The 57,671-nt window shown below is 36.3% G+C and carries 57 protein-coding genes, 1 tRNA gene and 3 pseudogenes (2 of these 61 running past the window's edge); 21 read left to right on the top strand and 40 right to left on the bottom strand.

What is annotated here, in order from left to right:
* Together MUW56_RS13730 and MUW56_RS13725 are read left to right on the top strand one after the other, a co-directional pair.
* Nucleotides 1-590 carry the end of an MFS transporter gene (locus MUW56_RS13730; RefSeq protein ID WP_292013712.1) on the top strand. 856 nt of this gene lie to the left of the window's left edge, so the window shows 590 of its 1,446 coding nt (coding positions 857-1,446); its start codon lies beyond the left edge, outside the window; it ends in the stop codon at nucleotides 588-590.
* Between the two features lie 91 nt (nucleotides 591-681).
* Entirely contained in the window at nucleotides 682-1,638 is a 957-nt protein-coding gene (locus MUW56_RS13725) for a DUF3810 domain-containing protein (protein ID WP_367118522.1), read from the top strand.
* A gap of 602 nt (nucleotides 1,639-2,240) precedes the next feature.
* Here the strand turns inward: MUW56_RS13725 and MUW56_RS13720 are convergent.
* The gene (locus MUW56_RS13720) at nucleotides 2,241-2,585 is read right to left on the bottom strand and encodes a helix-turn-helix transcriptional regulator (RefSeq protein WP_292013711.1); all 345 of its coding nucleotides are present in this window, start codon (nucleotides 2,583-2,585) and stop codon (nucleotides 2,241-2,243) included.
* 241 nt (nucleotides 2,586-2,826) lie between these two features.
* Between MUW56_RS13720 and MUW56_RS13715 the strand changes: the two genes are divergently transcribed.
* The 8 genes and pseudogenes from MUW56_RS13715 to MUW56_RS13680 all read left to right on the top strand — a co-directional run bounded on the left by MUW56_RS13715 (nucleotide 2,827) and on the right by MUW56_RS13680 (nucleotide 12,519).
* Nucleotides 2,827-3,015: a grasp-with-spasm system A modified peptide gene (locus MUW56_RS13715; protein ID WP_292013710.1), complete on the top strand. Its 189-nt coding sequence runs from the start codon at nucleotides 2,827-2,829 to the stop codon at nucleotides 3,013-3,015.
* A 97-nt stretch (nucleotides 3,016-3,112) separates the two neighbouring features.
* Nucleotides 3,113-4,027, top strand: coding sequence for a hypothetical protein (locus tag MUW56_RS13710; protein ID WP_292013709.1), 915 nt, complete (start codon nucleotides 3,113-3,115; stop codon nucleotides 4,025-4,027).
* Nucleotides 4,024-4,926 (top strand): grasp-with-spasm system ATP-grasp peptide maturase, encoded by a 903-nt coding sequence (gwsG, locus tag MUW56_RS13705; RefSeq protein ID WP_292013708.1) that lies wholly within the window; start codon nucleotides 4,024-4,026, stop codon nucleotides 4,924-4,926. The genes MUW56_RS13710 and gwsG overlap by 4 nt, the downstream gene beginning before the upstream one ends.
* Nucleotides 4,927-5,101: 175 nt before the next feature.
* Complete coding sequence (gene gwsS / locus MUW56_RS13700) at nucleotides 5,102-6,181, top strand: grasp-with-spasm system SPASM domain peptide maturase (protein ID WP_292013707.1); 1,080 nt, start codon at nucleotides 5,102-5,104, stop codon at nucleotides 6,179-6,181.
* The gene (locus tag MUW56_RS13695; RefSeq protein ID WP_292013706.1) at nucleotides 6,159-6,998 is read left to right on the top strand and encodes a GLPGLI family protein; all 840 of its coding nucleotides are present in this window, start codon (nucleotides 6,159-6,161) and stop codon (nucleotides 6,996-6,998) included. The genes gwsS and MUW56_RS13695 overlap by 23 nt, the downstream gene beginning before the upstream one ends.
* 157 nt (nucleotides 6,999-7,155) lie before the next feature.
* Nucleotides 7,156-8,667 (top strand): thioredoxin domain-containing protein, encoded by a 1,512-nt coding sequence (locus MUW56_RS13690; protein WP_292013705.1) that lies wholly within the window; start codon nucleotides 7,156-7,158, stop codon nucleotides 8,665-8,667.
* A 311-nt stretch (nucleotides 8,668-8,978) separates the two neighbouring features.
* A pseudogene (locus MUW56_RS13685) lies at nucleotides 8,979-11,170 on the top strand (peptidase domain-containing ABC transporter).
* A gap of 50 nt (nucleotides 11,171-11,220) precedes the next feature.
* Entirely contained in the window at nucleotides 11,221-12,519 is a 1,299-nt protein-coding gene (locus tag MUW56_RS13680) for an HlyD family efflux transporter periplasmic adaptor subunit (RefSeq protein WP_292013704.1), read from the top strand.
* 437 nt (nucleotides 12,520-12,956) lie between these two features.
* Here the strand turns inward: MUW56_RS13680 and MUW56_RS13675 are convergent.
* The 7 genes from MUW56_RS13675 to greA all read right to left on the bottom strand — a co-directional run bounded on the left by MUW56_RS13675 (nucleotide 12,957) and on the right by greA (nucleotide 18,865).
* A tRNA-Met gene (locus MUW56_RS13675) sits at nucleotides 12,957-13,030 on the bottom strand.
* Nucleotides 13,031-13,074: 44 nt separating this feature from the next.
* Entirely contained in the window at nucleotides 13,075-14,367 is a 1,293-nt protein-coding gene (locus MUW56_RS13670; protein ID WP_292013703.1) for a TlpA disulfide reductase family protein, read from the bottom strand.
* 61 nt (nucleotides 14,368-14,428) lie between these two features.
* On the bottom strand, nucleotides 14,429-14,647 hold the full coding sequence (locus MUW56_RS13665; RefSeq protein WP_292013702.1) for a signal peptidase: 219 nt from the start codon (nucleotides 14,645-14,647) through the stop codon (nucleotides 14,429-14,431).
* Nucleotides 14,648-14,652: 5 nt separating this feature from the next.
* On the bottom strand, nucleotides 14,653-16,620 hold the full coding sequence (locus MUW56_RS13660; protein WP_292013701.1) for a T9SS type A sorting domain-containing protein: 1,968 nt from the start codon (nucleotides 16,618-16,620) through the stop codon (nucleotides 14,653-14,655).
* A 74-nt stretch (nucleotides 16,621-16,694) separates the two neighbouring features.
* Nucleotides 16,695-17,882: an ATP-dependent Clp protease ATP-binding subunit ClpX gene (gene clpX / locus MUW56_RS13655; protein WP_292013700.1), complete on the bottom strand. Its 1,188-nt coding sequence runs from the start codon at nucleotides 17,880-17,882 to the stop codon at nucleotides 16,695-16,697.
* Between the two features lie 64 nt (nucleotides 17,883-17,946).
* Nucleotides 17,947-18,336, bottom strand: coding sequence for an HIT family protein (locus MUW56_RS13650; protein ID WP_292013699.1), 390 nt, complete (start codon nucleotides 18,334-18,336; stop codon nucleotides 17,947-17,949).
* Nucleotides 18,337-18,394: 58 nt separating this feature from the next.
* Entirely contained in the window at nucleotides 18,395-18,865 is a 471-nt protein-coding gene (gene greA / locus MUW56_RS13645; protein WP_292013698.1) for a transcription elongation factor GreA, read from the bottom strand.
* A 109-nt stretch (nucleotides 18,866-18,974) separates the two neighbouring features.
* Here greA and MUW56_RS13640 point away from each other — a divergent pair, with 109 nt between their 5' ends.
* Entirely contained in the window at nucleotides 18,975-19,430 is a 456-nt protein-coding gene (locus MUW56_RS13640) for a hypothetical protein (protein ID WP_292013697.1), read from the top strand.
* Between the two features lie 317 nt (nucleotides 19,431-19,747).
* On the opposite strand, the gene MUW56_RS13635 is transcribed toward MUW56_RS13640, so the two are convergent.
* The gene (locus MUW56_RS13635) at nucleotides 19,748-20,038 is read right to left on the bottom strand and encodes a GLPGLI family protein (RefSeq protein WP_292013696.1); all 291 of its coding nucleotides are present in this window, start codon (nucleotides 20,036-20,038) and stop codon (nucleotides 19,748-19,750) included.
* 804 nt (nucleotides 20,039-20,842) lie between these two features.
* Here MUW56_RS13635 and MUW56_RS13630 point away from each other — a divergent pair.
* Together MUW56_RS13630 and dtd are read left to right on the top strand one after the other, a co-directional pair.
* Nucleotides 20,843-21,019 (top strand): hypothetical protein, encoded by a 177-nt coding sequence (locus MUW56_RS13630; protein WP_292013695.1) that lies wholly within the window; start codon nucleotides 20,843-20,845, stop codon nucleotides 21,017-21,019.
* 1 nt (nucleotide 21,020) lies between these two features.
* Nucleotides 21,021-21,470: a D-aminoacyl-tRNA deacylase gene (gene dtd, locus MUW56_RS13625; RefSeq protein WP_292013694.1), complete on the top strand. Its 450-nt coding sequence runs from the start codon at nucleotides 21,021-21,023 to the stop codon at nucleotides 21,468-21,470.
* 148 nt (nucleotides 21,471-21,618) lie between these two features.
* On the opposite strand, the gene MUW56_RS13620 is transcribed toward dtd, so the two are convergent.
* From MUW56_RS13620 to MUW56_RS13575, 10 genes and pseudogenes are all read right to left on the bottom strand, one after another.
* Nucleotides 21,619-22,131, bottom strand: a complete 513-nt coding sequence (locus tag MUW56_RS13620) for a hypothetical protein (RefSeq protein WP_292013693.1) — start codon at nucleotides 22,129-22,131, stop codon at nucleotides 21,619-21,621.
* Nucleotides 22,132-22,190: 59 nt separating this feature from the next.
* Nucleotides 22,191-22,730, bottom strand: coding sequence for a hypothetical protein (locus MUW56_RS13615; RefSeq protein WP_292013692.1), 540 nt, complete (start codon nucleotides 22,728-22,730; stop codon nucleotides 22,191-22,193).
* 150 nt (nucleotides 22,731-22,880) lie between these two features.
* Nucleotides 22,881-23,392, bottom strand: a pseudogene (locus MUW56_RS13610) (DUF1361 domain-containing protein).
* A 182-nt stretch (nucleotides 23,393-23,574) separates the two neighbouring features.
* Nucleotides 23,575-24,945 carry a DUF4153 domain-containing protein gene (locus tag MUW56_RS13605; RefSeq protein ID WP_292013691.1) on the bottom strand — a complete coding sequence of 457 codons (1,371 nt, stop codon included), beginning with the start codon at nucleotides 24,943-24,945 and terminating at the stop codon, nucleotides 23,575-23,577.
* Between the two features lie 177 nt (nucleotides 24,946-25,122).
* A complete protein-coding gene (locus MUW56_RS13600) occupies nucleotides 25,123-25,608 on the bottom strand; it encodes a Coq4 family protein (RefSeq protein WP_292013690.1) in 486 nt (161 codons plus the stop codon).
* Between the two features lie 197 nt (nucleotides 25,609-25,805).
* Nucleotides 25,806-26,102: a hypothetical protein gene (locus MUW56_RS13595; RefSeq protein WP_292013689.1), complete on the bottom strand. Its 297-nt coding sequence runs from the start codon at nucleotides 26,100-26,102 to the stop codon at nucleotides 25,806-25,808.
* Between the two features lie 82 nt (nucleotides 26,103-26,184).
* On the bottom strand, nucleotides 26,185-26,475 hold the full coding sequence (locus MUW56_RS13590) for a transcriptional regulator (RefSeq protein ID WP_292013688.1): 291 nt from the start codon (nucleotides 26,473-26,475) through the stop codon (nucleotides 26,185-26,187).
* 72 nt (nucleotides 26,476-26,547) lie between these two features.
* Nucleotides 26,548-27,165, bottom strand: coding sequence for a hypothetical protein (locus tag MUW56_RS13585; RefSeq protein WP_292013687.1), 618 nt, complete (start codon nucleotides 27,163-27,165; stop codon nucleotides 26,548-26,550).
* A gap of 103 nt (nucleotides 27,166-27,268) precedes the next feature.
* Nucleotides 27,269-27,991, bottom strand: a complete 723-nt coding sequence (locus tag MUW56_RS13580) for a LytTR family DNA-binding domain-containing protein (protein ID WP_292013686.1) — start codon at nucleotides 27,989-27,991, stop codon at nucleotides 27,269-27,271.
* A gap of 40 nt (nucleotides 27,992-28,031) precedes the next feature.
* Entirely contained in the window at nucleotides 28,032-29,138 is a 1,107-nt protein-coding gene (locus tag MUW56_RS13575; RefSeq protein ID WP_292013685.1) for a sensor histidine kinase, read from the bottom strand.
* A gap of 201 nt (nucleotides 29,139-29,339) precedes the next feature.
* Between MUW56_RS13575 and MUW56_RS13570 the strand changes: the two genes are divergently transcribed.
* Entirely contained in the window at nucleotides 29,340-31,514 is a 2,175-nt protein-coding gene (locus MUW56_RS13570; RefSeq protein ID WP_292013684.1) for an outer membrane beta-barrel family protein, read from the top strand.
* 5 nt (nucleotides 31,515-31,519) lie between these two features.
* Here MUW56_RS13570 and MUW56_RS13565 read toward each other — a convergent pair whose 3' ends face one another.
* Nucleotides 31,520-32,284: an enoyl-CoA hydratase/isomerase family protein gene (locus MUW56_RS13565; protein ID WP_292013683.1), complete on the bottom strand. Its 765-nt coding sequence runs from the start codon at nucleotides 32,282-32,284 to the stop codon at nucleotides 31,520-31,522.
* A 302-nt stretch (nucleotides 32,285-32,586) separates the two neighbouring features.
* Between MUW56_RS13565 and MUW56_RS13560 the strand changes: the two genes are divergently transcribed.
* Nucleotides 32,587-33,138 (top strand): phage tail protein, encoded by a 552-nt coding sequence (locus MUW56_RS13560; protein WP_292013682.1) that lies wholly within the window; start codon nucleotides 32,587-32,589, stop codon nucleotides 33,136-33,138.
* A 36-nt stretch (nucleotides 33,139-33,174) separates the two neighbouring features.
* Nucleotides 33,175-33,996 carry a T9SS type A sorting domain-containing protein gene (locus MUW56_RS13555; protein ID WP_292013681.1) on the top strand — a complete coding sequence of 274 codons (822 nt, stop codon included), beginning with the start codon at nucleotides 33,175-33,177 and terminating at the stop codon, nucleotides 33,994-33,996.
* Nucleotides 33,997-34,075: 79 nt separating this feature from the next.
* On the opposite strand, the gene MUW56_RS13550 is transcribed toward MUW56_RS13555, so the two are convergent.
* The 20 genes and pseudogenes from MUW56_RS13550 to MUW56_RS13455 form a co-directional block, all read right to left on the bottom strand.
* A complete protein-coding gene (locus tag MUW56_RS13550) occupies nucleotides 34,076-34,762 on the bottom strand; it encodes an SMUG2 DNA glycosylase family protein (RefSeq protein WP_292013680.1) in 687 nt (228 codons plus the stop codon).
* 10 nt (nucleotides 34,763-34,772) lie between these two features.
* Nucleotides 34,773-35,546: a DUF4241 domain-containing protein gene (locus MUW56_RS13545; RefSeq protein ID WP_292013679.1), complete on the bottom strand. Its 774-nt coding sequence runs from the start codon at nucleotides 35,544-35,546 to the stop codon at nucleotides 34,773-34,775.
* Nucleotides 35,547-35,588: 42 nt separating this feature from the next.
* Nucleotides 35,589-36,125 carry an SMI1/KNR4 family protein gene (locus tag MUW56_RS13540; protein ID WP_292013678.1) on the bottom strand — a complete coding sequence of 179 codons (537 nt, stop codon included), beginning with the start codon at nucleotides 36,123-36,125 and terminating at the stop codon, nucleotides 35,589-35,591.
* A gap of 67 nt (nucleotides 36,126-36,192) precedes the next feature.
* On the bottom strand, nucleotides 36,193-38,688 hold the full coding sequence (paaZ, locus tag MUW56_RS13535; RefSeq protein ID WP_292013677.1) for a phenylacetic acid degradation bifunctional protein PaaZ: 2,496 nt from the start codon (nucleotides 38,686-38,688) through the stop codon (nucleotides 36,193-36,195).
* A gap of 17 nt (nucleotides 38,689-38,705) precedes the next feature.
* On the bottom strand, nucleotides 38,706-39,533 hold the full coding sequence (locus MUW56_RS13530) for an alpha/beta hydrolase-fold protein (RefSeq protein WP_292013676.1): 828 nt from the start codon (nucleotides 39,531-39,533) through the stop codon (nucleotides 38,706-38,708).
* Between the two features lie 245 nt (nucleotides 39,534-39,778).
* Nucleotides 39,779-40,132 carry a transposase gene (locus tag MUW56_RS13525; RefSeq protein WP_292013675.1) on the bottom strand — a complete coding sequence of 118 codons (354 nt, stop codon included), beginning with the start codon at nucleotides 40,130-40,132 and terminating at the stop codon, nucleotides 39,779-39,781.
* Between the two features lie 59 nt (nucleotides 40,133-40,191).
* Complete coding sequence (locus tag MUW56_RS13520; protein ID WP_292013674.1) at nucleotides 40,192-40,785, bottom strand: transferase hexapeptide repeat family protein; 594 nt, start codon at nucleotides 40,783-40,785, stop codon at nucleotides 40,192-40,194.
* 93 nt (nucleotides 40,786-40,878) lie between these two features.
* A complete protein-coding gene (gene pcaF, locus MUW56_RS13515) occupies nucleotides 40,879-42,084 on the bottom strand; it encodes a 3-oxoadipyl-CoA thiolase (RefSeq protein WP_292013673.1) in 1,206 nt (401 codons plus the stop codon).
* A gap of 81 nt (nucleotides 42,085-42,165) precedes the next feature.
* Nucleotides 42,166-42,579, bottom strand: coding sequence for a hotdog fold thioesterase (locus tag MUW56_RS13510; protein ID WP_292013672.1), 414 nt, complete (start codon nucleotides 42,577-42,579; stop codon nucleotides 42,166-42,168).
* A 2-nt stretch (nucleotides 42,580-42,581) separates the two neighbouring features.
* A complete protein-coding gene (locus MUW56_RS13505) occupies nucleotides 42,582-42,902 on the bottom strand; it encodes a hypothetical protein (RefSeq protein ID WP_292013671.1) in 321 nt (106 codons plus the stop codon).
* A 112-nt stretch (nucleotides 42,903-43,014) separates the two neighbouring features.
* Nucleotides 43,015-44,147, bottom strand: a pseudogene (locus tag MUW56_RS13500) (3-hydroxyacyl-CoA dehydrogenase NAD-binding domain-containing protein).
* An 82-nt stretch (nucleotides 44,148-44,229) separates the two neighbouring features.
* Nucleotides 44,230-45,030: an enoyl-CoA hydratase-related protein gene (locus MUW56_RS13495; RefSeq protein WP_292013670.1), complete on the bottom strand. Its 801-nt coding sequence runs from the start codon at nucleotides 45,028-45,030 to the stop codon at nucleotides 44,230-44,232.
* Between the two features lie 156 nt (nucleotides 45,031-45,186).
* Nucleotides 45,187-45,651: a 1,2-phenylacetyl-CoA epoxidase subunit PaaD gene (gene paaD, locus MUW56_RS13490; protein WP_292013669.1), complete on the bottom strand. Its 465-nt coding sequence runs from the start codon at nucleotides 45,649-45,651 to the stop codon at nucleotides 45,187-45,189.
* 254 nt (nucleotides 45,652-45,905) lie between these two features.
* On the bottom strand, nucleotides 45,906-46,655 hold the full coding sequence (paaC, locus tag MUW56_RS13485; RefSeq protein WP_292013668.1) for a 1,2-phenylacetyl-CoA epoxidase subunit PaaC: 750 nt from the start codon (nucleotides 46,653-46,655) through the stop codon (nucleotides 45,906-45,908).
* Between the two features lie 69 nt (nucleotides 46,656-46,724).
* Nucleotides 46,725-47,006: a 1,2-phenylacetyl-CoA epoxidase subunit PaaB gene (gene paaB / locus MUW56_RS13480; protein WP_062672207.1), complete on the bottom strand. Its 282-nt coding sequence runs from the start codon at nucleotides 47,004-47,006 to the stop codon at nucleotides 46,725-46,727.
* 26 nt (nucleotides 47,007-47,032) lie between these two features.
* Nucleotides 47,033-47,422 (bottom strand): hypothetical protein, encoded by a 390-nt coding sequence (locus MUW56_RS13475; RefSeq protein ID WP_292013667.1) that lies wholly within the window; start codon nucleotides 47,420-47,422, stop codon nucleotides 47,033-47,035.
* Nucleotides 47,422-48,357 carry a 1,2-phenylacetyl-CoA epoxidase subunit PaaA gene (paaA, locus tag MUW56_RS13470; protein ID WP_229046968.1) on the bottom strand — a complete coding sequence of 312 codons (936 nt, stop codon included), beginning with the start codon at nucleotides 48,355-48,357 and terminating at the stop codon, nucleotides 47,422-47,424. The genes MUW56_RS13475 and paaA overlap by 1 nt, the downstream gene beginning before the upstream one ends.
* A gap of 92 nt (nucleotides 48,358-48,449) precedes the next feature.
* Nucleotides 48,450-49,535 (bottom strand): 2Fe-2S iron-sulfur cluster-binding protein, encoded by a 1,086-nt coding sequence (locus tag MUW56_RS13465; RefSeq protein ID WP_292013666.1) that lies wholly within the window; start codon nucleotides 49,533-49,535, stop codon nucleotides 48,450-48,452.
* The gene (locus MUW56_RS13460; RefSeq protein ID WP_292013665.1) at nucleotides 49,535-50,851 is read right to left on the bottom strand and encodes a phenylacetate--CoA ligase family protein; all 1,317 of its coding nucleotides are present in this window, start codon (nucleotides 50,849-50,851) and stop codon (nucleotides 49,535-49,537) included. The genes MUW56_RS13465 and MUW56_RS13460 overlap by 1 nt, the downstream gene beginning before the upstream one ends.
* A 315-nt stretch (nucleotides 50,852-51,166) precedes the next feature.
* The gene (locus MUW56_RS13455; protein WP_292013664.1) at nucleotides 51,167-51,745 is read right to left on the bottom strand and encodes a TetR/AcrR family transcriptional regulator; all 579 of its coding nucleotides are present in this window, start codon (nucleotides 51,743-51,745) and stop codon (nucleotides 51,167-51,169) included.
* A 346-nt stretch (nucleotides 51,746-52,091) separates the two neighbouring features.
* Between MUW56_RS13455 and clpB the strand changes: the two genes are divergently transcribed.
* The 5 genes from clpB to MUW56_RS13430 all read left to right on the top strand — a co-directional run.
* On the top strand, nucleotides 52,092-54,686 hold the full coding sequence (gene clpB, locus MUW56_RS13450) for an ATP-dependent chaperone ClpB (RefSeq protein WP_292013663.1): 2,595 nt from the start codon (nucleotides 52,092-52,094) through the stop codon (nucleotides 54,684-54,686).
* 136 nt (nucleotides 54,687-54,822) lie between these two features.
* Nucleotides 54,823-55,497, top strand: coding sequence for a hypothetical protein (locus MUW56_RS13445; protein ID WP_292013662.1), 675 nt, complete (start codon nucleotides 54,823-54,825; stop codon nucleotides 55,495-55,497).
* Between the two features lie 424 nt (nucleotides 55,498-55,921).
* Nucleotides 55,922-56,446 carry a hypothetical protein gene (locus MUW56_RS13440; protein WP_292013661.1) on the top strand — a complete coding sequence of 175 codons (525 nt, stop codon included), beginning with the start codon at nucleotides 55,922-55,924 and terminating at the stop codon, nucleotides 56,444-56,446.
* A gap of 27 nt (nucleotides 56,447-56,473) precedes the next feature.
* Nucleotides 56,474-57,118 carry a hypothetical protein gene (locus MUW56_RS13435; RefSeq protein WP_292013660.1) on the top strand — a complete coding sequence of 215 codons (645 nt, stop codon included), beginning with the start codon at nucleotides 56,474-56,476 and terminating at the stop codon, nucleotides 57,116-57,118.
* On the top strand, nucleotides 57,097-57,671 hold the 5' portion of the coding sequence (locus tag MUW56_RS13430; protein WP_292013659.1) for an ATP-binding protein. It continues 211 nt past the right edge of the window; only the first 575 of its 786 coding nucleotides appear in the window; it begins with the start codon at nucleotides 57,097-57,099; its stop codon lies beyond the right edge, outside the window. The genes MUW56_RS13435 and MUW56_RS13430 overlap by 22 nt, the downstream gene beginning before the upstream one ends.

The raw sequence follows: 57,671 nt of genomic DNA, 5'->3' as shown, positions 1-57,671 counted from the left end.
TGATTGGCCGTTGGACCGGTGCGGTAGAAGCATTTGACTTTAGCGCCGGATTCAAAAAGATCCTGAGATTTTTAGCTCCTTACCTTGCATTCGGTATATTTTTATTGGTAAATGCTATTGCTATGCATGATCTTACTCCATTCTACATCTATGGTTTCATTATTATTGCCATGATTATCTGTGATATTATGAGTAAAGGGAACCCTGCAAGAATGCTTTTGATATTTTCTGCAGCCGGAATCGCCGCTTTAATTATAGGAATGTTTACGACAGGAATGGTTTCTGTTTATGCCTTTACCAGCGTAGGTCTTTTCTGTTCTACATTGTGGCCGTGTATCTTTGCCCTGGCTATCAACGGGCTTGGAAAACATACCAATCAGGGATCAGGATATCTTATCATGATGATTATGGGAGGAGGTATTGTAAGCTTTATACAAGGTTATATAGCAGATCTTACCAATATTCATTTCAGTTATATCGTGGGAGTCATATGTTTTGCTTATCTTGCATTCTATGCAATTCGTGTAAGCGGAATTCTAAAAGCTCAAGGAATTGATCTGGATAAAATATCTAAAGGAAGTGGTCATTAAGATAAAAACAATATATAAGAAGAAGAGATTTTGGGCAGGTGTATTACTTGCCCAATTTCTTTTGTTTTATATGTTCTCAAAATCAAAGCTGATGATTTCCCTTTTTGAAGCTTTCTTTGAACTTCAGAAAGCCCCACATCAGACCCTGTTCAGCCGTATCCCTTTTTCTATGGGTGATCTGATCTACATCATTTCAGGTATTTTCCTTTTGTATTATCTCATCAGATTACTGAATAAGAGAAGCAGAAACGGCGCTATGATAAGACTACTGGTCCTTATCAACATCTTTTATTTTACCTATCAGATATTCTGGGGAATGCTGTACTTCCAGACCCCAATCATCAAAAAGCTATCCCGCCAGGAAGCTCCTGAACTGAACAGAGCCAAAATAGCAGCGCTGCATTATCTTGAGAAATGTAAAATAACGCGTCAGCTGGTCAAAGAAAACCAGCACGGTGTATTTGTCATTACTGATCTGAAGTCTATACGGCAGGAAATCCTTCATCAGCAGACCAGGTTACCCACCTATATTTCAGATAAAAAAGTGCCGCAGATTTCTGCAATTAAACCCAGTTTATTTAAAAGTGTAATGAGTTTTACCGGAATATTAGGGTACTATAATCCTTTTACGGCAGAAGCCCAATATAACGCTGAATTACCATCTACTTTCATTCCCTTCACCACAGCACATGAAAGCTCCCATCAGCTTGGTTTTGCCAGAGAGCAGGAAGCTAATTTTGTAGGATATTTAACCGGTATTGATTCCGGTAATATGGATTTGAGATACAGTACAGAGTATTTTACCTTAAAGAGTCTTCTGAGGTTCATTTCTGTGCATGATCCTGACTTTGTAAAATCAGCCCTTGATCATTATTCTCCTGCCATGAAAAGAGACCGGGCTTATGAAAAAGCTTTTATTCTCAGTCATCAGGGATGGCTGGATGATTTCTTTGGGTTCACCAACAATCTATTCCTAAAAAGCAATCAGCAGGAAGGTTCGGTTACCTATTCTTACTTTATAGATCTCCTTTTAAATTACGAAAAGTAAAACAAAAAAAGAATCGTATCAGGCGATACGATTCTAAAAACACAAATGATGAAAAAAAATTTATTACCTTGACTTGTTCCCTCATTCAAGGCGTTGTAAAAGTACAACATATTTTAGAAATACAAAAACATTTTTCCTCTTTTTTAAAACTTTAAGAAAACTTTATGCTTTTTTAAGTTTTTTTGAGTTTAGCACCAGAAAATATAAATTTTAATATATAAAAATGACCAAAATAATCAATCCCTGTTAAAATTCAAAATAATATCAAAAACACACAAAACCAAACAATTGTTTAATAATAAAATATTGAGAATTTATTTGTTGTTGGTTTTAAAAAAATTAGAGTTATTTTCAAAATAAGATTAAAATTTATACTGTTACAAATTCCTTTTGCAAATCTTAAATGATTTCTCCAGTTTTGAATTTAGCTAAGTAAAAATTGTATTAATAATTTAAAACAAAAAAATCTGTTTCATAAATTGTGAAACAGATTTTTTTGTTTTTCTCAAACTCTTTTTAAGAAGATTTTTACTTACTTTATTTAGTTGTGATCAAATCTTTTTACAAAAGAAAATATTATTTGATTTTAGATTTTAGCTCTTCTATCTCCCTTTTTGCAATTCGTTCTGTTCCTTTAATATTTTTATATAATCCTGCAAGCTGTCTATTATGGAATTGGGAATATTATAATAATTTACATTTCCACTTGCATGATCGTTAAAAGTGGAGCTATCAAAATTAGAAGAAAATTTATTATCATCTTCTTTTATTTCTTCAACAGGAACCTCCAGCGCGTCCGCCAGTTTTTTCCATTCGTCCTCATGTATCCTAGTCTCTCCACGCTCTTTACGGGAATAGTTAGAGGTATCTGTAGCTAATATTTTTGCCATCTTTTCTTGGGACATACCCTTATGTTTTCTTAGATTTTTTAATTTTTCCTGAATCATATCATTTGTGGTTTAAGCAAATATACACAAAATATGCTCAAATTTTGCAGAAAAAAAAACCAAAAAATTGCAAAATTTTTCTCTTATCAATGATATAATTATTAATAGTTTTGAAAGACAACATTGCAATATATGCTCTTTGTAGATGTACACTGCAAAGGTAGATATAAGCTGATCAGCAAATGACCCATGCCGGGGTTTATACGGCAAAACAAATTATTAAATTTTAAATTTTAACAAGATGAAAAAGTTAACAGGAATGAAGAATTTCTCTTCATTGGAAAACAAGAAATTAAATGATTTAGCAAAAATCAGCGGTGGGTTATCCGGAGAAACAAGTAAACAATGGACGTATGAAACGGGCAGTGGCTCTGATACAGGAGTATATGTAGACAATAAATTAGTAGCAGTTATTACAGAACCTAACTAAACAGATCATTTAAACTACGGGAAGCTAAAGAGAGAATTTCTCTTTAGCCTCTTTAGTTTTAATATATTCAAGAGTATCAATAAAAAAATCTTTCTTAATGAATAATTATAAAAAAATATATTTTCAGCTAAGCGGAGTTTTTCTATTAATTAGCTTTTCTATTTTAACATCCTGTCGAAATAATAAGCTTGACTATATAGCATATTACAATAGGGTAAATTCTATTGATAGTACATATAGACTAAAGAATGATACTCTTACCGCTATAAAACAATTTAAAAAACTGTTCCGACAATATCAGCCGAGAAATGATGAGCGAATGGAAGAATATGAAAACTATATTAAGTTTTCTGATAAATACAATAAAAATTTTGGAAATAAAAAAAGTCTATATAAACTGATCCCTTTAGTTGCTCCATATTGGAAGTTTAAACGAGAAGATTCAGATTTTTTCAAACTATATAAAAAATATGGGATTGATAGTATAACTATAGAACAAAAAGTAGTAGAGTGGAAAAAATCATTAAATAAGCAACTTATTGATTCCTTTAGGATTGCTTTTATCAGAGATCAGGCAAAAGATTCAATTACTGGACAACAATCATTTTATAATTTTAGAAAAAATGCTAAATTATTGAAATGGACACTTAATAATTTTGGTTATCCATCAATGCAAAAAATAGGTCTTGAGACTGATGATGGTGTCTTTATGCCAATGCTAGTTTACTTAAACCACATGGGACAAATAGAAGATTATGAGTATTTCAAGACAAAATTACTGGAATACATAAAGTCTGGTGATCTTCCGCCAAGAGATTATGCAGAAATGGTAGAAAGACATATCCAGATTAATCATTTAAAGCCTGTTTATGGAGTAAAAAGTACTGATGAAGAAATCTTCAAAGATCCAATTAACATCAACCGTAATAGAAGACTTATTGGCTTACAAAGCATAAAAGTTCGGAGAAAAATAACAAAAGAATTTTTAAAGAATAACTTAAATAAAAAATGATATTAATAATTTCTGATAATAACGATATTTCTACTACAGATGTTATCAAATGGCTTTTAGTATTAGAGAAAAAATTTATTCGAATACATGAGGATGAAATATTTGAAATTAAAATCATTCAAAAAAGGATCTTTTTAGAAAGTTCCTCTACCCGTTTTTTTTTAGATGAAATATGCAGTGTGTGGTATAGAAGAGGAGGATTGAATTTTAAACGTCTTCGATATAAGAATACTTCTATAAATATTAATATGAATGAAGCACAGCACTGGCTGGAAGATTATGTCAAGAAAAAACTTGAATCTATAAAACATATCAATAAAGAAAGCAATAGTCTAGTAAATAAACTTTTAGTATTGGAAGAAGCGGAGAAAGTAGGATTAGATGTTCCACCTTATTATATGGCTGAAAATACTGATGATGTTATTTTGGGGAAAACGATAGTAAAAACAATAGCAGGAAATCCAATGCTTGAATCTTTTTATAAAAATTCAAATGGAATGATGTTTACAACGGTAGTTGAAGAATACGAAACTGAAAATTTCTTTCCTACATTTTTTCAGGAAAAAATTGAAAAGGACTTTGAGATAAGGACATTTTATTTAAATGGCAAATGTTGGTCAATAGCTATTTTTTCTCAAAATGACGAGCAGACAAAAGTTGATTTTAGAAATTATAATTATGAAAAACGTAATAAAAATGTAAGATATAATCTTCCGAAAGTGATCGAAGAAAAAGTCCATAACCTGATGCAGATTCTTGATCTTAACTGCGGTTCATTGGATTTTATGAAAAGTGGAGATAAGTATTATTTTTTGGAGGTAAATCCGATAGGACAATTTGGATATTTATCTAAAATATGCAATTATTCATTGGAAAAAGAAATAGCAGAATATTTATGAAAAATACATTCGGGGAAAAGCATAAACTCCCTTTAACATTTAAATATATAACAAAATTTGGAAATGTAAATAATGTAAAACGTAACAGTAATACAGCATATTTTTTGGAATCTAAAAAATACCGATCGGATTTTTATATCCGTGAAAAACCGTTTAAAGCTCTTACAAGATTACTATGAAGCATTTTAATTTATTCAGTAATACTTTAGTTACAAAAGGTGCAAGCAGAGTTCTAATTTCTGATCTCCAAAGAAATTTATCCGAGGTATACCCTTTAGAACTAAATGATGTCATAGAGGAATTGAAAATTAGTTCCATAGAGGATATTTTATCTCAGTATGATAATGAATCTAAAGAAATATTTCAGAAATATTTGGATATATTAATAGAAAAAGAATATGGTTTTATTACAGAGAATGGCTGGGATAAAAGCTTTCCTTTTCTTCCTTATGAGTATCACAATTCTTCTTTAATCTCAGACTTATTTATAGAACTCAATGAGATTTCTATTTTGGAAAAAGTAAAATTATCCCTTGAAAATCTTGGAGTAAAATATTTGGTGATACACACTAAAAAGCATTTTACGATTGAAGATTTTCTACAAATAGACCAAATCTTTGCAGATTCAGTTTTATCCGGGATTGAAATTTTCTCTCCTTATCACGATATAATTGACAAAGATTTCATTCAAGAACTTAATAAAAAAACATTCAGAATTTTTAATCTGGTTTTTTATAATTGTAAGGTTTCTCCTTTTAAGGTTAAAGATGAATTCCGGTTTATTGTAAATTTCATAAAAGAAAATATAAGTATAACTTCATGTGGAAAGGTAGATTTAAAATATTTTAATACTGATCTCACAAAAGTTCTTGAAGCTATCAATCATAACTCTTGTTTACATAAAAAAATTGGAATTGATGTAGACGGTAATATAAAAAACTGTCCTTTAATGCCCGAAACTTTTGGAAATATTCATAACACCAGCCTAGAAAGTGTATTAAAAAAACCGGGGTTTAAAAAATATTGGAATATTACGAAAGAAAATATAGAAACTTGTCGGGATTGTGAGTTTCGCTATATCTGTACCGATTGCAGGGCTTATACTGAAAAAACTCATAATAATAAAGAAGGACTTGACATTTCGAAACCTTTAAAATGTGGCTATGATCCTTATACTGGGAAATGGGAAGAATGGAGCAAAAATCCTTTAAAACAAAAAGCAATACAATATTATGGAATGCAAAATTTTTCTTAAAGTAGTTCTTATATTTTTAGCAATTAGTAGTAATAATAAACTACATGCACAAAAATACAGGATCATATACTCTATGCGATTCAAGGCTGATTCCACAGCAAAAGATCTTACTACAAAAAATATGCTTCTTGACATAGATGGAGGAATTTCCAGATTCTATTCTTATAAACTGTTCAAAAGCGATTCAACTTTCATTTCAAATGAAAAATTAGGCCGTGAAGCAATTCATAAATCTATGGATTATGAGTTTATGACCATCAAGAATAAGACACAGGGACAGATTTCAAAGTTCTATAGAATATTAATAGATGTATATGAACTGAAAGAAGCCATGCCTCTTTTACAATGGAAAATAACCAGTGATATTAAGGTGGTCAATAACAACAAATGCCAGAAAGCTTTACTGGATTATAAAGGAAGAAAGTGGGAAGCTTGGTTTGCTGTTGATATTCCCATCAGTGAAGGTCCATCGGTTTTCAATGGCTTACCTGGATTAATCGTCTCTATATCAGACTCTAAAGGAAACTATAGTTTTGACCTGCTTGAACTAAAGAAAAAAGAAGAAAATATTTATACATCCAATAATCTTTCTGTAAAAACAATCCCTGTTAACCTACAGCAGTTACATAAGTTATATTTGGATCATTATAATGACCCCTACAGAGAAATTAAATCAGGATACGTTAAAGCAAAGTTTGTAGATCAAAGTGGCAAAGAAATTACACCTAATTTTAATGAACAAACAAAAAATAAACAAGTCATTTTAAAGCAAACCAATAATCCTATTGAACTTTCTGAGGCTGTACAATATCCTTAAGTTAGATTATGAAATCAGCTTCATTCTACACTAAACAAAAGAAATAATATAACAATAATTACACAAAATCAAGTATTTAATAATGGTATATCACTAGCAAAAGAAAAAAAACTTGTTTTTTTAAAACATCTCCGTATTTTAGTTTAAAAATATTACTATGATTTTCGACAAACTAATACACTATTTAAAACTTGATAAACAGGAGTTTATTTTTCAATTCAATTCTCACCCCAATTACCCTTCAGCACTGGCTTTCAGTGATACTTTAAATTTTATGGGGGTAAAAAATGATGCCTATGAACTTGACAAAGAATACTGGGATGAATTACCGGAAGAGTTTATTGCAATCGTCGAAAATTCTTTTTCCCTTGTAAAAAAATCGGGATCCCATTATTCCGTTTACTCAGAAAAAGCCAAGACACTGAATAAGGAAGAACTGTATAATAAATCTACAGACTTTGTCCTGTTGTTTGAAAAAACGGAAAATGCAGAAAGTAAACCGGCATTCAGCCTTAAACCCATATTGTACTTTATTTTTGCTATCATTCTTATTTATTCTTTTGTAAGCCAGAGTATTGATGAGGCTCTTTTCAATCTTCTGTCGCTGGCAGGGGTATACATTTCAATGGAGATCTTTAATCAGAAGTTCGGAAACAGCTCTGCTGTTATTGGAAGCATCTGTGGTGCTCCTTCTGCAGTTCAGACCGCAAATTCATGTGATAAAATCATTAAACAGGATAAAACGAGTATTTTAGGGTTAAAGTTCTCTGACTTTTCACTGATTTATTTTGCAGGACTTGCTGTATTAGGGCTTTTCCTTCCTGCTACGTCTTATATTATCAAAGGTTTCACGATCGTTTCCATCATTGCTGTTGGCTATTCATTATACATTCAGGCTTTTGTAGAAAAAACGTTCTGCCGTATATGTCTTTTAATTATTTCAATACTGATAGGACAGCTGGTCATCAGTACCCTGTTCTTTGAAAACCTTTCATTCAGTATTGGAACACTTTTACTTACTTTAGTATTATGGGCACTTATTTTCTCTGCCGTTTTATATTCAAATAATCTTCTTGAACAAAGGGAAACCCTGCAAAAATCCAATGCTAAAAATCTCAGATTTAAAAGGAATTATGAATTATTCAAAAGCCAGTTGCTGGAAAGGGATAAAATAGAATTCCAGGATACACAGACTTTTTCAGTTGGACAGAAAGAGGCAAAACTTCGGATTTCTATGGTTTCCAATCCATATTGCGGGTTCTGTAAAGATGCCCATAAAATCATGGAAGATATTCTGGAAAAATATCCTACTGAGGTTTCTGTACAGATGAGATTCAATTATTTTCCCGACAGAGCCAATGAAAAATACACTCAGCTGATATCAGATTTTACCCATATTTACCACCACAAACAGGAAAAGGAATTCCTGAAAGCTGTAGAAATGTGGTTTGAAACAAAAGATGAGAGTAAAATAGCAGCCTTATCAGGAGGAACAGCTGCTTCAGAAAACCTGACTCCTTTGATTGCCATGTCTCAGGAGAACAGTAATGCAGGATTAAGCTTTACTCCAATCTTTGTCATTAACGGATATCAGTTTCCTGAAAAATATGACCGCGAAGATATTTGGTTCTTCATTGATGAATTAATAGAAGACGAAGACTTTAGTTAAAAAAAATGCGACCCCGATTAAAAAATTCTCTATCTTAGGAAAAATAAAACAGATTTCATAAAGTCCAGGAAAGCAGCAATAAAAAAACAATTACCATGAAAAACTTAAAAAAATATACCCGTAACAGACATCAGAATCTTAAAAGGTGATATCATTTGGAATAGATACTGGCATCCTGCCAGAACCATAAAGAAGACATTATAGATACGTACAACAAATGGCAGTATTTTACAGCCATTGTATTGAGTTAACATATTGAACAAATTAAAAATGTCGTCATGGTTGACGACATTTTATAATGAATATTAGTTTTGAAAAAATTTCCATTTTATAAGCAACCAGATGCCAAAGACTGCGGACCTACATGTCTGAGAATTGTGAGCAAGCATTATGGCAGAAATATATCACTACAGCAGATCCGTGCTCTTTCTGAAACCACCCGCGAAGGAAGCAGCCTGCTGGGGCTCAGTGATGCAGCAGAAAGCCTCGGATTCCGCTCACTAGGCGTTCAAATCGATTTCAACACTCTTGTTGAAGAAGTTCCTTTACCGTGCATTGTACACTGGAATAAAAATCACTTTGTTGTTGTTTACAAAATCGACAAGAATAACAAAGTATATGTTTCGGATCCAAGTTATGGATTGATCACCTATACCCGGGAAGAGTTTATTAAATTCTGGATCGGGGAAAATGCTAATGAAACCACGGAAGAAGGTATTGCGCTTATTGTGGAAACAACGCCTTCATTTTTCCAGACTGAATTTGATGCGGATGAAAGCAAAGCCAGCTTTTCTTTCTTATCCAAATACCTGCTTAAATACAAATCACTGGTCATCCAGCTTGCGGTAGGTCTTTTAGCGGGAAGTTTACTTTCGTTGATTTTCCCGTTCCTTACCCAGAGTATTGTCGATGTGGGGATACAGAATCAGGATATTAATTTTATTTACCTGGTTCTTCTTGCACAGATCATGCTTTTCATTGGAAGAATGGGGATAGAAATGATCCGAAGCTGGATCCTGCTCCACCTTTCTTCCAGAATCAATATCTCGATCATTTCTGATTTCTTTATCAAGCTGATGAAGCTTCCCATAAGTTTTTTGATACGAGAATGACCGGAGATATCATGCAGAGAATTAATGACCACCACAGAATAGAACAGCTTCTTACCAGTTCTTCATTGAATACATTATTCTCTTTGGTCAACCTCATTATCTTCAGCATTGTTCTTCTCCTGTATGATTACAGGCTGTTTATCGTTTACCTCGTGGGTGCCATATTATACATAGGCTGGATCAGTTTTTTCCTTAAAAAACGAAAGGAACTTGATTATAAAAGATTTTCCCAGGTATCTCAGGAACAAAGTAAAGTGATTGAACTGATTAATGGGATGCAGGAAATCAAAATGCATAATGCTGAAAAACAAAAAAGGTGGGATTGGGAATTCCTCCAGGTAAAATTATTTAAAATCAGAATCAAATCCCTTAGTTTAGAACAATGGCAGTCCGTAGGAGGAAACTTTATCAACCAGATGAAAGATATTCTGGTAAGCTTTCTGTCTGCAAAACTGGTTTTGAGCGGAAACCTTACTTTGGGGATGATGCTTTCTGTTCAGTATATTATCGGCCAGCTTAACAGTCCTTTACTTCAATTGATCGACTTTATCAAACAAACCCAGGATGCCAAAATTTCCCTGGAAAGACTGGGAGAAATTCATGATAAGGATGACGAAGAAGATAAAAACGAACAGTATGCTACAGATATTCCGCAGAGAGACATTGAAGTCAGCAATATTTCTTTCAGATACATTGGTTCGGATGTTCCTGTTTTTGAAAATTTAACCCTTACCATTCCCTATCAAAAAACCACGGCAATTGTAGGAGCCAGCGGAAGCGGTAAAACAACCCTGCTTAAACTGCTGATGAAGTTTTATGATCCCGGTCAGGGAGATATCAAAATCGGAAATACCAGTTTGAAAAATATTTCGCCAAGATACTGGCGGGACCATTGTGGAGTTGTCATGCAGGAAGGATATGTATTCAATGATACGATTGCCAACAATATTGCGGTGGGTGAAGATTATATTGACAAACAGAAGCTGAGGCGTGCTGTAGAGATTGCAAATATCAAAGATTTTATAGAAAGCCTTCCCCTCAGCTACAATACCAAAATCGGAAATGAAGGAGTTGGGATAAGCGGCGGACAAAAGCAGAGACTTTTTATTGCCAGAGCAGTGTATAAAGCTCCGGAATATATTTTATTCGATGAAGCGACATCGGCACTGGATGCCAACAATGAGAAGGTCATTATGGAAAACCTCGAACAGTTCTTCAAAGGGAAAACGGCCGTGGTGATCGCCCACAGACTTTCAACCGTAAAACATGCTGATAAAATCATTGTGCTGGACAGAGGAAAAGTTGTAGAAGAAGGCAGCCATGCAGAGCTGGTAGCCATAAAAGGGGAATACTACAGGCTTGTTAAAAATCAGCTGGAATTAGGAAATTAAACTCAGCAAATTATTTTCTCCGGAATATTTGGACCCATTTATTTTAAAACATGAAAGAAGACATTTTAGATCATATAGAACTCCGTTCAGAAAGCGTACAGGATATTCTGACCCAGCCTCCTCATTGGATGATACGCTGGGGGAATACCATTATATTTATTATTCTCCTGCTCATTCTCATCATGAGTTATATTATTAAATATCCGGAATTCGTTCCTGCCCCCATTATTGTAACTTCACAAAATCCTCCGGAAAAAATTGAAGCAAGAACAAGTTCCAAAATTGAAAAGATTTTCATTAAAGACCATCAGGAAGTAAAAAAAGGAGATGTGCTGATGGTAATGCAGTCCGCAGCAAACTATAAAGATGTTTTGGAGCTGAAGAAGATGGTGGATTCCATTACGCCTAACAAGCTTTATTCTTTTCCTCTTTCTATCGCTTCCAGATTCAAGCTTGGTGAACTGCAGGGCGATTATAACAATTTTGCGAAGGCCTTTCAGGATGAGCAGCTTTTTACAAGGCTTCAGCCTTATGCTCCCGAGAATCTTGCGGCTAATCAGAGTATTTCTGAATACAGAATAAGAATTACCACTCTAAAGCAGCAGAAAAGCCTTGAACTGGCAAAATATGATCTGACAAAGAAAAATTTCCACAGATCCCAGGAATTATTCAATCAGGGAGTTATCTCTTCCATGGAGCTTGAAAATGAAAAAATAAAGTACCTTCAGGCCCAGCAAAACATTGAAAATTTAAACATTTCCATTTCTCAGATGGAAGAAGGGATTTCCAACCTTAATAAAACAAAAAGCGGAAGTGCTATCAATTCAGAAAAAGACAAAATCACCTATTCTTCCCAAACCTTACAGCTGTTTGAACAGCTTCGTAAATCTTTAAAACAGTGGGAGCAGACTTATCTTGTGATCTCATCTACCCATGGTGTTGCGAGCTTTCAACAGTTCTTCGGAGAAAACCAGTTCGTCAAGATGGGAGAAGCGGTGCTCTCTATCCTACCGAAAGATAAAGAGAAATTAGTAGGAAGAATGTCTGTTCCTACCGCGAATTCCGGGAAGATCATCCCCGGTGAAAAAGTGTTGATCAAACTTGACAATTACCGTTTTCAGGAATATGGTATTGTAGAAGGTAAAGTACAGAATATTTCTCTTATTCCCGATGAAAAAGGTAATTATTATGTAGATGTGATATTACCGAAAGGATTAAAAACAAGCTATAATCAAACGCTTACCTTTGATAAAGAACTTAGGGGCAATGCTGAAATTGTAACGCAGGACCTAAGGCTTATTGAACGGTTCTTCTACCAGATCAGAAAATTGCTTGGTTACCAAAGCTAAGCGCAATCATAAAACACTAAACCCGCTTTCTGCGGGTTTATTGTTTTATAGAGTCCGTTAATCTAAATTTTACCTGGAATGAATATCCGATCATGTTTGGGGTTTCTGAGCCTTTCTTACAAATGGGCCCTATTTGGCCGGTTTTAGAATCATTAAACCCAAAAGTATTATTCATACTGGTCAGAACTTAAAAATAATACTTCTGTAGGCGAATTAACCTATCACAGATAGCCGTATTATCTCTCTGCTCAAAAACGAAGCTAGAAAAGCTTTCAATTCTGATCTGAGCCTTTCAACATCATCCACAACCTGAAGTCTCACCTTATTGAGGTGCTGAGAATGGTATTTTAAAAATCCGGTTTAATTTCTCGAGAATAAATTGAGGGAAGTATATAAAAGAAAAAAGGAAAAGCATATGATGCTTTTCCTTATCGCTGTAGCGAAGACGGGAATTGAACCCGTGACCTCAGGGTTATGAATCCTGCGCTCTAACCGACTGAGCTACCTCGCCTTTTTGGTGGTGCAAATATAGAAAATATTTCTTTACCTCCAAAATTATTTTACCTTAAAATATTCCAAAACATCTCCAACATGATCTGGTTTGCTGATTATCTTATTGTTAGCATCTAAAATAAAATACGTCGGAGTTGCATGAATATTGTAGGTATCCACATAAGAACTGTTCCATCCTCTCAATTCTGAATCATTGACCCAAGGAAAAGCAGCGATCTTGGTGGTATATGAATTCTTGTCAACATCCATAGACAGCCCTACAATCTGTATATTTTTTGCTTTTAAGTCATTGTATTTTTCAAGGAGTTTCGGCAGTTCACTTTCGCAGTGAGAACATGTAGATGACCAGAACACAATAACCTTTTTATCAGCCTTCACATCATACAGTGATTTTGCCGTAGTATTAGCCGGTGCCTGGAACTTATAATTAGGGAAAGAAGCCCCCATTTCCACATTGGCATTAGACTTTAAGGTAGAAGCCAGCCTGTCATTGATGGTACATTTAAGATTCTTAGCCATGCTCAGATATTTATTCTTAAACTCATCCATCTGGTACACATCAAAGATATCGATCAATTCTGACAATACGGTCTGTCCTCTTGGAGTTTCCACCTTTAAACGGTCTAAAAGCTTGTCTACAGAGCTTCCTACATTCGCATTCCCTCCTGAATTAAGGTAAGCCACCAATACAGGTCTCAGCAATGATGAGCTTTCAAGCATGTCGTTGGATTTATCCAGAAAGTTGATAATCTCCTCCTGATCCACTTTTTTAGCAGGATCCTGCGTATTGGACAGGAACTTATTATAATTGGTATTATAATATGAAATAAACGGGTGATTGGATGCATCGATTGGGGATGAAGTACCGTTAAGCCTTCCGATCTCAGCATTTAGAGCTTTCCCAAAATCAGTATTATCTTTGTAGTATTCTTTGATTTGAGTCAGGGCCGGAAGAATAAGTTCTTTTTTTTGTGAGCCTTCCTGCTGCTTGCTCATTAATTCATTGGCCTGATCAAGATAAAAAACATCCTTGATCTTATCCTTCTGAACATCCAGCTTTATATCGACGTTTTTATTTTCTGAAATAAAGTTCATGGTATTATTAGTCCCCGGAAAATAAACTTTCATCATTCCCATATAATGATTGGGATTCTTGAAAGTCCATGTATTATTCTTACGCTGTTCTTTGGTAACAATAATATCCTTTGAACCATTTAATGTATATAGAATAGCTTCCTGCTCTTTAAAATCTGCAGGAGCCTGAATAGTGACAGTAAATTGAGCCTGCAAAGAAAATGCGGCCAGAACCGCAGATAGTATATAAACCTTTTTCATATAGTAAAAATAAAAAAACTCTCTGACTAATCAGAGAGTTTACTATTATTTTAATAAAATTTTATGCTTTTTGACTTTTGTACTTTTTTGTAAAGATTACAATAAATGTAATTGCAACTGCAGAAAGTACATATACATACATATCAATCGGGGAAGCGGCTGAACCAGGACCTACCCCTCCGGTTCCACCACCTGGCGGAGGTGGTATATCATCTGCTTTCACCAGTAAGACTGCAAATAGGAATAAAGCAGCGGATATTAGTTTACTAATAGTTTTCATAAGTATTATTTTAAGATTTTAGTGTTGACAATTTCTCCTTTATCCGAAACAATTTTTACAATGTAAGAGTTTTTAATAGCACTGTCTAGTTCAATTACAAAATCTCTTGATGCATCAACTGCTTTTTTGGAGATAACCAGTTTACCACTCATATCATAAACTTCAATATCTGCTTTCTTCCAGTTTGGATCAAATCTAACAATGTAGTTTGTAATCTGAGGATTATATACTACCATTGTTCTGGAAGGTGTTTTTTCTGTATCTTTAGCTGCTAGTGTAGAATTAATTGGCTCGCCATAATAAAGATCATAAGATGAAGTTGCTACAGAAATAACATCTCCTTGTTTTGCCTGCTGTGCAGTACCATTGGATGCTTTATAATAGAATCCGATTCCTGCAGACAATTGGTGTACTCCCGCAGGAATCAATTCACCATTTTCTCTGATCTCAAATTTATATGACTTAACCTTATCTGTTTTATAGTTTACTAACTTAACATTCTTGCCAAGGAAGTTTGTTTCGTTAGCTTCGTTAATATACAACCAGTATTGTGATGTATAGTTTGGATCATACCCCCCATTTAAAGCTTCTTCAAATGTTCCGATCATATCAGCGTTAGATAACGTAGCCTGAACTGAAGTTGCCACAGAATTCTGGTGTCCGGTAGTTGCAGTAGGAGAAACCACATAATATGTTCTTGCGATCTCTTTTCCACTAGAATCTAAACCAATTACACCAAGCTGTTTAACAGTCCCAGTTGCTGTTTTTACGTTTCCGTTTTGTGCTACTCTTGCAGCATTTACGCTATAATCAGTACCTGCAGCTCTCACTGTTCCGCTAAATCTTCTTAGCGTATTAAAGTTTAAAGTCTGAGGTGTATTATCTCTCAGTTTCAGTACGAAAGTCTGCATAGGTTTGATGATCAATCCTACATCCCCTACAGGAGCTCCTGTAGTAGGATCAAAAGTCTGGATCAATGCTCCAGTACTGTACGCGTTTCCTCCAGATCCCACAGTAACCACTCCCGGATCGTATCTTACTCCCCAGATATTGCTAATGCTGTTTCCATCAGTTACCCCAAGATTCTCCGAATACCCTATTCTGGATAAATCCAGATTAGTAAAGAAAGGATTTCCATACTGATAAATATTTTTACCAAAGGTATTATTCCATGGAGAGACAGAAGATTCAAACTGGTCCTGAAGGTAAGAGTTATATTTTTCGTTATACCCGTTGATGTTATTACCTCCTGTACCAAAGTTAGGGGTTCCTGCTCCCTGAAGATTCACTGCGCTGGCAAATGAAGCATTAGGACGACCGTTAAGATTGTAAACAGTCCCAACAGGTGGGGTACTTGTATCCAGGTTATTGTTAAGGGATCCGAACATGTAATACCCTGCAGCGTCTGCAGTGGTAACATTCAGATTTGCAAAATCATCCGCTACAGCGTTAGTATTATTCCATTTCAGAATTTCATTTCCGCTTCTTCTTACGGTATTAAATGTTTTTCCGAATTCTGTAGAGAAGGTTGCCAGTACCTTATTGTAGAAAGGTACAGCTAACTGCTGGTAAAACTTACTTACAGTATTATCACCATGCTTCTTACTTCTGAATTCTTTCGTTACGACACCTGTAATATTAGACTGGGATAATCCGTTGATATACAGCTGACCATACGTAGAAGTGTCATAAGTGGCTGGGGTATTCAACCTTAAAATAATATTGCCCCCATCGGTTTTATCCGCGCCGGAAGCATCTATTGTTTTTAAAGCGTCTCCGGCACCTCCTTCGACCATTATGTTTCCGTGTACATCCAAAAGGCCGTTGCCTTTCGTTTGAACACCACCACCACTATAAACTAGGGTGCCTTCGCTCACATACATATTAGCATTAGTGTCAACATGACATAGTATCTGCGCCTGAACAGAGTAACTAATTGCTAAAAGACCTATAGCAAATAAACTTTTTCTCATTGTATAAATTATTTGTGTGTTAATACAATCTTCACCCGCAAAGGTATTATTTTTTTCTTTAAAAAAAAAACATTTTATCTAATAATCAAAATATTATCTTCTGTCAGGACAATCTTTTTCTCTTCTCCAATGTCAAACATATAGTCTTCCAAAACTTTCTCAGTGGTTCCTCTGAGGCCTCTTGCGCCGAGTCCTTTTTCGATGGTTTCTTCCACAATTTTTTCAATGGCTCCATCCGTAAAGACTAAATCTGTTCCATCCATTTTGAACAGTTCAACAAATTGGTTCACGATTGAATTTTTAGGCTCTTTCATAATCCTTACCAGGGTTTCTTTGGTAAGCTTATCAAGGTAAGTAATGATTGGAAATCTTCCTAAAAGTTCAGGTATTAGCCCGAAAGAACGAAGATCGATGGCATTAATATTAGTTAATACATATTCATCTTCATCTACTTTATTGATTTTTTCAGAGCTAAATCCTATAGCCTGCTTATTCATCCTTCTCTCAATGATTTCTTTGATCCCGTCAAAAGCTCCTCCGGCAATAAAAAGGATATTCTGAGTATTCACCTGAATATATTTCTGGTCGGGATGCTTTCTTCCTCCCTGAGGCGGAACGTTTACAATACTTCCTTCCAGCAGTTTCAGCAGCCCCTGCTGTACGCCTTCACCGGAAACATCCCTTGTAATACTTGGATTATCTGATTTTCTTGCAATCTTATCAATCTCATCGATAAATACAATTCCTTTTTCTGCTTTTTCCACATCATAATCCGCCACCATCAGCAGCCTCGACAGGATACTTTCAACATCTTCCCCTACATAACCTGCCTCAGTAAGAATCGTTGCATCTACGATACAGAACGGAACATTAAGTTCGCGGGCAATGGTTTTGGCCAGGAGCGTTTTCCCGGTACCGGTCTCCCCTATCATAATGATATTGGATTTTTCAAGCTCTACTTCTCTGTTTTCGTCCTGAGCATGAAGCAATCTTTTATAATGATTGTATACTGCAATAGAAAGCTGCTTTTTAGCCTGATCCTGCCCGATCACATACTGATCAAGAAATCCTTTGATCTCTTTTGGCTTTTTAAGCTCCTCCATATTATCTGCAGGCGAATATCCTGTTTTGGAAACACTGTCTTTTACAATACTGTGTGCCTGTTCTATACAATTTTCACAAATAAAACCGTTCTGCCCGGAAATAAGCATCTGCACTTCATTTCTTTTCCTGCCGCAGAAAGAACATTGGTTTGAATTCATAATATATATAATGTATATGTTAAAGAAAATCGTAAAAAATTACTTTTTTACGATTTCCGGTTTTTTAAGAATTAATAATTGAGTTTTGAATCTCGGTATATTCTTCGTTCGTTAATTTTAATCTTTCATTTCTGAAGTTCATATCCTCCATCTTATTTAAAGGGATCAGATGGATGTGGGCATGAGGAACTTCAAGTCCTACTACCGCTACTCCTACTCTTACACATGGAATTGCAGTTTTGATCTTCCTGGCTACCTGCTGGGCAAATCCCCAAAGGTTTTTGTATTCTTCACTTTCAAGATCAAAAATCAAATCCACTTCTTTTTTAGGGACTACCAAAGTATGTCCTTTCACCAAAGGCATTGCGTCTAAAAATGCAATAAAGTTTTCATCTTCCGCAATTTTATAAGAGGGAATTTCGCCATTGATGATTTTTGTGAATATAGTGCTCATTTCGTTGAGAAGTTAATGGTTTAGATAGATTAGAAGTCAGAAATGGAAGGGTATCAGACTATAGAGAAATGTCTAATACTTCAAAAGACAGTTTGTTTCCGTTAGGTAAAGTAATTTCTGCAGTTTCTCCTACAGCTTTTCCCAGCAGACCTTTTGCAATCGGTGTATTGACAGAAATCTTTCCTGTTTTTAGATCGCTTTCATTATCAGGGACCAATGTAAATACCTGCTCCTGTTTTGTCGCGTTGTTTTTAAGCTTCACCGTTGTTAAGATAGAAACTTTTGAAGTATCTAGTTGACTTTCGTCTATGATTTTGGAAGTTGCAATCACATCTTTCAGCTTGGAAATTCTCATTTCAAGCATTCCCTGAGCCTCTTTAGCAGCATCATATTCTGCATTTTCAGACAAATCTCCTTTGTCTCTTGCTTCTGCGATCTGCTGAGTGATTTTTGGTCTTTCCACAGTTTCCAATTGTTCCAGCTCAGCTTTCATTTTCCCTAGTCCCTCCTTGGTTACATAGCTTGCCATAATTTTCAAAATTTAGTTTTAGTATAAAAAAATAATCCGACATTTGCCGGACAATGTTTTCGTGTTGTAATCGTTTAATTTTTACAAATATATAAAAATTTAAATTGAAATGAAAAAAACTTTTTCAATATTATCTATTTTTACCCTATTGATTTTCAGTGGATTATATATCAACTCTTGCGGAAGCAGAGAAGACACCGTAAACTGCTTTCCCAATAACCCGATCAATGTTTCCCTGAATTTGAACCTGCCGGGTTATAATGCTCTGAACTATGATAACGGCTGGATTTACGTTAATGAACAACAGTCAGGATCAAGAGGCCTGATCGTTGTCCGGGTTGGAGATTCATTTAAGGTATATGACCGCAATGCCCCGCATATCTGCCCGGATACCAACACTACGCTTGAAGTGAAAGATAATATCGCAATTTTATGCCCAAAGGACAATACCAAATGGATCCTGAGAACGGGACAGCCGGAATCAGGCTCCAAAACCTCCCTTCCTCCTAAGACCTACCCTTACAATTATGATCCCATGACCAAAGTGTTAAATATTTATTATTAGAAATTTTAACCCTAACAAAACCACTCTGAAATTCCAGCGTGGTTTCTTTTTTTTCAATTCTGTACTTTACCTTTCTATAAGATTATTATTCTTTTTGTTTACTTCTATGAATCGCTCTTTTTTTATTCTATCCATACTTCTTTCCGGATAAGGATTATTTCTAAATTCTTCCCGCGTCTGAATATTGTTCCCTGGTAAAAGGTATTCTTTTTTGAAGCGGCTTTATTTCCAGATGCTTTTTTATGGCTACTGCCTTAAAAATATCATAGCCTTTTTCATCACTAAGCTCTAAAATGAGACCTGGTATCCCTTTCAATCTATAAGGAACCTTCTGAAATGGGAATTTCTTTGGTATACCAAGCTATATATGCTCTACCATTGAATAGTACAGAGGCTTTATTGCACTTATATCCTAACATATTTTTTGTACCTATAAGATTAGTATTCCAATAAAGAGCATCAGTTTTAAAAGTAAATAAATCTCTTCCTATTTGACTGGAAACCAAGACATCATTATTGTTATGAAAAACAGAATGTTTAATCTTAGGCAAAGAAAAATCTTTCCCATTTATTTCAACCATAGTATTTGAATGCAGAGCCATATCCATTTTTTTTCACGATGTCTAAGGCTTGTTGGTATTTATCACTATAATAAATAGAAGAATTTTTATTTATAGCTAAAATCATTAATTCACTGCTTTTTTTATCTCCTTGCGTTGTATCTCTGGCAGACTCATAATTATATCCAGTATATCAGATACGTTTTTTTGCGCTGCCTGCTGACAAAAAGTTATAATCGGAATAAGTAGGAAAAAGAATTTGATAAATTTCACAGTTCAAATTTCAAAAGTTTTAAACCTGCCACTCTCCATCAACTGATGCATTACAAAAGTCTTCCATATTAGCTAACTCTACTAAAAGACAAGAAGGATCATCTTGGGCAGTTAAAGTAATATCCGGAACATATCCACAAGACGATTCAAGTCTTATCGGATTATAGTATTTCACAGCTTGTTTTTTACCAGACTTCTCAACAGTAGAAATACTTTTTGCTGTTTCTAATTTTGTTTCTTTTACTCCAGGATTTTTAGCACTTACTAAACCTGCAACTCCTACAACTGCAACAAAGATAATTTTTTTATGACATTGTACTTTATTGTGTTATAGAGTTCAAAACTAATTACAGATTTCTCAAAGCATCATGAAATATTGAATAAAAACAGTACTTTTACGCATAAAAATATCTATAATATAAATAGAGTTGGTTCTAAAATTAGAAAATTAGGTGAAGAGAAAAGCATTAAACAGGAATATATTGCTAACGAACCAGAAATTTTCCAAAGTAACTATGGCAGGTTGGAAAAGATGACAGCAGGCTTACGGTACCGAAATTACAAAAGACCGCCGAAGTATTGAATGTTTCCATCTCTATTCTGTTTGGGGAAAAGGCTGCTAACATTATCCATGAAAATCATGGACATAATGCACAAAATGGAACAATGATCATACATAACGAAAAAGACCATATCGAAAGCGTAAAGGAAGAAATTATTTTTCTAAGAGAAATGCTAGAAGAAAAAAACAAATAAAATGAAGATTGTTATACAGAGAGTTTCTGAAGCCAGTGTAAAAGTAGACGGAAAAACCGTTGGTGAAATAGGAAAAGGAGTAATGATCCTGGCAGGCATTGATGAAAATGATGAAAAGACAGATGCCGACTGGCTGGTACAAAAGATTTTAAATCTCAGAATCTTTGGTGATGAGGAAGGAAAACTTAATCTTTCAGTAAAGGATATTTCAGGAGAAATTCTTTGTATCAGCCAGTTTACATTGATTGCTGATTATAAAAAAGGTAACCGTCCGTCTTTTATAAAAGCAGCCAAACCGGATAAAGCAGTTCCTTTATTTGATTATTTCAAAGAACAGCTGGTCCGGTCAGGGCTAAAAACCGAAAGCGGAATTTTCGGGGCCGATATGAAAGTGTCCCTGACCAATGACGGCCCGGTTACCATCGTCATGGATTCGGTCACAAAAGGCTGATGCAGAAGAAAAGGTAAAACCAGCTTATTCTCTGGTTGATATTTTCAGGCCTATCAGAAGAATATTACTGCAATTGAAATATATGGACTAATAAAAACGTCTATCAACAAGATTGATAGACGTTTTTTCAATAAATATCTGTAAAGACCTATTGTGCAGGAACACTGCTGAAATTAAGTGCTACCTTAATATTCATATCTGAAGTGGTCTGGTTTTTCAACTCATACACCGTTCTTACGGTAAGTCCTGAACTTTTTACGACATCATCCAAAAATCCGGTATCATTCAGATCTAAATTTAAGCTGGATGAATTGGAAGATATATTGGAACGTGATGCAATAAGCCTTTCATTGCTTCCACTGGATGAAACATATATTTTAATAGATTTAAAAGCGCTTAAAGTACCTCCGGAAGGAGATGCCACAGATATTTTTGCATCAGAAATTCTTACATCTTTAATCTTAGCATTATTATTTCCTCCAAACCAGGTTTGTACGTTGGTAGCCGTTGACGTAGAAGAAACTTCCTTATCAGCAGGCACTCCTGTAGAAACCAGGACATTCGCAGTGTATGGAAAGGTATTCTGAACCAGTGACTGTACGGTACCGCAGCTTACAAGCACAGCTGAAGCCGCCATTGCTGTTATAACTATATTTTTCATAATATTAAATTTAAACTTTACAATCTATGTTGCAGAAACTATACCAAATTGGAGGTTCCCTATTCTACGCTCACCGTAAAGCTTCCTTTTGTATTTCCGGACGCCATATTGCTTTTCCCAATGATCAGCCATACTTCCCCTTTTCCCGGAGTTTCATAGGTAATTTCTCTTCCGAAAGGCCCGTCATAATCCCCGTTGGGAAGTTTTATCTGATTAAAACGGATGTTAAAATCTTTCTCTTTTGTAGAGATTTTTGCTTTGATATTCGACTGGTCATAATGGGTCAGCTTTAACACCAATTCCTGACCGTCTTTTGTAAATTCTTCCCCTAAAGTGAAAGGAAGCTGGGAGGCATCAGCTGTTCTTACGATCTGTCCGTCTTTTTCATTTCTCATGACCCCTTTGCGGAGAACTTCTTTGGTAGCCGGAGCATTGTTAATGATTGAATCTCTTTTTTTCAATGCCGCAGAATCCGGCTTCGTTACAGAATCCGGCATCTCTGTTACGACGGTAGAATCTTTATCTTGTACAGCGGTCACGGCAGGGTCTTTTTTACAGGAAATGATAATCAATGGAATTAACAATACGCTTTTTTTCATAACAATTAATTTTAAGAATGTGATCCATTTTGAATACCGGAGATCAGATACTTCATCCATAGATAAAGAGCTTTTCCTCCCTCTCCAAAATTCCGTTATTCACAACTCTGGTTAATAAAAACTTTTAAATGCTAAAATTGTTCCACTCTTTTAATGATGTATTTTTTCCGGCAGCACCAGCTTTTCATTATTGCCTTTCACCCATTTAAATGTGAAATACATAAAATTAAGCATCACTCCCATTAAAACCGTGACACCCCATGTTTTGGTGTACTCCATAGGATAGATAAACCGTACCACAATATCATTGAATAACCCAAAGGGATTATTGAGCACATCCCAGCTGTTCCACCTTAGAAACCTTCCGAGATACACCCCAAAGCTGCTCGTAAAAAGAAAAAGAATAACCATCCCGTTGATGATCCGTCCCCTGCAATAAAAAAAAGCCGGGTTTCAATATCATGAAGACTTATAAAACCACAGATCAAACCGGCCCAGGCATAGGACAGTATGACAATCAGGTCATACCAGATGGGAATTGAATTTCTTACCTTTAAATGAAAAAGATCAGTAAGAATATAAGGCGAATTGGGGAAAAATAAAATCCAGACCACAATGATCAGTGATAACAAAATTTTGCTTTTGATATTGAAAGTAATCATAAAAGTAGTCAGCCCTAAAGGGATCCAGGCCAGAAACAAATTCCAGTTGAGAAAGAAAAATACTTTCGTTTCCGTAATATAGTATCTGAAAAGGGACAGGCTGAGACAAAATAAAGTCATGAATAGTAACAGCGATGTTATTTTAACCCTCGAAGATTCAATATGCTTTTTCATGCCTGATGCTATTGTATCGTTTGATAATAAATGATCTTTGAAAAGAAAGTTTTGGATCTTTCATATTTAATTTTCTTTTCCAGATTCTTTTTAAGCTGCAGATTATTTTTCTCCCTGGCGTATTTCAACAGTTCTTTTTCACTGAAGTTGACTGATTCCAAATGATAATCAACAGTAAAATCTTTACGCTTCATATTTTGGGATGTGATAAAGCCTCCCCAGTTGACCACGCTGCACACCACAATAGTTCCATAGAAATACCACGCCATTGTATTGAACAGGAAGGCGTTTCTTTTTTGTCTTTTAATTTTAATATAGGTTAAAATCAGCCCGATCAGGGATAAAATCAGAAAAGCAAAAACCCCGAGTCTTTTATAGGTGAATGCATAATTAACGATATATTCATAGTTTTTTGCGGCAGCTGAAAGAACAAGAACAGCATTCAGGAAGATCCAGATTTTGGCAAGGATTTTCATCAGACCGGCCTTAGGATCAAAATTAAACCCGGATTTAAAATAAAAGAGGATCACCAGGATCGCCATGATGATAGACATGATCACAGCATTTACCCTTTGATGGGTTTCTTCTGAAAGCTGAACGGGCGTTTTGGGCAGTTCATAGAACTGTTCATAGTTATAGGTGATGATAAAAAAGACCAGCAAAATATTAAGTGAAAAGAAAGAAATCACTCCGCTCATCCTTTCAGAGCTAAGGTCGAGGAAAGAATAGGTGGCTTTTGGAGCTTGAGCATCTTTTTGAAAATCATTGTTCAGGACATGGTGTTTTTTATAGATCAGCTTTTCAACGGTGAAGTTCCAATAATTAAAGGCAATAAAAAATCCCATAACAGAGAGACAGAAGACCTGCCACAGATTGATGTCCAGTTCATAACCGGTAAAAAGAGCGGCAAAATGATCACTTCCCGCTGAATATATTCCGAAAAAAACAGATACCAGCAAAAGCGGGATCAGGATAAAAGCCAATGTCTTCTGCCATAATCCGGAGACATTTCTTTGAGGCAGCCATTTATCAAAGTCGAAAAACCTGCAGAATGAGGTAAAACCGTTCAGGATAAAAACCGGAATCAGAAAAAGTATTTTCATTTTGCTGTTCTTTGATTTGTAGGAAAGTAAGAGAAGTGAACTTACAACTGCCAGAAAGGATGAAAAGTCTCCATACCATGCGAAAGCCATACTCGATAGAATACTGGTTCCGAAAAGAGTGTACAGGGTTCCGGTTTTATTTTTTCCGGCAGTTTTGTACAGAGTCAGCACCGCATAGATCATTCCCAGAATTCCAAGATTCAGCCCCATATCCTGGTCATAAAATACGATAACAAATAAGGCAGCTGTAAGAAATATATAATGATGTGTTTTCATGTGATTAAAAAATTTAAAAATTAAAAATTGAAAGATTACAGGGTGACCGCAGCCTGCTGCCAGGTAAATCTGGGCATAATAAAGAGGGATAACAGCGTAATGTTGACCAGCAAAAAGGATATGGTGAATGACCTTTTACCCAGCGGGCTGAATTTTATTTTTCCCATATTATAAGCTTTAATAAAGTACAACGGCATCCTTCTGTTGAATAAAGTCTTTCAGATGTTCAAAATTCTGCCACAGGAGCTCTTCAAAATCCCAGTGATGGAATGTTCTCATATTCTGTCCCTTTTTGTATGCTTTGGTATAAATTGCAGCATATTCAGGCAGGATAACCGTTCCCAACACGATAGCAGCCAAAAGATGTGCATTGAGTTTTCCGTTTCCCAGCAGAAGGTACTGCATGGCGACTTCATCTTCAAAGTTGGTTCCGCAGCCGGTAATCAGATGGTGAACATCGTGATTTTCCATTTTAGGGATCATAGAAAAGCCATGCTTTCTGTAAAATTCACCCAGTTTTCTTCCCAGGGAATCTTCCTGAAAACTCAGCAGCTGCTTTTCATTGAACTGCCATTGTCTTTTTTTCTTTTTAAAATATGTTCTGTATAATTTTTGAGTTTTATCATACACAAAAAGCAGAAAGCGAACGCGTATTTTTTTCATAATGTATTATTTAAAAAAGATAAATTTTATAGTTGTAAAGAACTGCAATGAGATATCAGAGGTAAGCTGATGGATTGCAGAAAAGCCATGCTCTTTGAACGGTCAGTAATTCCATACGCCGTCAATCCGGCTGCCGTCATTCATCAGTCAGCATTTTCCATGATTTTGTCATTGAATTAAAATATCCGGAATCGTTTTTATGTATAGAGGCTGATTCCTATTACAGCGTACAGAACAGCAATGGGGATATTGATGAGCAGAATACCAACCGCTTTGAGGCAGGCCTTAGATTTAGCTTTATTGATCATGCCATAGATCAATAATCCCAGTACAAAGAATAGGTTTAGTATGCTTCCAAAGATGATCAAGAGATATCCTCCTGCAGCAAATGCTTCCAGCTTTGTGAGCAGTCCGCCTAAAAGACAGATGCTCCCCATCACAAAAAATAACCCGAATACATATTTACCTGAGTCTACAATTTCCTGGTCTTTCATAGTGTATAGTTGTTATAAGTTAATATATATTTAAATACAAAGAACTTTGAATTACAAAGTATAATTTCAAAAAAATATAAGACTACCGTCCCAATAATTTTTCAAGTGCATCCAGATGTTCTGTAAATGCCTGTCTGCCACTCTGGGTCACGCGGTACGATGTCTTAGGCTTCTTTCCTACAAATTCTTTCTTTACCTCGATGTACCCAACTTTTTCCAATGCATTGCTGTGGCTCGCCAGATTACCGTCCGTGATCTCAAGCAATCCTTTCATTTCTGAGAAATCAACCCAGTCATTCACCATAAGAACAGACATAATGCCCAGTCTTACACGACTTTCAAATTCTTTATTGAGTTGATTTATTTTTATCATAATAAGGTAATAGGAGCAGATCGTAAGCGGCAGATTGCTGAAACCGCACCGGAAGAACTGCAAATTTAGGTTTTATTTATATTTTCTGTGCATAATAAGTCCGTAAACAATATGCAAAATCCCAAAGCCTACCGACCAGAAAAGAAGTCCCCACCCTAAAATAAATGAGGCGACCAATCCTAAAACGATCTCGCAATATCCCAAATATTTTACATCCGGTAAAGTATATCTTTCAGCACTCACTAAGGCTAATCCGTAGAAGATCAACGTCACAGGGGCAATCCAAACAAATAATTCATGAGCGATAAGGGCCGAGCAAAAAATTCCTCCTGCAGCTAAAGGAACTGCAAAATTGACTAAAAGTCTTTTTGTTGTCGCATCCCATATTTTCAGCCCCTTCTTCTTACTTTTATTCGCTGTAAAAACATATCCGCTGAAAACGGCTACAACTAACACAATAAGTCCTGTCAGTATTAATTCCTGAACCAGGGCAGGTGTATAGCTGACTTTTCCTCCATGAATATAACTTACTTTCTCCCTTTCCATAGCGTAGTACACATAACCGGCACCCACAAGTGCTGTCACGCCGGCGACAACTCCGGATAATCCGCTCAAAGAAATAAATCTGGAAGACCGCTCCATCATGGAACGGATATGGGATAAATCTTCGTGATAATTTTTTGTCTCCATAGAAAGAACTTTGAATTACAAAGTTATAATTTTTTCTGAACCCTCAAAATATTTTTTAAAGTTTGTGATCATTATTTTGCTAAACAACACGTATATAAAGTGTTTACAGCTTTCTCAAAATATCAGCATTCAAAGCATGATAGACAAACTCCCGGTAACGATCACCAATAGGAAGCTCGATTTTCCCGATCTCAACATCATTTTTGGTGAAAGCGACAACTTTTTTCAGGTTTACCAGAAAGGAACGATGAATCCTCAAAAAACCCTTTCCTGAAAGTTCTTTTTCCAGATCACTGATCTTATATTTTGAAATTACAGTTCCTTCTGTTGTAAATATTTTGACATAGTCTCTGGCGCTTTCTATATATAAGACCTCTTCAACATGCAATCGTAGATATCTATGTCCTGATTTCACATAGAAACACAAATCTGCTTCAGGTAAAATTGCAGAAGTTTTTTCTTCAATGGAAGCGTTTCTCAGATATCTTTCAACCGCTTTAAAAAACCGTTCAAAAGTTATGGGTTTCAGCAGGTAATCCACAATATCCAGATCATATCCTTCTAGTGCATATTCCCGGTACGCGGTGGTAATAATAGTGCTGGGAGGATTGTTCAATGTCTTCAATAGCCCTAATCCGGTAATCTTCGGCATCTGAATATCTAAAAACATCAGATCAAAATGTGTTTGTTTCAACATTTCTAAAGCTTTAACTGCATTAGAACATGTTGCCGTTACTTCCATAAAATCGAGTTGTCTAATATGGCTCTCCAATAATGCGATTGATAAAGGCTCATCATCTACCAGTAAACATTTAATTTTCTTCATGGATTTATTTATTTTCAAAATTGGCACATTCAGAATTTACTTACGTATATATAACATTCTGATCTAAGGGAGATCTCAGAATTAAAGTTACTTTAAATTTTTCTTTCTGATCCTCAATAATGAGCTGATAATTTTCCCCATAGATAAGTTCCAATCGCTGTTTAAGGTTTACCAAGCCTATTCCTTTATTTTTTTTATCAATTTTTTGGTCAATACTCAAGGGTACGGAATTTTCTACTTCGAATTCAAAAACAGAATTGTTTTGTATGGCTTTAATGTGGATATATGAGGAATTCAGATCATTGGAGACTCCATGTTTGAAAGCATTTTCAACAATTGAAAGCAGCACCAGCGGTGCAATTTCTATTTCATCAGGAGTATCGGTTTCAAAATTTAACTCCAAGTGATCACCATACCGCAATCTTTCCAGTTCAATATAATTTTGTAGCAATTCGATTTCCGAAGACAGGGGGACAAAAGGCTGATCACAGCGGTATAATATATAATCTAATAGATGGCTGAGCCGGGCAATAGCTGGGGATGCCGACTGAGACGAAGATAAGGACAAAGAATAAATATTGTTGAGTGTATTGAACAAAAAATGTGGATTGAGCTGTGTTTTCAAATGCTTTAATTCTGTTTCGGCTTTATCCTTTGCCAAAGTAAGAGTCAATTTTTGCATCTCAAATTGATCAATAAGTAATTTTACGAAAAGGAAAACCAATGCCACAGAAATATTACGGATGAAATAAATAAAAAATAATTTTTTAATATTGGTAAATATTTCAGTCAGGTTTTCATAGGGCTTTGGAGAAATTCCAACCAATGGCTCATGAATATAGATATTGATCATTCGGGAAACTACACAAATAATATACATTCCAACTATGAAATACAGCACCACTACCCCATATTTTTCGGTATTAAAAAGCATTGGAATGATGAAGTAAGCCAGAAAATAAGCTGTTATAATTTGAGTAATAAGGGTCAGCCCTAAAAAAACGGCTCTGGAAAATGACAAAAGGTTTTCATGCTCTGTATAGTTTTCACTTACGATGGAAAACATATAGATCCCTACCCAAAAAAGGATATGGCTAGCTATATGATGACGTTGGTGCAGGGATATAATCCCATCTAATAGTTTCATAGATTACAAGTTTACAATTTTTATAGCTTCAAAATACAAGTACATGACAAACAAGCAAAAACACTTGACGAACCCCTATTTTCTATCCACAAAAAGACTTCAACATACAGTAGTGGATATATAGCCCATTAAATACCCGGCTGATCGACTTTTTCAAAAAGGACCGTATACCTCTACCATCTTTGTGAAAAAATTAAATATATGAAACCTATTTTCGCTCTTATCATCACCCTGTTCTGTATAAAGTTATCCTTTTCACAAAAACAAGATACCCTAAAAGATAAGCAATCCCTTAACCAGATAGAAGCAATTGTTTTAAAAAGTCAAAAACCTATTATTGAACGGCAACTGGAAAAAACGGTATTTCAAGTGGAAAAGAGCATCACCAATACCGGAATCACGGTATTGGAAGTCATTCGTAAAATTCCAGGGATACAAATCAGCCAGGAGGGGCAACTATCACTAAACGGTAAAAATGGTGTGACGGTATTAATTGATGGTAAATCAACCTATTTATCAGCTGATGATCTTTCCATCCTATTAAACAGCATGCAGGCCTCAACATTACAAACAATAGAGGTCATGAGCAATCCTACATCGAAATATGATGCAGGAGGAAATTCTATCATTAATATTATAAAAAAGAAGAATTATACGGAAGGTTTCAGTGGAAGCATCAATGGAACTCTACGAAACGGGTATTATGGAGATTTTAATATAGGAACGGTTTTAAATTATCAGAATAAATATATTAATCTATCTTTCAATAATACTTATACTTTAACTAAGAGCTTTTTCAACCGTGACGTTACCAGCAATATCTTTAGCCATCAGTCTTTGCTGAAAAAACAGATCTCTGATAATGATAATATCAGTACCAACAGATCTTACCTTCCTTCTTTAAATGCAGATTTCTATCTTTCCAAAAAATCAACACTTTCTCTGAATTCCAGTTTGGCCGTACTATCCGGAAAGAGTCTCACCAGTTCGGATATGAACACATTCAATGGTCAGGATGATCTGATTGAAAAACAAGTTTTCAATGGTATTGGCAATTCTCATCCTTTAAATTTTTCTGCAGGATTACATTTTAATCATAAAATGGATACATTGAGTAAACAGATTTCTTTTGACATTAACTATTCCAGTTATGAGAACAGACCACAGCAGTTCAACAATACAATGATTAACTATTCAATACATGAGCAACCTTCTGAAAAAAATATTCTTCTAAATCAATATCGGAAACTCAATATTTATGCAATTAATGCAGATTATATTTATCCCTTGGCTAATAAAGGTAAATTAGAAACAGGTGTAAAGTTCAGTTATGTAAAAGTAAATAATGAAAACAGCTTTTATAATGTCATCGGAGGACAAAACAAAATTGATTCTCTTCAAAGCAGCTATTCCATCAATACGGAAAATATCAATGCCGCTTATATCAATTACAGCCAAACCTGGAAAAAAATTTCTATGCAGGCAGGTATTCGTTCGGAACAAACTGTTATGAGAGGGGAACGGTTTCCAGAACACCGGGTAGCTCAAAATTATCTTCAGATATTTCCGACTTTATTTCTGAGCTATACGTTAAATTCTGACAATAGTTTTATTTTACGAATGGGCAGGAGAGTTGAACGGGCTTCCTACTCTCAAATGGTACCTTTCAAAAGGCCGTTAACCCCTACTTTATATTTCCAGGGGAATCCGTTATTGCAACCGCAGACCTCTATTCATTCAGAAATCGGATGGACCTGGAAAAACTCTATTTTCCTGACCATGAGCTATGATGCTTACCGCAATTATATCCAGACTCTCCCTTATGCAGACAGTAACCAAACCACGATCACACGTATTCCTACCAATATTCGGGGAGTACAGGCCTGGAATATGGAGATTTCCTATTCAAAAAAAATATTGAACTGGTGGTCAGCGAATTACAGTATATCTTTATATCGTAACTATTTTAAAGGATCAGTTGAGCAATTCAGCCTGAATAATAACGGAATTACCTCTTTATCTTTAAATGCAAATAACAGCTTTACAATAAACAATAAATTTTCAATAGCGATAGATTTTGAACATAATTCCAGACGACAATTGGCAACCTCATCATTTGGTCCTTACTCAATCTTAAATATTGGTATTAAATACCAGATGCTGCATAATAAAGCAACACTCTCACTTGTTGGAAGTAACTTACTTCAAAGTGAGAGTCATGATGCTATTGATCATTATGAAAATCTGAATCAAAGCTCTTATTGGAATTATTATACGCGTTCCGTCAGATTAAGTTTCAATTATCGGTTTGGTTTGGGAAAATCAAGTTCTCAGAACAAAAGCAATTCCGAGGAACAGCAAAGAGCTGGTAATTAGCTTCTTTATTTCTGGCGAAGCCTTTCTTTGATCTTTTCGATATTTTTCTTTGCTGAATCCTCCAGGATCAGGCTTGCACTCATATGAATTCTTGCAGGCATTAATTCATTGAAGTGGTCTGTTCCTTCCCATGAAACCTTTTTAATTAAGGCTAAGGCATCACTGCTTCTTGACGCTAATGTCTGTAAAAATTTTTCCAGCTTTTCATCCATTTCCTGGATAGTATCTGAAACGGAGTGATAGATATTGTGCTGTTCAGCCCAGTCAGCAGATCTGAAATCCGCATCAATCGCCATAGCAGAAAATTGTGATTTTCCAATTTTTCTTTCTACATAAGGACCGATTACGAACGGACCAATTCCCAAGTTAATTTCTGTAAGGGCCAATGCAGAATCTTTAGTGGCAAAACAGTAATCAGCGCCGCAGGCAATTCCTACTCCTCCTCCTGTTGTTTTTCCCTGAACTCTTACCACCACGATCTTTCCACAGTTTCTCATTGCATTTAAAACGTTGGCAAAACCTCCGAAAAATGTTGTAGAAGCTTCCAGTTCTTCAATGGCTAAAAGCTCATCAAAGCTGGCTCCTGCACAGAATGCCTTTTCACCTTCACTTTTTACTACAATAGCCTTTACCTCATCTTTAGCCCCTTCTTCTAAAATAGTCTGAGCCAGTTTTTCTAAAATGGCTCCGGGAAGAGAATTACTTTTAGGCGTTCCGAATGTAATTTCGGCGATATTGTTTTTAATTTCTGATGCTACGAATTCGTTCATTTTTATTTTAATTGGATTCTTACAAAAATACTAAATACAGTGCTTTCAGAGAGAATTAAAGACTATAAATTATTGATTAAATAGTCACATTTAATAGAACAGGGATTCGTGTTTGAAATCAGACGGCAGCGTAGAGAGATCAGCAAATTAAGTATAAATACGTACGGTGATATTTGGTATTTTCTACTCTAGTAATCCCCTTCGATATGTTGTTCCTTTGACCTAACCATTTTAAACGAACGGCCGGATCCGAAAAGCCAAAGAAAAGAGTAGGAAAATTAAAAACTGAAAAACTATTTACCATGGAAGAATACATTGGAATTGTCAAATTATTTGCTGGAAACTTTGCTCCTAGAGGATGGATGTTTTGTGACGGAAGTTTATTAAGAATCTCTACGGATTCTGCGTTATTTTCAATCTTAGGAACTACGTATGGCGGAGACGGTATAAATACTTTTGCACTGCCTAACCTTAAAGGAAGAATGGCTCTAGGGGCAGGAAATGCGAATACTAACGAAAATTATCCTTTGGGAGTAACAGCAGGAACGACTCAAAATACTATTTTATCCTCTAACCTTCCGAGTGTCGGCAGCGGTTTCCAACTCAAAGTAGCCAATAAGAATGCCAATTCATCCACTCCTACAGCAGCCTCATCCATCGCTATCTCCGGAACACAGGTGGGAAGAGATTTCAACGTGGTACCCAGCTTCGTTAATGATGCCAATCCTGACACTGCCATTAATGGCCAGAGCATTTCTTTTGTCGGACAAAATTTACCCGTAAATAATATGCCTCCTTATCTGGGCTTAAATTATATCATCTGTGTTGAAGGTATTTATCCTCCACGCAGTTAATTTTTAATACAATAACCTAATTTAAAACAAGAAATCATGAAAAGCACTACTTTTTTAATCATCTGTAGTCTGCTCATTTCTACATTATCATTTGCGCAGACCAGTACAGAAATATTTGAAACTGAATCCAATGGAAGTTCTTCTTTCACAGACAATGGAGTAATATTTAATATCATTTCCCACGTAAGTGTTTTTGATATTCAGGCCAACTTTCCCGGAACAGGATGGAGCGGCACAGCAAATGACAATCGATATATTGATAATTCTAACAACACTGCATTTCCTCCATCTTTCAGTATTAAAACGACTTCTAATTTATTCAAGGTAAACAGGTTCTGGATGTATCTTTCCGCATTGAATCTGGACCTCAGTGTAGCAGGAAGTCTTACGGTAACAGGAAAGTTAAGTGGAATCACCAAGTTTACCTCAACAAAATCTACCGGATTTGCAACAAGCCTAGGCAGTACAAACGGATACACCCTGATTGACCTGACTAACCTAAATGGCCAAAATTACTCAAACATCGTTATTGATGAATTGCAGATTACGGCCAACGGAGGATACAGATATGCAGGTTTTGATGCTTTTACCTGGGTAAAAGACAGCAATATCGTATTGAGTACCGCAGAAACGAAAAGTATTCATAAAGAGATGAGCATTTACCCTAACCCTACCAAAGGACCGCTGTCAATCAAAGCAGAGAAAGCTGCTGATGCACAGGTATACAGTCCGGACGGAAAAATGGTAAAAACCATTCCTGTAAAAAAAGGAATGAATGAAACGAATATTTCAGATCTTCCGAACGGGGTTTATTTTATCAAAACTGCTCGTGAATCCACAAAAATCATCAAAAAATAAGATTGACATAAGTTATCACATCCGATAAAGATTCTAATACATGAATGAGAAAATCCCTGACCAGTAGTGATCAGGGATTTTATTTTTTCAGCGCCAGGATATATTTATCGATGTAGAGCTGTTTCTCTTTTGATTTATACTGTTGGATATATCTGGGATGTTCCAAAACGGTCATTGTATCAAACAGTTGGGCTTCTTTGTTTAATTTTGAAATAAAACCGGCATTTTTTTTCCCAAGGATAAAAACTTCCGAAGTATCCAGATTCAAACTGATGTGTTTCTTTAATGAATCAATCATAAAATCCTTTACTGCTTCAAACAGCTTTTTATCATCATAATAATTGGCATTAAGCCATCCATTTTTAGTTTTTCTTACGATAGCCAGAGGAAATGGAGAATTAATATAGATTTCCTTATAGAACATTTCCGGTCCGCCATATTCCGCAATCATATCATACATAAAAACAGAAGAAACTTCATGAGTATGGGCCGATTTCATTTTTATCCCGCAGATGCTTTCGAGTCTTTTGGTATCGGTAAACGGAACGCCGGTAACACCCGCTCCGTGACGGCTGGGATTAATCCCAATAATAAATTTTCTTTTGTTTGAATCATTATAATACTTGTGATAAAACTTTTTCATCACGTCCATGGTTTCAGGATTATCCAGATACGGATTTAGGACATCGAAACCTTCAGGAAGCGCTCCTGTATACTGAAGGTTCTTATTGAAAGTTATGACCTGATCTGCAAAAGTGGAATTCATAAAAGAAAATTTACTTCAAAAAAACAAAATTATCAGGCGGCCCCGGATATTCATTATCCTCTTCGTCTTCATCTTCTTCAGATAATGCCAATTCAATATCAATAAATTGGATATAAAGACCACAGATTTTCCCCTGTGCATCATAAGCAAAGTAAACAGGATACGTTCCATCTCCCAGTCCGCTTGCGAATATCGGAATCTGATAGTCTGTATTGGGTACCGTCCAGTTGATCCAATCCCCCAGATCTCTCTGGTTTTTTGGATTTTCTTTATAGCTTTTTGCAAACAGCTCAGCGAAATAATCATCATAGATATTCTCCACATTACGTTCTGCAATAAATTGATCCACATAAGGTACAACTTCCGGATCGGTAATACATCCCAATCCTGCATCTACTGCAAATCCGAAATAATCTCCTTCATTAAGGTCTTCAAGATTTTCAATGCCCATTAATGCTTCTCTATACACAACAGGTTTTTCTTTGGTAAATTCTACTTTTACGGCAGCGTAACGATCTCCCCATGCTTCTGATTGTACGACGGCAATCTTTACAGGGAAATTTCCTTTAGGTACTTCGGCGAAATAGGGTTGCTCCCGCGCATTGAGGAATACCAAAGGATCTCTTACGATTATTTTTCCGGATGGCAGAGATACATCTCCTATTTCCATCACTTCCATCTTCTGATCCATAATTTCATCTGAAGTAAAATACGTTTCAATATCCACGGGAGATACAAGAACATCCTTTACCTCTTCCCATTTTTGCATCCAGCTTTCGTTCATTATTTTATATTTTATGATTGAAGTTTAAATATACCTTATCATTTATACATCATCAAAATCTTCCTCTTCTTTTAATCCTTTAATGAATGTTTCAAAATCTTTGGCCAGAAAAGTTTTTTTATAATCATTTTCCTGGTCAACGTGTACCACTTCAGGCTCCCCCTCTTTTCCACATTTTGAATAATCAAGTAAAACCATATCATGACCTGCAGAAGGGCAGTCACAGATATAAACCCCATCATTCGGGTAGCCCCATTCTTCCATCATAAACCTGCTTCCGAGTTCTCCGCCAATAGAATACGTTTTCTCTCTTCCGATTCCCATAATTCCTTCAATTGCTATATGATCTTCTGCCCATGAAGTGCTTTCTGCTGTCGGAAAAAAGCCTCTGTTGACCAGACCTCCGTTATGCAGTCTCATCAGTTCGATATAAGAAGCAGGCAGTTTGTATCCCAGTTCTTCTTCAATAGAAGCAATCATTTCATCGTCGGGATAGGGTTCTTCATAATCTCTAATGGAGTATGTATTCTCACTCCAGAAATCCGTAAAGTCAAAGTCTTTGAAAAATTTTAATTCCATAGTATTTTGTTGATTAAAAAAAGGGAGCTGTGATTAGCTCCCTTAAAAGTATACTATTTATCTTGAATTATATCAGTCCAAATTGTTCAAAATGATGGGTAAAATGTTTTTTATGCATCAGTTCCCACATTTCCTTATTCAGTTTTCCGAATACAAAATTCATATGTTCTGCCTGAGGATTTTCTTTGTAATAGATGACAAATTTCTTCAGAGCGTCAATAAATGACTGTTTTGCAGCTTCCAGATTCTTATGGGCAGGTTCAGGCAGTGAACCGTCCTGAGATAAGAACGGAGCCATGAAGTCTTTCGGCATTTTTCTGTGGTTATACAATGAATCCTGCCATTTTTCAAGCTGTTCTTCCGGAGTGAAGCATTGGTCTGCCTCCGGCTCTCCCAAACTTACCAACACTCCGTGTTCCAGATGTTCGATCATCTGCTGTGGAGTCATTTTACCCCATTGTGCCGGTGTATTCTCAGTTAAGCCGTTCAATATTTTCTGAACATTTTTTACCGTAAGGTCAATGAAAGGAGACTGCTTTGCGACCAATGTTAAAATGGTAGCAACACAAACGACCTCATCCCTTTGATTCACGACTTCAACCAGCCATTTTACAACCCCTGAAGGAATGTTTCTTCCTTTTACGCCTCTGTTGATTTTTTCTTTGGCTGTCAGATATACCGTAATGGTATCTCCGGCATATACAGGTTTGAAGAAACTGCATTCTTCTAATCCGTAGTTGGCAATAACCGGTCCTTTTTTTCCGGAAACAAATAATCCTGCTGCTGCAGAAAGGATAAAATATCCGTGAGCTACAGTTTTGTCAAAGATTGTTCCTGTTAAACTTGTAGCATCAGTATGGGCATAGAAGTGATCCCATGAAACATTGGAGAAGTTGACGATATCAGCATCGGTAACGGTTCTTCCTGCTGTTTCCAAAGAATCTCCAACTTCAACTTCCTCAAAGTATTTCTGGAAAGGGTGTTTATCTGAGAATTTTTTCTCTGCCCCCTGCTGGTAAATTTTGGTAATCGCCTTCAATACATCCGGAGATCCCTGAATGGCTGTTTTCTGTAAGAAGAAATGAAGACCGCTTAAGCCACCCATTTCTTCACCACCGCCTGCCCTGCCGGGTCCTCCGTGCATCAATGTCGGAAGCGGAGAGCCATGTCCTGTGCTTTCCTTCGCATTATCTCTGTTCAGCACAAAAATTCTTCCGTGCTGGGAAGCCATTTTCCATGAAGTTTCGGCAATAAAGTTTTCATCATGAGAAACAATAGATCCCACCAAACTTCCTTTGCCTCTCTTTGCCAGTGCTGCTGCCTCTTCAGCATCTTTATAGGGCATTAATGTAGATACAGGTCCGAAAGCTTCCACATCATGAGAGATATTTTTTTCGAAAGGTTTATCATTCAGGAACAGCTTCGGACTCATGAAGGCTCCTTTTTCATAGTCAGCATCCACAAGCTCATGCTTTCCGTCATAAACAAGTTCCGTTTCTGTTTTTAATATATTTACTTTTCTCAGCACTTCTTCGTACTGCTGTCTTCCTACCAAAGAGCCCATTCTTGTTTCTCTGCTCAAAGGGTTTCCGATTTTCGTCTGGTCCAGCGCTTTAGATAAAGCATTCTGAACATCGCCGATTAAATGTTCGGGAACAATAATCCTTCTGATCGCCGTACATTTCTGACCTGCTTTCGTAGTCATTTCATTACGGACTTCTTTAATGAATAAATCAAATTCAGGAGTTCCGGGTTTTGCTTCCAGTCCTAAGATAGAACAGTTCAATGAATCGGCTTCCATGTTGAAACGAACAGCATTTCCGGCAACGGAAGGAAGTGATTTTAATTTTCTTCCGGTATGAGCAGAACCTGTAAATAATACAGAATCTCCATCCTGTACATAATCTAAAATATTCCCAGGCTCTCCGCAGACCAACTGAACGGCACCTTCAGGCAGTACTCCGCTTTCAACCATATCCTGGAAAACAACATTGGTTAAATAAGAACCAAACGGAGACGGCTTCACAATTGAAGGAACTCCTGCCAATAATGAAGTGGAAAGTTTTTCCAGCATTCCCCATACCGGAAAGTTGTAGGCGTTGATCTGTACGGAAACACCTTCGCTGGGCGTCAGGATATGAGTCCCCAGATGCGTTCCGTTTGCTGAGATTTTCTGAGTATCTCCATCTACCCAAAACGGAGTATTGGGAAGCATTCTCTTTGCTAATCCGGAGTAGGTAAAGAACGTTCCGAAACCTCCTTCAATATCCACCCAGGAATCAACATGTGTAGCTCCTGTTTTGTATGATAATTCGTAGTATTTTTTCTTTCTCTCCAGCAGGTAAAGTGCCACTTTTTTCAGCATTTCCCCACGGTCGTAGAAAGTCATTGAAGAAAGGTTTTTATATCCTACCGTTCTTCCGTAATCAAGAGCCTGTTCAAAATTAAGCCCTTCGGTATCAGAAACAGCTACCTGCTCACCTGTAACGGCATTGTACAAAGGAATTCCGTTTCCGGTACCTTCTACCCATTCTCCGTAGATATAGTTTTTTAATTTTTCCATATTTATTTTTACTTTATTTACTTCGCTTCCTGATATGGGAACAGTTTCACCAGCCCTTCATACAAACTTCTGTGAAGAATGGTTGCATGGTTGTCCGTTTCCATCATTTTATACTCAAGGGTCCAGTTTTTCTTATTTGCCTTTTTAAGAATATCATAGAACGTTTCAGCATCTTTAATCATAACAGGATGCTCTCCTTTTCCCACAGAAACGTAGACATATTTTTTGGTATCGGGAGACTTTGCAAGCAGTTGACCAGCCTGTTTTAAAAGACTTTCATCATCCCACCACAAACTTGGGCTAATGATAAAATAATTGTTAAACATTTCCGGTTTTTTCAAAAGGATTTCTGTTGCTAAAAGCCCACCTAATGACTGTCCGAACAGATATTTGTCCGTCGTTTTAAACTGGCTTTCAACATAAGGTTTTAATTCTTTTTCAAGGAACGTTATAAACTTGTCAGAATGTCCTGTTGTAGGATAGTCTTTTTGCAAGTCTTTTAAATCCGTATGAAAGGTAAAATCCCTTTTTCTGTCTACATTAGCGATTCCCACCACAATCGTTTCCGGCATGGAATACATTTGATTAAAGAACTGTACTAATCCCGTCACGTGAATAAAGTCTTCATTCATGCTTCCATCCAGCAGATAGATCACCGGATAGGATTTAGTGTTATCATATCCCTGTGGAAGATAAATATTCAACGTTCTGTCTTCATTTAAGGTTTTGGATTTAATCGTCCTCACTTCTCCTATTGTAAGCGGTTTTGTAGTAACAGTCTGCGCTGTCAGTGTACAACCTACCGCAAACATTATGCTGCATACTAGTGCAATTTTTTTAATCATATTTAATTCTATCTCAGGTTCATAATAGTTATTATTCTAAATCCATAAAATCATATTCTACATTAGAAATATGATATTTTATAAAATCTTCTGTTGTATCAAAAAATTCCATCAATTGCCCCCTCTTCAATTTACTAGGTTTAGATAAATTGTTATGGAACTATATGATGTATATTTCCATTGGTTAATATCATTTACATAGCCATGATTTACCGGATTGTTATGAATATAATGAACAAGCTTAGTCAAATACTTTTCATGATTAACTTTTTACGTTTCAAAAAATCAAGAAAAAGTGCACCTTTCCTATTGTATCTTTTATTATAAGCTTTAGCATAAGCATTCAATAAATTACTAAATGGCTTCATTAGATACTTATGTTCATTTTCATTCACGTCTTTAAATCTCAGCAGTAAATGGAAATGGTTAGGTAATAAACAGTAAGCGTAAATATCAGCAACAGGAATAATATATTTTAATAATTTATTCAAAAAATACTGATAGTTTTCATCTTCACGGAAAATTAAATCTTTTCCAACAGCATGAGAATATATGTGATAGACATATCCGCACTCAAATCTTTCTGTATTATTAACCATTTATTTTTCATTTTGTATGTTTTTATTTTTGTAAGTTCAAACCTTATAGGTTTAGACTGTTATTTTATATCATCCCAGATGCTGTAATCCACAATTTTGGTTGGGATCTGCTGAACATATTCGGTAAACGGCTCACAAGGCAGAATAGCTTCCTTGCCTTCTCTTGCCAGTTCCTGATACAATTTTGTTCCTTCTGTTTTCCAATGAATCATTTCGTCAGAAACGTCACGGATAATTTTTGCAGGGCTTCCTACAACCAGTTTTCTTGGTTCACATCTGAAATTGGCTGGCACAAAAGCCAATGCTCCGACGATACTTTCATCACCGATATAGGCTTTGTCCATCACAACGGAATTCATTCCGATCAGACAGTTTTTCCCGATGTGTCCTGAATGAATGATCGCACCATGCCCAATGTGTGCAGATTCTTCCAAAATGGTTTGTATATTCGGGAAAACGTGAAGGGTACAGTTTTCCTGTACATTCGCTCCGTCTTTAATGATAATTTTTCCCCAGTCACCACGGATAACCGCATTCGGACCAATATACACTTCTTCACCGATTTCCACATTCCCTATAATTACCGCCTGAGGATGAATGTAGGCAGAGGGCTTTATAATGGGACGGATACCATGGTATGAGTAGATGTTCATATGGATTAGATTTCAGATGTCAGGCATCAGATTCCAGACATTTTTCTAATCTAATATCCGGCATCTGATGTCTTTTAATCTTTTTAAAATTGATTATATTTTTTCAATTACCATTGCATATCCCTGACCGACGCCGATACAAAGGGTACACAAGGCATATTTTTTATCCTGCTTGTGAAGTTCCAATGCAGCAGAACCAATAATTCTAGCTCCTGAAACTCCCAGTGGGTGGCCGATCGCAATAGCGCCTCCGTTCGGGTTTATTCTTGCGTCATCATCTTTTAAACCTAAGCTTCTGGTTACTGCAAGCGCCTGCGCTGCAAATGCTTCGTTCAACTCAATGATGTCCATATCTTCTAAAGAAAGGTTTAATCTTTTCAACAGCTTCTGAGTAGCTTCCACTGGACCAATTCCCATGATTCTTGGCTCAACACCCGCTACAGCAGATCCTAAAATTCTGGCTTTAGGTTGTAAACCATATTTCTTCACAGCTTCTTCACTTGCCAAGATAAGTGCTGCTGCTCCGTCATTCATTCCTGAAGCATTCCCGGCAGTTACCGTTCCTTCTTTTCTGAAAGCAGGACGAAGTTTTCCTAGTCCTTCCATGGAAGTGGTAGGTTTAATGAATTCATCTTTTGCAAAAACAACAGGATCTCCTTTTCTCTGTGGAATTTCAACTTTTACAATTTCTTCAGCCAATCTGCCGCTTTCCTGAGCTTTGGTCGCTTTCTGCTGAGACCAAAGGGCAAATTTATCCTGATCTTCTCTGCTGATCTGGTGGATATCTGCTAAGTTTTCCGCGGTTTCCCCCATTCCGTCAACACCATACATTTCTTTCATTTTAGGGTTGATGAAACGCCATCCGAAAGTAGTATCAAACATCTGGCTGTCTCTTCCGAAAGCTGCACCCGGCTTAGACATTACATACGGAGAGCGTGTCATGTGCTCTACTCCTCCTGCAATATAAATTTCTCCTTCTCCGGCAGCAATGGAACGGAATGCATTGGCAACCGCAGACATTCCTGAAGCACAAAGCCTGTTCACCGTTTCCCCTCCTATTTTGTAAGGAAGTCCAGCCAACAACAGAGCCATTCTTGCTACATTTCTGTTATCTTCACCTGCCTGATTGGCACATCCGAAAATCACGTCTTCAATTTCCTCAACAGGAACTTCAGGATTTCTTGCTACGACTTCTTTGATAACAATAGCAGCAAGATCATCTGCTCTTACTTCTGATAATCCTCCCTGCAATTTTGAGATGGGAGTTCTGACATAATCTATGATGTATACGTTGTTCATTGTAATATTAGATTTTTAGATACCGGATATCAGATTCCAGACAATCATCAATCTGATATCTGACCTCAGTCTTCTATCTTTTTATAGTTCTGTTACTTTTTTTCCGATTTTATATACTGTCCCCACAAATTTGGCAATCAGTTCATTGTTCTGATTGGTAATTTTAATGTCATAAACAGCTGTTTTTCTGGTATCATTCACCAACATACTTTCTGCTCTGAAAATATCACCTTCTTTTCCTGCTTTGGTAAAATTAATGATACAGTTTAAGGCTACAGCGGCATCTCCCGTGTTATTAGAAGAAAATGCCAGCGCTGAATCTGCAAAGGCAAACGTTACTCCTCCGTGAACAGTTTTAAGCCCATTTATCATATCCTTTTTAATGGGCATTTCTATTAAACAATAATTTTCTCTCACCTCAATCATGCTGATATTCATCCACTGGGAAAAATAATCCTGATTGAACATATAATCTGCTACCTGTCTTGGATTCATTTCTACTCTACTTTTGTTATTTTTTCATATAATTCGTCAACTAACCTATCATAGATGCTCATTGTTTTACCAAGAATTATTTGCTCATATGAAAGGAAAGAATCTGAATTTACAGAACTGTTTTCAGCGTTGTAAGGAGCATTTAAATCAATACCGTTTTCCTTCGCCAATCTTTTGATCAGCGTTCTGTATTTTTCATTAAATTCCCCTAATATTCCAAGCCTTTCCTGATCATCATCAATCGAAGGAAGCTTCTCCGTTAAATAGTTTTTCTCAATTAAAAGTCTCCCTTCCAATTCAGCTCTGAATTCATCTATATTCATCAATTTTAATGTAATAATTTAACAATGAGGCGCTTCATTAAATTTGTCCGTAGACTTTCAGCCTGTGCTCAGCATGAGCATTCCATTGTCAGACCAGTATATGGGTATATTTTTATAATTTACGAAGTAACGGGCTCTGTCTGTATCTTTCTTCCTGATATTCTCCGTAAAGGTTTTGCAGGGTTTCTGAAATTTTGGAATATCCTATTTCCTGCCCCCAGCTTAATAAGCCTTTTGGGTAGTTTACTCCTTTCTGCATAGCCAGTTCAATATCCTCATCATTGGCAATGCCTAGTCTTTTTGCTTCAACAGCTTCATTGATCAGCATTGAAATAATTCTTAAAAAGATCTGCTGATACAATGCATCGTCCTTCTGAGCAACTGGTTTTTCCGCCCCGTCATTGTAATCATAGAATCCTTTGCCGGTTTTTTTCCGTGAAGCTTAGCTTCTGACATTCTCTGCTGCAATAATGATGGCTTATATTTCGGATCGTAGAAATAATCTTTATAAACCGTTGTTGTGACTGCAAAATTTACGTCAACACCAATAAGATCCATCAATTCGAAGGGCCCCATTTTAAAATTTCCTAGGGTTTTCATTGCTTCATCTACCTGCTCCGGTGTTGCAATATTTTCTTCCACGATCCTCATCCCCTCACCATAATAAGGTCTTGCGATTCTGTTGACAATGAATCCCGGAATATCTTTGGCAATAACAGGCGTTTTACCCCAATCTTTCATAAGGGTATATATTTTTTCTGCTAATGTTTTTTCTGTTAACAGGGAAGGAATAACTTCCACTAAAGGCATTAACGGAGCCGGATTGAAAAAATGGATTCCGATGAAACGCTCCGGTTTCTTTAGTTCTGCACCCAGAGAGGTGATGGAAATAGAGGAGGTATTGGAACTGATGATACAGTTTTCTGAAACATAATTTTCAAGTTCTGTAAATACTGTCGTTTTGATGTCTTTGTTTTCTATGATGGCTTCAATGATGAGTTCACAATCTTTGAAATCCTTCAATTCTGTAGCAATGGAAATATTAGCTAAAATTTCAGTCATTTTCTCTGCCGAAATTTTTTGTTTATCAACCAACTTGGTTAGTGTTTTTTCCAAACCTACAGTTGCCGTTTCTACTTGTTTTGCATTGGCGTCATACACCCAAACTTTGCATCCGTTCGTTGCGGCTACTTGTGCAATGCCGATTCCCATCGTTCCGGCACCAATAATTCCAATATTTTTCATTTTGTACAATGTAAAATGTACAATGTAAAAAGCATTTAATTGTGTACGTTGTACATTTTACTTTCTACATTGTACAATCTTTTTATTTTCCTTTATAATTAGGTTTTCTTTTCTGTAAAAAGGCATTTACTCCTTCTAAGAAGTCTTCTGTTTCTGCTGCTTCCTGCTGTAGGTCACCTTCCAGTTCAAGCTGTTCTTTCAATGTATTGGTATAGGAATGAGCAAAAGCTTTTTTTGTCAGCTTAAGGGCAGCTGTAGGCATATTGGCCATTTTTTCAAGAATTTCCATTGATTTCGGGGCAAAGTCTTCTTCACTGAAAACCTCTGCTACAAGACCGTACGATTTAGATTCTTCAGCAGATAATTTTTTACCTGTAAAAGCTAAATAATTCGCTAATTGTCTACCTAAAAGTTTCGGTAAGAAATATGTTCCCCCTGTATCAGGAATCAAACCGATATTTGAAAATGCCTGCGAGAAATAAGCTTTATTATTAGCCAATACAAAGTCGCAGATCAACGCCAGCATAGCACCGGCACCTACTGCAGGGCCATTTACCAAAGCAATCACCGGTTTTTTGCAACGGGTAACTTCTGTCACTAAAGGGTTGTAATAATCTACTACAATCTTTCTGATGATGTCATGATCATGATGTTCTTTTCCTGTTACGAAAGCTTCATCCAGATTCTGACCGGAGCAAAACGCTCTTCCTCTTCCGGAAATAGCAACACATCTTACCGTTTCGTCTTCACTGCATTCTTTAACAAAGTCTTTCAAATCTGATAAAGCAGGCTTTGTAAGCGCATTCATCGTTTCGGGTTGATTAAGATAAGCGATTTTGAGCTTTCCGTCGAAATGTGTTTCAATATCGAGTTGTGTATACATAGTTTTGAATTTATATTTAACAATGCACTAATTTAACAATATAAATTAATGTAACAGTCTAACAATTTAACAATCTAGCAATAGCATCGTTATGTTTTGCATAGCCCCTATTTTTATAGGTAATCTGATACATTGATTCATTGTTACATGACCTGATCAATGGCATTTAAAATAATCAAAAGGCTCTAAGCAGTCTAAACATTGGTAAGATGCCTTACACAAAGTAGACCCGAACCTGCTGATCTGTTTGGTATGTTCAGAACCGCAGCGAGGACATTTTTTTGGTTTTCCGATGTGATGTTCATCCGCCCCTTTTTCAGGCGGTGTGATTCCGTAGGCACGAAGTTTCTCTCTCGCTTCATCCGTCAGCCAGTCCGTTGTCCAGATCGGAAACATCTTGGTGACTACTTTTGCTTCCCAGCCGTTTTCTTTCATGATCTTTACGATGTCTTCCTCAATGGTGAACATGGCAGGACAGGCAGAATAAGTAGGCGTAATCGTTATTTCGCAAGAATTTTCACTGGTAACTTTTGCCTCTCTCACAATACCCAGCTCCACGATGTTGATCACCGGAATTTCCGGATCGGGAACTAATTCTAATATTTCTAAAGGATCTTTCAATCTCTTGTAATTTTTCTTCTAAATAGTAATAAAGCGATGATTATAACAACGTCTACAGCAATCCATGTTTTCATCTGTTTTATATCCTGACATCAGTTGCTGTGGGTAACCTGTGAAATACAATCGCCGGGATTGTTTGTTTCATAGGTCAAACTGACTTCTGCATTTACAATTCCGAAGTAAAAAATTGGAATTAAAATCAATAAAGCAATCACCAGCCTCCTAAAATATTTCTTCTTCAAACTTGAGAATTCTTACCAGGTACATCCCGGATAAGCTCTCTGCATATACTGAAGTTCACAAAGGATATATCCGAAGTATTCCGTGTGATATCCTGTTCTTGATTTTGGCTGCATGAATGGATGGGTTGGATATTCTAATCCAAAATCCTGAAAATCCTTCTCTGTGATGGCAACAAATTCTTTATATAATTCATCAACATTGGGAGCAATATTTAAAACCACCAAATCATCTTCCCCTTCTACTTTGGCAAATAAACCTTTTGTATATTCCCAGATATTTTCGATGGCATTTACCAGGCGCTCACGGCTTTCTTCTGTTCCCTGAGCAAAAATTTTCATCCACGATGCAGCATGAGTATAGTGATATCTTACTTCTTTCAAAGATTTTTGGGCAATCGCTGAAAGCTCTTCATTAGCAGAATTTGATAATGCTTCATACATCAGTTTCTGATACACAGACAATACATATACTTTAAGAATAGTCTGTGCATAATCTTCATTGGGAAGTTCTGCCCAGTGTGCATTGAGGTATTCGTGTTCGTATCTTAAAAATGCGATATCATCTTCACTTTTCCCGTTGTCAATAACTCTTGAAGCGTAAACATAAAAGTTATTGGCCTGACCTAGTTCATCCAACGCAATATTGGTCAATGCAATATCCTCTTCTAAGTAAGGACCTTCACCGCACCACGCAGACAAACGCTGTCCCATAATGAAACTGTCGTCTGCTAGTTTTAATAAATAATTATATAATGGATTCATTATTTTAGCTTTTGGCTTTTGGCATATAGCTTTTGGCAAATTGCAAGCAGCTAATAGCCATTAGCTATTTTACATATTTTTTACGTCGTTAGGGATTTCGTAGAAAGTTGGGTGACGGTAGAGTTTGTCATCAGCCGGATCGAAAAACGCTTCTTTATCCACCCCTTCTGAAGTCACAATATATTTACTTGGAACTACCCAAACAGAAGTTCCTTCTTTTCTTCTTGTATAAACGTCTCTTGCGTTCTGCAAAGCCATTTCTGCTGTAGGTGCCTGTACAATTCCAACGTGTTTGTGGGATAATCCCGGTTTAGTTTGAATAAACACTTCCCACATATCTAATTGACTCATTATCTATCTTTATTTTTTATTTTAATTTAAATGTGTAAACTATAGTCTTGTAATACTAATTCTTCATTTACTTTTAATGATTCTATTTTTAATGAATCACTAGTAAAAACAACTTCAAACTTTAAATTCCTTGATGTGCTTCCTAGGCTATCTATAATTTCCTCAGGTGAAAAATTTATATTAAAAAAAGTGTTTTCATTATTGATTGAATATACAAGACTATATATTCTTTCTTTTAAATTTTGAATTAAATCTCTTTTAGAAAAATTTGAATCTATAATTTCTCTATAAAGCTGTACTTGGATATTTACAGAAGTTTTTGAATCTATTTCCTCATCTTCTCTATAACTTTTTTCTAATACAAATAGATAATAAAGAAATTTCTTAAGCTTTGATATATTATCCATACTTTCCATTAAATTACTTTTTCTTGCTTCTCTGCAAAAGCTGCTGCTGCCTCTTTTACCCATGAATTTTCTCTTTGCGCTTTTCTCTTTGTTTCGATACGCTTCTTGTTGCAAGGTCCGTTTCCTTTTAAGATTTCCATGAATTCATCCCAGGGAAGCTCTCCGAAATCGTAATGCTGTCTTTCCTCATTCCATTTCAAATCTTTGTCTGGGATCGTTAATCCTAAGAATTCAGCCTGAGAAACGGTAACGTCGATAAATCTCTGACGAAGACTGTCGTTACTTTCTCTCTTTACTCTATAGTTCATAGAGATTTTAGAGTTGGGTGAGCTGTCATCGTTTGGTCCGAACATCATTAGAGCCGGCCACCAGAAGCGGTTTAATGACGCCTGAGCCATTTCTTTCTGCTGTTTGGTACCGCGGCAAAGGGCCATTAAAATCTCATATCCCTGTCTTTGGTGAAAAGATTCTTCTTTACAGATCTTTACCATCGCTCTTGAGTAAGGACCGTAAGAATTTCCCATCAGCATTACCTGATTCATAATAGCTGCTCCATCTACCAGCCAACCGATGGCTCCTATATCTGCCCAGCTTAAGGTAGGATAGTTGAAAATACTCGAATATTTTGCTTTTCCTTCCAGCATATCATCATAAGTAGCATCTCTGTCTGCTCTGATGCTTCCATCTCCTAAAGTTTCTGTCGCAGAGTAAAGGTATAAACCATGTCCTGCTTCATCCTGAACTTTAGCCAGAAGTGCCATTTTTCTTCTCAATGAAGGGGCTCTGGAAATCCAGTTGGCTTCCGGGAGCATTCCTACAATTTCAGAATGAGCATGCTGTGAAATCTGACGAACCAATAATTTTCTGTAATCATCCGGCATTACATCTTTTGGTTCTACTTTATTTTCTTCGTGAACGTATTGAACAAATTTTTCTAAGTCCATTTCTTTTGTTTTTTGTACTAAAGTAATATGTAGGTTGTACAATGTATTTCCGATGTACTTTTTACATTATACATTTTACATTTTACAAAAAATTAAACATCATAATTAAGCATCACCACATTGGTTGTCGGGTGACATTGACAGGTAAGAACGTAACCTCTGGCTACTTCTTCTTCGGTAAGTGCGTAGTTTTTCTCCATGAAAACTTCTCCTTCCAGAACTTCCGCTTTACACGTACAACAAACCCCTCCTTTACATGCAAAAGGCACAGGAAGATTGTCTTTCAATGCTTTATCTAAGATACTCTCTTTTTTTGAATTAAGGTGGAACGAATATTCATCATCATCGATGATTACCGTTACCATACTTTCAATATTGGCAATGGCCTTGAATTCATCACTCATTTCCTCCGTATTTTCTTCATCCGGAGCCGTGAAGTATTCAAACAAGACCTGAATAGCAGGTACCTTCTTATCTTTCTTCAGATAATCAGCAATGCCTTTGATCATTTCTGCAGGTCCGCAGATGAAATAAGTAGACTCTTTTACATCAATATCCGTGTATCTTTCAAATAACTGCTCCAGTTTTTCAGCAGAAATTCTTCCTTCAAAAATCGGATCTTCGTGTTTTTCACGGCTTACTAAATAAACAACTTTCAATCTTCCGTTAAAAGTTTCCACCAACTTATCGATTTCAGCTTTCTTCATCACGTGATTCATACTTCTGTTGCTGTAGAACAAATAAGCATTTGAATTCGGTTCCTGATAAAGGCTTTCTTTAATATTGGATAAAACAGGAGAAATTCCGCTTCCTGCAGCCAAACCAACGTAAGTTTTCACGTTGGTCGGGTGATAAGAAGTGTTGAAACCACCCATCGGAGGCATTACTTCCAGCAATTCATCCATGTGAAGATGTTCATTGAAATACCCTGAAACTTTTCCGTTTTCCAATAATTTAACCAGTACTTCCAGCGTATTGCTTTTTTCGCTTGGAGCATTGCAGATAGAATAAGAACGTCTCTCCTCATTCCCATTGATCATCATTCGGAAATTAAGGTACTGTCCCTGCTTGAACCTGAACTTGTCCTTCAGTTCTTCAGGAATTTCCACCGCCACATTGACTGCTTCCGGAGTATCTTTCTGAACCTTAACCGTTTTAAGTTTATAAAATGAATTCATTATTTTTTTAGTATTCTATTAATTTTTCCACCTTCGCACTTCGGCAAACTATCCTGGGCATGAACTTTCACTTTTGTAGTGACTCCTACCCGTTTCTTTATTTCGTTTTCTATATTTTTTCCAAAGATGCCGACAAAATTAAAATAATCGTCGGTATCTGCCTCTATCTTTTGATTCTTTACAAAGTCATCATCAATTTCTACATCAATATCCAATGCTACACACATATGCTCCTTTTCCACCGGAGTCAGGTAGTAATTCGGAACAACCCCTTTTACATGAGAAAATGCATCTTCAATCTGGCTGGGATAGACATTTACTCCTCTCACGATCAGCATGTCATCAGCTCTTCCGATGATCGGTTTCATCTTCACCATTGTTCTTTTGGCATTCTCATCATAGTAAAGGCTTGTGATATCATTCGTCCAGTAACGTAAAAGCGGCATTGCTTTTTTCGTTAAAGTCGTAATCACCAAAACTCCTTCTTCTCCGAAGGGAACCGGCTGTTTGGTAACCGGATCCAAAATTTCAGGATAGAAATGATCTTCCCAGATATAAGCCCCTCCTTTCTCTTCAAAATCCTCCATGGAAACGCCGGGACCGATAATTTCACTTAACCCGTAAATATTGGTGGCATGAACTCCTAACCTTTCTTCAATGTGGCCTCTGATAATTTCCGTCCATGGTTCTGAGCCTAACACCGCGTACTTAAGGCTGATTTCATCGGCTGAAATTCCCCTGTAGGCAAATTCGTCAGCAATAGTCAACGCGTATGAGGGTGAACAGCAGATCACTTCCGGTTTAAAATCCGTGATCAGATCGACCTGTCTGGCGGTCATTCCCCCGGAAATAGGAAGAACGCTCATCCCCAATTTCTCCGCTCCGTAATGAAGGCCAAGCCCGCCCGTAAAAATACCATATCCGTACGCATTGTGCAGCTGCATTCCGGATCTGGCACCTGCTGCCTGCAAAGATCTGGCGACTACTTCACTGAAAAGATCCACATCTTCTTTCGTATATCCTACTACGGTAGGCTTTCCTGTAGTTCCGCTTGAGCAGTGGATTCTCTGCAGTTCGTTTTTCGGAACCGTAAACAACCCAAACGGATAGTTATCTCTTAAATCCTGTTTGTAAGTAATCGGAAGTTTTGTAATATCTTCTATCGACCTTATATCCTGTGGAGATATTTCCAATTCTTCAAATTTTCTTTTATAAAAATCCGACTTGTCTCCTAGATAACCGATCAAATTGATCAACCGGTCAGATTGAAGCTGCCTCAATTGACCCAGCTCCAGATATTCAACTGAAAAATCCATAAAACTAACTAACATTTGTTAGGTGTAAATTTAAAAAGATTTTGGTAGCTGACAAAATTTTTATGATTTTTATCATATTTTGAATGATTCTAAATAACAGAATATTTAATTGATCTGCTGTTGAACCACAAAGCCGCAAAAAATGTGAACACTTGAGTTTTATTAAAGTTTAAATAAGGCTGTTGAATAGTATACTTAAGTTGATTTTACCTCTTTCTCATTCCATATTTAAAGAAATCTGAGCATTTTCGATAAGCATTATTGAGACTCGGAATAACAAAGATCCGGTTGACAAAGTAAATAAAATAATAAAAGTTACGATTTCTGATTTCCCAATAAACCGAAAAGTATCTTCTCCCTGATCTCATCGGTAATTTCATCAGTGGAATCACTGCTTCTTTTGAACCAGAAATAAGAATTGTTAAGGGTATGAAGAATAAACCTTGTCGTAAACGAAGGGGCTTTCAATTCCCATTTTTCAGCCTGATAGATCTCGGAAATCAGTTCTTCAACTTCCTGCTGATAATTTTTTCTCAATGCAACAAACTCAGGAAGTTTTTCTTCAAGGTGTTTCCATTCATTAGAGTAGATGTGGGTTACATCACGGTTCTTAAGAACCACTGATAAATGCTTATCCAAAAATAAATTCAGTTTTTCTTTTGGAGCAATATCCGTATTTTTCACTTCCTGAAGCTCATCGAAAAACTCCTGAGCGATACCAAAACAGATCCATTCCAAAATTTCTTCTTTCGAACGGATATGGGCATACAATGATGCGGCCTTGATATTGAGTTTTGTAGCCAGGTCTCTTACCGAGCTGCCCATATAGCCTTTTTCTTTGAAAAGTTCTACTGCTACATCTAATATTTTTCGTTGTTTTTCTTTAAGCTCCATCTGGTAAAATGCAAAAGTAACTATTCTCGAAATAATAAGTTCAAATTTAACACAGACTTAAGCAAATTTGCCTCAAAGGGTATATTGACCATGATATGACGTATTGTTCATTAATGTAAGGAAATTATTCACAAACCGGAAATTTTGTCTAGTTAATTTTACGTTAAAAATACTGAATTCGGAAATTTTGTCCTTATTTTTTGTAAATTTAATAATTGAACAGTTTTTGCGATACAGTCACCGAATAAATGATTAAATAATTGATGGCATTAAGAAACTGAGCCTGAAAATTTAGTTTCTTGATGTTTTTAACCTAACTTAAACCATTACCAAAAATATATACAATATGAACTTAAACCAATATACTGTAAAATCACAAGAAGCCATCCAGGCGGCTCAGCAGGTTGCTATGGAATTTGGCAATCAGAGTATCGAACCTCAACATCTGCTGGAAGGAATTTTTCAGGTAGATGAAAATATATCACCTTTCCTATTAAAAAAATCTGAAGCAGATGCCAATTTAGTAAGAGAGCGCAACCGTGAAAATTTAGAAAGACTTCCTAAAGTACAGGGAGGAAATATTTACCTTTCACAATCAGCCAATAAAGTCTTGCTGGATGCTCCCAACATTGCTAAAAAAATGGGTGATGAATATGTAACGATTGAACATGTATGGCTCTCCCTTTTGGAAACCAGCTCTGAAGTATCTAAAATGCTGAAAGATATGGGCGTTACCAAAAATCTTCTGGAAGGTGCCATTAAAGAATTAAGAAAAGGCAGCAAGGCTACTTCTGCAAGTTCGGAAGAAACCTATCAGTCCTTAAATAAATATGCTAAGAACTTCAATGAATTAGCAGCTGAAGGAAAGCTGGACCCTGTCATCGGACGTGATGAAGAAATCAGAAGGGTATTACAGATCCTTTCGAGGAGAACAAAAAACAACCCTATCCTGATCGGAGAGCCGGGGGTAGGTAAAACAGCAATTGCTGAGGGAATTGCCCACCGAATTATCAGCGGTGACATTCCTGAGAATCTAATCGATAAAACATTATATTCATTAGATATGGGAGCTCTGATCGCAGGGGCAAAATACAAAGGTGAATTTGAAGAGCGTCTGAAATCCGTAGTGAATGAAGTGATCAAGTCTGACGGACAGATTATTCTTTTCATTGATGAGATTCACACCCTGGTAGGCGCCGGAGGTGGTGAAGGAGCAATGGATGCCGCCAACATTTTGAAACCGGCCCTGGCAAGAGGTGAGTTAAGAGCTATCGGAGCCACTACTTTAAATGAGTACCAGAAATATTTTGAAAAGGATAAAGCCTTAGAAAGACGTTTCCAGAAAGTAATGGTGGAAGAACCGGATACAGAATCTGCAATCTCCATTCTGCGCGGGATTAAAGACAAATACGAAGCCCACCACAAAGTAAGAATCAAAGATGAAGCAATCATTGCTGCAGTAGAAATGTCTCAAAGATATATTTCAGACAGATTTTTACCGGATAAGGCTATTGACCTTATCGACGAGGCTTCTGCTAAGCTGAGAATGGAAATCAATTCAAAACCGGAAGAACTGGATGTACTGGACAGAAGATTGATGCAGCTGGAAATTGAATTGGCCGCTATTTCGAGAGAGGGCAATGAAACCAAAATCAACCATTTGAAAGAAGATATTTCAAAAATTTCTGAACAAAGAAATGAAATCAACGCAAAATGGCTGAAAGAAAAACAGAAAAGTGAAGATCTGACTCAGATCAAAAAAGATATTGAGTCCCTGAAACTGGAGGCAGAAAGAGCTTCAAGAGCAGGAGACTATGCAAAAGTTGCGGAAATACAATATGGCAAACTCCGTGAAAAAGAAGAGGAGCTGGCCAAGGTTGAGCTTGAAATGCAAAACCATAAAAATGAGCTGATTAAGGAAGAAGTTACTGCTGAAAACATTTCCGAGGTAATCGCGAAATGGACAGGAATTCCAGTCACTAAGCTGTTACAATCCGAAAGAGATAAATTACTGAATCTGGAATCTGAGCTTCACCACAGAGTGGTAGGACAGAATGAAGCGATCGAGGCGGTAGCTGATGCGATCAGAAGAAACAGGGCAGGATTGAGCGATGACAAAAAGCCAATCGGATCATTCCTGTTTTTAGGAACAACGGGGGTTGGTAAAACTGAGCTTGCAAAAGCGTTAGCTGAATTCCTGTTTGATGATGAAAACAATATGACCAGAATTGATATGAGTGAATATCAGGAGCGTCACAGTGTTTCAAGATTAGTGGGAGCGCCTCCCGGATATGTAGGATATGATGAAGGCGGACAATTGACAGAAGCCGTAAGGAGAAGGCCGTATTCCGTAGTCCTTTTAGATGAGATTGAAAAAGCGCATCCGGATGTTTTCAACACCTTATTACAGGTTTTGGATGACGGACGTCTTACAGACAACAAAGGCCGTGTAGTCAATTTCAAAAACTCTATCATCATTATGACATCGAACTTAGGTTCGCATTTGATTCAGGAAAATTTTGAAAATATTACGGAGGAAAACCAGGATGAAGTTGTGGATAAAACAAAAGTAGAAGTTTTCGATTTGCTGAAACAGACTTTACGTCCGGAGTTCCTGAACAGGATTGATGAAATTGTATTGTTCCAGCCTTTAAGAAAAAAAGAGATCGGAAAAATCGTTCAGTACCAGCTGAGAGGGTTTAATGATATGTTAGCTAAGCGGAATATCATTATGACTTTTACTCAGGATGCTGTAGATTACCTGATGGATAAGGGCTATGACCCTGCTTTTGGGGCAAGACCATTAAAAAGAGTCATCCAGCAGGAAGTACTGAATAAACTGTCTAAAGAAATCCTTGCCGGAAATGTAAACGACGGAGACAGAATCACTTTAGATTATTTCGAAGAAACCGGTCTGGTTTTCAGACCTACTGATCAATAAAGTAGTTTTTTTCATATACATTATTTTTGTAAGTAAGTGCTGTAGATAATTCTGCAGCACTTACTTTTTATTAATACTTTTGGGGGAAAATTATATTATTTTTTTACAATTATTCCATATTTAACAAAATTAATTAATGACTATTCCACAAATACTTTATGAGACCATTCTTTGGGTAGAAGGATTTACAGCAATCACCGCCATTATTTATTTTAACCGTGAAAAGCATCATTATTGGAAATATTTCTGCCTGTACCTGGTCCTTATTTTCCTGTGTGAAGTGTTTGGGAAATACAGTCCCCGATTCATAGAATATGACAGTTCAAAATTTTATAATTATTTTGTCATTCCCCTTGAGTTTATATTTTTTTATTGGCTGTATGCGGCAAAATCTTTTGGAAAGCCGAAATTGTTTTATATTCTGTCCCTGACCTATCTGTTATCATTTATCCCTAATGAGCTCTTTTTCAATACCCGGAAAGAAATCTTCTCATTAAACTATACCTTAGGCTGCCTTATTCTAATGGGATTGGTAATTATGGAATACTATAAGCAGGTTAATTCTTCTGAGATATTAAACTTCAGCCGCAACAGAATGTTCTATATCAATCTGGGAGTTACATTATTTTATATTGGAACAATGCCGTTCTGGACCTTTTTCATTCAGATAAAACAATACAAAGAAATCCGTGACATCTATTATTCTTATTTTCAGATGTCTTTAATTGTTATGTATATTTTATTCTCCGTTTCCCTGATATGGGGAAAGCATAAGGATAAATACCCTGAATCTTTTTTACGATCATCATGAGATAAGGCAAATTAGAGCGAATTTTTAATTTTTTTCTATAGTAAGTGAAATATCATTATATTTATACACTAATCTAACTAAAACAAAATCACTATGAAAAGATTAAAAAGAGAGAAGCATTGAAAAAAATTTCAGGCGGAATTGCTGAAATTATAAGTTGTGATATCGACATGAACTGTCCCACAGGGCTGTGCTGTTCCACAGGGTACATCTGCAGGGATCCTAAAAGATACCCTTGTATTTAATAAAAACGGAGATTTTTTCTCCGTTTTTTTTTCAAACTATGCCTTATCCCATACTGTCTTCACACACAATCCGTAAAATCACGGTAAATTAACAGTAAAATCCCCCAGTATTTATTATTCTCTCTACCATATTTTTTTGCGAAATTTGCAGATACACTAATTTTTTATAAACCTAAGTTATGGAAACAGAATCTACTAATGGGCATGGTCCGAAATCCGGAAGAATGTCCAATGAACTGATTAAGGCTTTGATAGATAATTATCGCCAAAATCATTTGAATGCTATCAATGAGACCTTAGGCATCAATGACGCCCATTCCATATGGTTTGATCTTCCGAAATTAAAAAAATTTATTGCCATGATAGAGGAAGAAGCCGGCAAAAATAATCCTGACCTTTCTGAAGAAGACCTGGGAATCAGATTTTATTATGCAGCCTACCCGAAAGAAGAGAATTGGCATATAATGAGCTCTCATCCCATCGCCAAGGAATATGCTGAAAGGCACACACTGGTAATGATTCCTACTGTAAAAAGAACAGATGAGAAAGGAGAAACCCATCATTATGATTTTAATTATTCAGAAAGCAATTCATCTATAAACTTAGCATTAAGTGCCAGAAGGGCTCCTGAAGACGACGGCGTTATGGGAGAAAATAACGGACAGCTTATTCCACCGTCAAACTCTAAAGTTGAGTTTTTTTAACCATTAATTTATTACTTTAAACAGGACATGACTGATTTCCAGGAATTTGTAAGCAAAAGCATGCTTTGGGCCGAAGGACTCGCTGCGGTTGTAGCGCTTTTTTATTATCATCGTCTAAAAAAGCAATATTGGATTTTTTTCGTGTTTTATTTAGTTTTTATCTTTATTGGGGAAGCCTATGGGAGATGGGGAAAATTCACTTATTTTTCTAAATCACAATATTACAATTACTTTTTGATGCCCATCCAGTTTATATTCTTTTACTGGTTGTATGCTGCAAAATCTTTAAGAAGACCCAAATTATTTTTCATCTTATCCTTTTTATACCTACTTTCATTTATTCCCAATGAATTGTATTTTTCAGGAAGCAAAATTGTATTTGCATTTAATTATACATTTGGGTGTCTTATCCTAATGCTTCTGGTAGTGATGGAATATTATAAGCAAATTAACTCACAGGATATCCTCCATTTTAATAAGAACAGAATGTTTTACATTAACCTGGGAGTTACCCTGTCGTATATCGGAACATTACCATTCATGGCCCTTTTCCCGGTTTTGATCAATTACATGGAAATCTGGAATATTTATTTTAGTTATTTTCTAATCTCAGGCGTAGTCATGTATATTTTATTTGCAAGTTCATTCATATGGGGAAAACAGAACTCTTAATCGTTATTATTTTATTTAATATATTTTTTGTGATGTTCGTCGTTGCAGTGGCGATCTATATTAGAAACTACAGACAGCGGAAGAAGGAATACCTGAATGAAATTGAGATTAAAAATGAGATCCACCAAAAGGAACTTCTAGCTACCCAGCTGGAAATTCAGCAAGCGACCATGCAGCAGATCGGCAGGGAGCTACATGACAATATTGGCCAAAAGCTGACTTTGGTAAGCCTTTACACCCAACAAATGCTTTATGAAAATAAAGTTCCGGAAGCCAGCGAAAGAATCGAGCAGGTCTCTCAGATTATCAATCAATCCCTGCAGGATCTCCGAAATCTTTCAAAAACATTGACCGATGATAATATCAATCAAAAGGATATTAAAACTTTAATTCAGGACGAAGTAGACATTACCAATTCTTTTAAAAAATGCCATGTAAAATTTGAATATAATTTCGATCAGCTTGATCTGGGTTTTGTTCATAAAAATGTCCTTCTGAGGATTATTCAGGAATTTATTCAAAACAGCATTAAACATTCCAACTGTGAAAATAT

The sequence above is a fragment of the Chryseobacterium sp. genome, from assembly GCF_022869225.1.
In the GTDB taxonomy this organism is placed as follows: Bacteria; Bacteroidota; Bacteroidia; order Flavobacteriales; family Weeksellaceae; genus Chryseobacterium.
Note: the sequence above shows the minus strand (reverse complement) of the source record. Positions and strands in the feature narration are given on the sequence as shown.

Coding starts and splice junctions, on each gene's coding strand:
- MUW56_RS13710 (WP_292013709.1), top strand. CDS start 3,113: ATGAATAATTATAAAAAAATATATTTTCAGCTAAGCGGAGTTTTTCTA.
- MUW56_RS13550 (WP_292013680.1), bottom strand. CDS start 34,762: ATGAATTCCACTTTTGCAGATCAGGTCATAACTTTCAATAAGAACCTT.
- MUW56_RS13690 (WP_292013705.1), top strand. CDS start 7,156: ATGATTTTCGACAAACTAATACACTATTTAAAACTTGATAAACAGGAG.
- MUW56_RS13590 (WP_292013688.1), bottom strand. CDS start 26,475: ATGATAAAAATAAATCAACTCAATAAAGAATTTGAAAGTCGTGTAAGA.
- MUW56_RS13520 (WP_292013674.1), bottom strand. CDS start 40,785: ATGAACATCTACTCATACCATGGTATCCGTCCCATTATAAAGCCCTCT.
- MUW56_RS13540 (WP_292013678.1), bottom strand. CDS start 36,125: ATGGAATTAAAATTTTTCAAAGACTTTGACTTTACGGATTTCTGGAGT.
- MUW56_RS13665 (WP_292013702.1), bottom strand. CDS start 14,647: ATGAAAACTATTAGTAAACTAATATCCGCTGCTTTATTCCTATTTGCA.
- MUW56_RS13725 (WP_367118522.1), top strand. CDS start 682: ATGATTTCCCTTTTTGAAGCTTTCTTTGAACTTCAGAAAGCCCCACAT.
- paaA (WP_229046968.1), bottom strand. CDS start 48,357: ATGGACTTAGAAAAATTTGTTCAATACGTTCACGAAGAAAATAAAGTA.
- MUW56_RS13695 (WP_292013706.1), top strand. CDS start 6,159: ATGGAATGCAAAATTTTTCTTAAAGTAGTTCTTATATTTTTAGCAATT.
- clpB (WP_292013663.1), top strand. CDS start 52,092: ATGAACTTAAACCAATATACTGTAAAATCACAAGAAGCCATCCAGGCG.
- MUW56_RS13530 (WP_292013676.1), bottom strand. CDS start 39,533: ATGATTAAAAAAATTGCACTAGTATGCAGCATAATGTTTGCGGTAGGT.
- MUW56_RS13600 (WP_292013690.1), bottom strand. CDS start 25,608: ATGAAAAAAATACGCGTTCGCTTTCTGCTTTTTGTGTATGATAAAACT.
- MUW56_RS13465 (WP_292013666.1), bottom strand. CDS start 49,535: ATGAATTCATTTTATAAACTTAAAACGGTTAAGGTTCAGAAAGATACT.
- MUW56_RS13650 (WP_292013699.1), bottom strand. CDS start 18,336: ATGAGCACTATATTCACAAAAATCATCAATGGCGAAATTCCCTCTTAT.
- greA (WP_292013698.1), bottom strand. CDS start 18,865: ATGGCAAGCTATGTAACCAAGGAGGGACTAGGGAAAATGAAAGCTGAG.
- MUW56_RS13525 (WP_292013675.1), bottom strand. CDS start 40,132: ATGGTTAATAATACAGAAAGATTTGAGTGCGGATATGTCTATCACATA.
- MUW56_RS13510 (WP_292013672.1), bottom strand. CDS start 42,579: ATGAATCCAAGACAGGTAGCAGATTATATGTTCAATCAGGATTATTTT.
- gwsS (WP_292013707.1), top strand. CDS start 5,102: ATGAAGCATTTTAATTTATTCAGTAATACTTTAGTTACAAAAGGTGCA.
- MUW56_RS13615 (WP_292013692.1), bottom strand. CDS start 22,730: ATGAAAAAAAGCGTATTGTTAATTCCATTGATTATCATTTCCTGTAAA.
- MUW56_RS13575 (WP_292013685.1), bottom strand. CDS start 29,138: ATGAAACTATTAGATGGGATTATATCCCTGCACCAACGTCATCATATA.
- MUW56_RS13605 (WP_292013691.1), bottom strand. CDS start 24,945: ATGAAAACACATCATTATATATTTCTTACAGCTGCCTTATTTGTTATC.
- MUW56_RS13715 (WP_292013710.1), top strand. CDS start 2,827: ATGAAAAAGTTAACAGGAATGAAGAATTTCTCTTCATTGGAAAACAAG.
- dtd (WP_292013694.1), top strand. CDS start 21,021: ATGAAGATTGTTATACAGAGAGTTTCTGAAGCCAGTGTAAAAGTAGAC.
- MUW56_RS13495 (WP_292013670.1), bottom strand. CDS start 45,030: ATGTATACACAACTCGATATTGAAACACATTTCGACGGAAAGCTCAAA.
- MUW56_RS13505 (WP_292013671.1), bottom strand. CDS start 42,902: ATGAATATAGATGAATTCAGAGCTGAATTGGAAGGGAGACTTTTAATT.
- MUW56_RS13585 (WP_292013687.1), bottom strand. CDS start 27,165: ATGGAGACAAAAAATTATCACGAAGATTTATCCCATATCCGTTCCATG.
- MUW56_RS13445 (WP_292013662.1), top strand. CDS start 54,823: ATGACTATTCCACAAATACTTTATGAGACCATTCTTTGGGTAGAAGGA.
- MUW56_RS13635 (WP_292013696.1), bottom strand. CDS start 20,038: ATGGATATGGCTCTGCATTCAAATACTATGGTTGAAATAAATGGGAAA.
- paaB (WP_062672207.1), bottom strand. CDS start 47,006: ATGAGTCAATTAGATATGTGGGAAGTGTTTATTCAAACTAAACCGGGA.
- MUW56_RS13475 (WP_292013667.1), bottom strand. CDS start 47,422: ATGGAAAGTATGGATAATATATCAAAGCTTAAGAAATTTCTTTATTAT.
- MUW56_RS13660 (WP_292013701.1), bottom strand. CDS start 16,620: ATGAGAAAAAGTTTATTTGCTATAGGTCTTTTAGCAATTAGTTACTCT.
- MUW56_RS13720 (WP_292013711.1), bottom strand. CDS start 2,585: ATGATTCAGGAAAAATTAAAAAATCTAAGAAAACATAAGGGTATGTCC.
- gwsG (WP_292013708.1), top strand. CDS start 4,024: ATGATATTAATAATTTCTGATAATAACGATATTTCTACTACAGATGTT.
- MUW56_RS13570 (WP_292013684.1), top strand. CDS start 29,340: ATGAAACCTATTTTCGCTCTTATCATCACCCTGTTCTGTATAAAGTTA.
- MUW56_RS13580 (WP_292013686.1), bottom strand. CDS start 27,991: ATGAAGAAAATTAAATGTTTACTGGTAGATGATGAGCCTTTATCAATC.
- MUW56_RS13460 (WP_292013665.1), bottom strand. CDS start 50,851: ATGGATTTTTCAGTTGAATATCTGGAGCTGGGTCAATTGAGGCAGCTT.
- MUW56_RS13565 (WP_292013683.1), bottom strand. CDS start 32,284: ATGAACGAATTCGTAGCATCAGAAATTAAAAACAATATCGCCGAAATT.
- paaC (WP_292013668.1), bottom strand. CDS start 46,655: ATGAATCCATTATATAATTATTTATTAAAACTAGCAGACGACAGTTTC.
- clpX (WP_292013700.1), bottom strand. CDS start 17,882: ATGAATTCAAACCAATGTTCTTTCTGCGGCAGGAAAAGAAATGAAGTG.
- MUW56_RS13670 (WP_292013703.1), bottom strand. CDS start 14,367: ATGAAAAAGGTTTATATACTATCTGCGGTTCTGGCCGCATTTTCTTTG.
- MUW56_RS13680 (WP_292013704.1), top strand. CDS start 11,221: ATGAAAGAAGACATTTTAGATCATATAGAACTCCGTTCAGAAAGCGTA.
- MUW56_RS13640 (WP_292013697.1), top strand. CDS start 18,975: ATGAAAAAAACTTTTTCAATATTATCTATTTTTACCCTATTGATTTTC.
- MUW56_RS13455 (WP_292013664.1), bottom strand. CDS start 51,745: ATGGAGCTTAAAGAAAAACAACGAAAAATATTAGATGTAGCAGTAGAA.
- MUW56_RS13555 (WP_292013681.1), top strand. CDS start 33,175: ATGAAAAGCACTACTTTTTTAATCATCTGTAGTCTGCTCATTTCTACA.
- MUW56_RS13435 (WP_292013660.1), top strand. CDS start 56,474: ATGACTGATTTCCAGGAATTTGTAAGCAAAAGCATGCTTTGGGCCGAA.
- MUW56_RS13545 (WP_292013679.1), bottom strand. CDS start 35,546: ATGAACGAAAGCTGGATGCAAAAATGGGAAGAGGTAAAGGATGTTCTT.
- pcaF (WP_292013673.1), bottom strand. CDS start 42,084: ATGAACAACGTATACATCATAGATTATGTCAGAACTCCCATCTCAAAA.
- paaZ (WP_292013677.1), bottom strand. CDS start 38,688: ATGGAAAAATTAAAAAACTATATCTACGGAGAATGGGTAGAAGGTACC.
- MUW56_RS13440 (WP_292013661.1), top strand. CDS start 55,922: ATGGAAACAGAATCTACTAATGGGCATGGTCCGAAATCCGGAAGAATG.
- MUW56_RS13620 (WP_292013693.1), bottom strand. CDS start 22,131: ATGAAAAATATAGTTATAACAGCAATGGCGGCTTCAGCTGTGCTTGTA.
- MUW56_RS13595 (WP_292013689.1), bottom strand. CDS start 26,102: ATGAAAGACCAGGAAATTGTAGACTCAGGTAAATATGTATTCGGGTTA.
- MUW56_RS13560 (WP_292013682.1), top strand. CDS start 32,587: ATGGAAGAATACATTGGAATTGTCAAATTATTTGCTGGAAACTTTGCT.